This window comes from Pseudomonas lyxosi, from assembly GCF_047758685.1.
Taxonomy (GTDB): domain Bacteria; phylum Pseudomonadota; class Gammaproteobacteria; order Pseudomonadales; family Pseudomonadaceae; genus Aquipseudomonas; species Aquipseudomonas lyxosi.
Window position 1 is genome coordinate 3,637,383 of record NZ_CP180481.1, and the last position, 56,523, is coordinate 3,693,905.

A 56,523-nucleotide genomic window follows, 5' to 3' on the forward strand; every position below is an offset into this window, starting at 1 on the left:
GATGCGCCGAGCCACTGCCGAAGGGGTCAGCGGGTGGCGACGGGACGCAGCAGAAAAACTGCCGGTTTCCAGCACGTCGAGGAACAGACCCAGTTGTTCGGTCAATTGATTGGGGTTCATGGTGTTGTCAGTGCTTGTGCGGAGTTGGCACAGCCATTGTGCGTTGCTGTGCGTTTCCCCGCCAGCGCCGACTGCGTAGGATGAATAGCCTGACGTGAAGGGAAAATCGCCTGTGATTGAGTTTTTGATGTACCTGGTGTTTGGCGCTGCCCTCGGAACCCTTGGTGGGTTATTTGGCATTGGCGGTGGTTTGATTGCGATCCCGCTGCTGGGTGTGTTGTTCGGCCTCGATCAGCAAATTGCCCAAGGCACGGCGCTGGTGATGGTCGTGCCCAACGTGATGCTGGCGCTGTGGCGTTACCACCAGCGCAACCGGATTGAATTGCGCCATGCGCTGCCATTGGCTTCGATGGGGTTCTGTTTCGCCTGGATCGGTTCGATCTGGGCGGTGGGCATTGATGCGCAAACCATGCGCGTCGGATTTGTCGCGTTCCTGATTGCCCTATCGGCCTACAACCTGGTGCGAATGTTCTGCGCCAACGCGCCAGCGTCTGTGCAGATGAACTATTCATGGCCGTGGTTGGGCGTACTCGGCGCCGCCTCCGGCACCATGGGCGGGTTATTTGGCGTGGGCGGGGCGGTGGTGGCAACGCCGGTGCTGACCAGTCTGTTCGGCACCAGTCAGGTGGTTGCGCAGGGTTTGTCGCTGGCGTTGGCGCTGCCGAGCACGGGTGTCACGCTGGTGACTTATGCGGTGCACCATCAGGTGCACTGGATGATCGGCCTGCCCTTGGCGGTCGGTGGTCTGATGAGCATCAGTTGGGGCGTGAGGATCGCCCACGCACTGCCGGAGCGACTGCTGCGCGGGTTGTTCTGTGGGTTCCTGGTGTTCTGCGCGGTAATGCTCGCCCTTAAAGTTTGAAGCCTTCGACGATGTGTTCGGCCAGGCACTCAGTGATCGGCGAAGGGTTGTGCAGGTTGCGCACCAGCATGATGCTGGCCTCGGGCAGAATCGGCAGGTCCTCGGCCTCACCGAGTATGCGCATGTCGGGCGTGATCAGGCTTTCGAGTTGCGCGGTGACGGCCAGTCCGGCGCTGACCACCGCCATGATCGCCGACAGGCTGTCGCTATTGTACGCCACGCGGTAATCGCGACCCATGGCGTCCAGCGCATTGCAGGCCCATAAGCGGCAGAAACAATCACTGTTGAACATCGCCAGTGGCAGCGGCGTTTGCTCATGGGCGCTGAAACATTGCGCCTCGGCCCAGACAAAATGCTCCTTGCGCAGTAACTGGCCGATCTCGTTGCCCGGTTCGCGGGTGACGATGGTCAAGTCCAGGTCCTGGCGCAGCAGCAATTGTTTTGATGATTCGCAGTGCACTTCGATCTGGATCAGCGGATACGTCTGGGCAAATCGCCGCAGAATCCCCGGCAAAAAACGCATCACGTAATCGTCGGGCGTGCCAATGCGCACCATGCCGACCATGTGCGGTTCGCGCAACGTATTGAACACCTCACTGTGCAGCTTGAGGATGCGCCGGGCATAGCCCAGCAACACCTGACCCTCAGCTGTCAGCCGCACCTGCCGTCCGTCGCGCTGGAACAATTGACGCTGTAACACATCCTCTTCCAGCCGCTTCATCTGCATGCTCACGGCCGACTGGGTGCGATTGACCAACTCGCCGGCCCGGGTAAAACCGCCCTGGTCGGCGATGGCCACAAAGGTGCGCAGCACTTCGGTGTCGATACTTGGGAAGGCAGACATTCATCAATCTCCGAGATGTGTTACATCAGAAACATTCGTTGGATTGATCTTAGCCCCGGCGCGACACTTGAGCCATCCAAACGGAGGGCAACAAGATGAAAGGTCAAAAAGGTTATGTCGACGTAGAAAAACACTCGGTGCACCTGATCTCTGATTTGCTGCACAAATTCAATCGCTGGTACGAACTGCACCGTGAGCGTGAAATGTTGGCGGGCATGAGTGATGAAGCGTTGAAGGATATCGGGCTCAGTCGTGCGGATGTCGAGCACGAAACCATCCGCCCATTCTGGGATGACCCGATGCACAAATGAGTCATACACAACTACACAAACCGTCTCCCGGTGAGGTAGGTTGCGAGCAGACAAGGAGATGCTCATGCGCGCAACACTGTCCTTTTCCATCAAACAGGCTCGGCGTCTGGCGCTGGCCGCCCAAGGATTCAACGGGCGCCAGCCGCCAGCGGCGATCAAACCGGTTCAGCTCAATCGCCTGATCGAGCGGCTGGGCATTCTGCAGATTGATTCGGTCAATGCGTTGGTGCGTTCGCACTACCTTCCCTTGTTTTCCCGCCTCGGCAATTACTCATCCGACTTGCTCGACCAGGCTGCCTGGAGTTCGGGCCGGCGACGCACGCTCTTCGAATATTGGGGGCATGAAGCCTCGTTGCTGCCCTTGTCGATGTACCCGTTGATGCGCTGGCGCATGCTGCGCGCGACCCGTGGTGAAGATATCTACCAGCAACTGGCACGTTTCGGGCGTGAGCAGCAGGACACGATTCGTCGGGTGCTGGCCTCGGTTGAGGAGCTGGGCGCGCTGGGGGCCGGAAGCCTGTCGACCCGTCAGGAACGCGCAGGGCCCTGGTGGGACTGGAGCGCGGAAAAGCATGCGCTGGAATGGTTGTTCGCCGCCGGTGAAGTGACCGTGGCGGGCCGGCGCGGGTTCGAGCGGCTTTATGACCTGCCGGAGCGGGTGATTCCTTCGGCGATTCTTGCGCAGCCGCTGCTGAGTGAGGCCGAGGCCCAGCGCGGCCTGTTGCTGCATGCCGCGACAGCGTTAGGCGTCGGAACAGAAAAGGACCTGCGGGATTACTTTCGCTTGAGTCCCGGTGATGCCCGTCCGCGCCTGGCGGAATTGGTGGAGGCGGGTGAGTTGCTGGCTTGTGAGGTCCAGGGCTGGCGGCAACCGGCTTATTGTCTGCCTGAGCCAAAAGTGCCGCGCAAGGTCGAAGCCAGCGCCTTGCTGTCACCGTTTGATTCGTTGATCTGGGAGCGCAGTCGCACTGAGCGCCTGTTCGATTTCCGCTATCGGCTGGAGATTTATACGCCGCAGGACAAGCGGATCTACGGCTATTACGTGTTGCCGTTTTTACACAATGAACGGATTGCCGCGCGGGTGGATCTACGCGCCGAGCGGGCGTCGGGCAGGCTGGCGGTGCACGCTGTGCATGAGGAAGAGCCGGGGCTGGATGACGAGGGGATGCTGGCGTTGGCGGTCAATCTGCGGCGAATGGCGGATTGGCTGGGGCTTGAGCGGGTTCAGTTGAATTGCCCGCGGGCGAGTGCGGCGCGGTTGCGGGTGGCATTGGCACAGCTAAGCGGTGATTGAGTACCGATCGTTCCCACGCTCTGCGTGGGAATGCCTCTAGGGACGCTCCGCGTCCAGTGACGCGGAGCGTCACGGGCTGCATTCCCACGCGGAGCGTGGGAACGATCATTTAGCGTCGAACCTGCTTCAACGTCTCGGCAATAAGAAACGCCAATTCCAGCGACTGATCGGCATTCATCCGCGGATCGCAATGGGTGTGATAGCGATCCGACAACCCGTCTTCGGTAATCGGCCGCGCACCGCCAATGCACTCGGTGACATTCTGCCCGGTCATCTCGATGTGGATGCCGCCAGCATAAGTACCTTCCGCTTCATGAACCTGGAAGAACTGCTTCACTTCGCCAAGGATCTGCGCAAAATCGCGGGTCTTGTAGCCGCTGCTGGCCTTGATGGTGTTGCCGTGCATCGGGTCGGAACTCCACAGCACTTGCTTGCCTTCACGCTGCACGGCACGGATCAGTTGTGGCAGGTGATCGCCGACCTTGTTCGCACCCATCCGCGCAATCAGGTTCAGACGACCCGGATCGTTGTCCGGGTTGAGCACGTCGATCAGGCGAATCAGGTCTTCGGGGTTCATGCTCGGGCCGACTTTGACCCCGATCGGGTTGTTCACGCCGCGCAGGAATTCGACGTGAGCGCCGTCGAGCTGACGGGTGCGGTCGCCGATCCACAGCATGTGCGCCGAGCAATCGTAGTAATCGTTGGTCAGGCTGTCGCGACGCACGAAGGCTTCTTCGTAGTTCAGCAGCAGGGCTTCGTGGGCGGTGAAGAAACTGGTTTCGCGCAGTTGCGGCGAGCTGTCCATGCCGCAGGCGCGCATGAAGGCCAGGGTTTCGTCGATGCGATCGGCCAGGTGGCTGTATTTTTCCGCCAGCGCCGAGTTGGCGATGAAGTCCAGGTTCCACTTGTGCACCTGATGCAGGTCGGCAAAACCGCCCTGGGCGAAGGCGCGCAGCAGGTTCAGGGTCGCGGTGGACTGGTGGTAGGACTGGAGCAAGCGTTCCGGGTCCGGCACGCGGCTTTTTTCGTCGAAACCGATGCCGTTGACGATGTCGCCACGGTAGGCCGGCAGGGTCACGCCATCGATGGTTTCGTCGTTGGCCGAACGCGGTTTGGCGAACTGCCCGGCCATGCGCCCGACCTTGACCACCGGGCAACCGGCGGCGAAGGTCATGACGATCGCCATTTGCAGCAGGACTTTAAAGGTGTCGCGGATTTTCGCGGCGGAGAACTCGGCGAAGCTTTCGGCGCAGTCGCCGCCCTGCAGCAAAAACGCGCGGCCCTGGGTCACTTCGGCAAACTGACGGCGCAACTCCCGGGCTTCACCGGCAAACACCAGCGGCGGATAACTGGCCAGCGTTTGCTCGACGTGCAGCAAATGCGCTGCGTCGGGGTATTGGGGTTGTTGCTGGATCGGCAGGGCGCGCCAGCTGTCAGGGCTCCAGGGTTGGCTCATCACGGTCTCTAGTGTTTTACGCTCGGACTGTCATGTTATCAGCAATTAGTGCGTGACCTGTTCCCGTCGCTTCGCGGACAATCGCGCCTTTGCCGCTTCAACCCTGCGGTTTATTACGTTGCCGGGCCCGGTGACGATCAGGAGACGAAATGACTGAGGAGCGCGTCGAGCATCTGCTCGCCGAGGTACAGGATGAGTTCGGCGTGATTCGCGTGCTGGAAGTGGCCGATTACCGTTTTCTCGAGTTCGGTGATGCCATCGAACAGAGCTGCGTGTTCACGGCTGACCCGAGCTGGCTCGAATACGATTACACCCGGGCGATGCTGATTGGCGCGTTGTGCCACGAGCAGCCGGAAAGCGCGCTGTTTCTCGGCCTCGGTGCTGGCACCCTGACCCAGGCCTGCCTCAAGTTCTTGCCGCTGGAAGACGTCGAAGCCATCGAGCTGCGCCCAGACGTACCGCGCCTGGCCATTGAATACCTTGGGCTGGATGATGATCCGCGGCTGTATATCCGGGTGGGCGATGCGCTGGAACTGCTCGATACCGCCGAGCCGGCGGATCTGATTTTCGTCGACCTCTATACCGATGTCGGGCCGGGTGTCGGGCATCTGGCGTGGAATTTCCTGGAAAACTGTCAGAAACGCCTGAATCCGTGTGGCTGGCTGGTGATCAATCAGTGGGCCACCGATGATGGCAAACCGTTGGGAGCCGCCTTGTTTCGCGGGCTCTATCACCGACATTACTGGGAACTGCCGGTGAAGGAGGGCAATGTGATTTTGCTCGTGCCTTCGGAGCTGGATCAGGAACTGGACATGGATGGCTTGATCGCCCGCGCCGAAGGGCTGGCGCCGCGTTTGGGGTATTCGTTGCAGTCGTTGATCAAGGCAATCCGCCCCGCGACTTGATGCGGTGAGGTCACCTGTGGCGAGGGGATTTATCCCCATTGGGCTGCGAAGCAGCCCCAAAACCATTCAACCCGAAATCGCACCGACTGACTTTTACGACTGGTCCGCAGCCGAACGGGGCGGTGCGACGTTTCGCTAAATCCCCTCGCCACAAAAGCAAATCTGTCAGCAGCCCTTGAACACGCCGGGCCGCTTCTCGATCATCGACCGCACGCCTTCCTTGGCATCCTCACTCGCCAGCAACTTCCTCACCAGCGGTGGCAATCCCTGTGCCGCCGCTGTTTCCCCTTCATAGCGCGCCTGCCTTGCAGACATCAACGTCGCCTGAACCCCAAGCGGCGCCTGTCGGGCAATCCGTTCAGCCAACTCAATCGCCCGTGGCAGCAGATCCTCGCTGGCCATGACTTCCTGGACCAATCCCAGGTGCAACGCCTCATGGGCGTCGAATTCATCGCCGGTCAGCAACCAGCGCATGGCATTGCCCCAGCCCGCGACCTGATGCAGGCGCAACGTGGCGCCGCCGAACGGGAAGATCCCGCGTTGCACTTCTTTCTGAGCGAAACGGGTGTTGCTGGCGCACAGGTTGATATCGGCGGCCAGCATCAATTCGATCCCGATGGTCAGGCAGTAGCCTTGCGCGGCGACAATCACCGGTTTGTTGACTCTGGGGCCGGCAAATACACCCCACGGATCGCAGCCGCCGGGCGGTACCTGCCAGCCTTCTGCCAGGGCTGCGCTGGCACTGACCAGATCCAGCCCTGCGGTGAAATGCTCTCCATGGCCGAATACCACCGCCACCCGCGCCTCGCTGTCGGCCTCGAACTCGCCATAGGCCAGGCTCAGTTCGTTGAGCAGGTCGAGATCGAAGGCGTTGCGTTTGGCCACCCGATCCAGGCCGATCATCAGGACATGACCGTGCCGTTCACGGCTCACACGACTGGAGCAGGGCTGATTCATGGTGCATTTCCTCGGGCGGGAAGGGTGTGTCAGACGGCAGGTCTGCGTCACAAGGGTGAACCGTTTTAGCGTGATCGTCAGCAGGGCTGGGCCTTGGAAAAATAGACCGTTGTCCGATTATCCGCAAAGCGTGTGACAGAACGCTGTAAACGGCAGTTTTCCGACAAATAAAGCTCCCTTTTTGAGCGAATTCCGGTATAGTGCGCGCCGGCCTTTAACCGGGCCGCGTTTAGGTAGCGCAATTCCCCGAAGTCAGCTTCGGCTGCACGTCCGCACAGCGGACTCTCCCTTGACGAATCTTTTTCATTCATTCGTTTTCGCAAATCCCCGCCGACAAAGCAGCCAGGGCGACTCTTGAGTCTTACACGGCATGCGCAGCTTTGGAGCATGGGTCTTTGCGGATGCACTTAGAGGCAGACCCATGACCCAGGAAACCGGCGGCTTCGCCGCTTTTAATCTTAATCCGAACATTCTTGCAGCCGTCATCGCGACTGGCTACGAAGAACCTTCGGCTATTCAGCAGCAATCGATCCCGATCATCATGGCCGGTCACGACATGATTGGTCAGGCGCAAACCGGTACGGGTAAAACCGCTGCGTTCGCCCTGCCGATCCTGCATCGCATCGATCCTGCTAAGCGCGAGCCGCAAGCCCTGATCCTGGCGCCAACCCGTGAGTTGGCGCTGCAAGTAGCAACCGCTTTCGAAACCTACGCCAAGCAAATGCCGGGCGTTACCGTTGTGGCCGTTTACGGCGGCGCCCCTATGGGTCCACAACTGAAAGCAATCCGTAATGGCGCACAGATCGTTGTCGCCACTCCGGGCCGTCTGTGCGACCACCTGCGTCGCGACGAAAAAGTGCTGTCGACCGTGAACCACCTGGTTCTCGACGAAGCTGACGAAATGCTCAAACTGGGTTTCATGGACGACCTCGAAGTTATCTTCAAGGCCTTGCCTCCAACCCGTCAGACCGTATTGTTCTCGGCCACCTTGCCGCAGTCGATTCGTGCCATTGCCGAACGCCATCTGCGCGATCCGCAACACGTGAAGATCCAGACCAAGACTCAGACCGTTACCGCGATCGAACAGGCTCACCTGTTGGTTCACGCTGACCAGAAGACCTCGGCTGTATTGAGCCTGCTGGAAGTTGAAGACTTCGATGCCCTGATCATGTTCGTGCGCACCAAGCAAGCGACCCTGGACCTGGCCAGTGCCCTGGAAGCCAAAGGCTACAAAGCCGCTGCGCTGAACGGTGACATTGCTCAGAACCAACGTGAGCGCGTGATCGAATCCCTCAAGGATGGCCGTCTGGACATCGTTGTGGCGACCGACGTTGCTGCTCGTGGTCTGGACGTTCCGCGTATCACTCACGTGTTCAACGTTGACATGCCGTACGACCCGGAATCCTACGTTCACCGTATCGGCCGTACCGGCCGTGCCGGTCGCGAAGGTCGTGCACTGCTGCTGGTGACTCCACGTGAGCGCCGCATGCTGCAAGTGATCGAGCGTGTAACCGGTCAGAAAGTTGCCGAAGTTCGCCTGCCGGACGCTCAGGCTGTTCTCGATGCCCGCATCAAGAAACTGACCAACAGCCTGTCGCCGCTGGTGGCTGATGCCGAATCGACTCACGGTGATCTGCTGGATCGCCTGACTGCCGACATCGGTTGCACCCCGCGTGCACTGGCCGCTGCTCTGCTGCGCAAGGCAACCAACGCTCAAGCGTTGACCCTGGCTGCCATCGAGAAAGAACGTCCACTGGTGCCGAACAACGCACCGCGTGGCGATCGTCCAGAGCGCACCGGTGATCGTCCGGACCGTGGTGATCGTGAGCGTCGTGCTCCGGTTCCATTGGCCGAAGGTCGTGCTCGTTGCCGTACCGCGCTGGGTGCGCGTGACGGTATCGCTGCCAAGAACCTGCTGGGCGCTATCCTCAATGAGGGTGGTCTGGCTCGCGAAGCAATCGGTCGCATCCAGGTGCGTGACAGCTTCAGCCTTGTTGAGCTGCCGGAAGATGGTCTGGAGCGTCTGCTGACCAAGCTGAAGGACACTCGCGTTGCTGGTAAGCAGTTGAAGCTGCGTCGCTATCGCGAAGATTGATCCGCTCTCGGGCTGATTGATCGAACATAAAAAATCCCCGACTGGTTCGGGGATTTTTTTTGTCTGCGTTTTAGGGGGCCAGGTTTCTGACTCAGGGTTTGGCGTTGGCGTAGAGATAGTCCGTGGCCAATGACGCCAACGTCCGCACGCCCACCACCAGCGCCGCCTCATCCACAAAGAACCCCGGATTATGGTTCGGCGCAGCCTTGCTCATGTCCTGATCTTTTGGCGTGACTCCCAAAAATACAAACAGCCCCGGCGCCTCTTTGGCGTAGAAGGAAAAGTCTTCCGCTCCACCCACCAATGGCCCTTGCACCACGTCGTCCTTGGCCGCCCAGCGCAAGGTCGGAAGCATTTTTTCGGTCAGTGCCGGGTTGTTGATCGTCGGGTCATACTTTTCGATGATCGTCACTTCAGCTTTGGCACCGCCGCTTTCGGCGATTTTCTCGACGGTCTGGCGCACGTCGGCGTGCAGCTTCTGGCGGATGGCGTAGTCGTAGGAGCGGATGGTGCCGCTCATGTCCACGGACTCGGGAATGATGTTGTAACGCGTGCCGCCATTGATCGTGCCGATGCTGACCACTGACGGATAAGACGAGATGTCTGTCCGGCGGCTGACCACGGTTTGCAGGCCGACGATGGTTTGCGCGCCGACGGTGATCGGGTCGATCCCGTCCCATGGGCGCCCGGCGTGGGTCTGTTTGCCGAGAATTTTAATGCGCAGGTCGTCGGAGCTGGCCAGGGTCGGGCCGGGGCGATAGGCGATCCGGCCGGCGGGGACGCCGGCCCAGACATGCAGGCCGAAGACCGCGTCCGGTTTCGGCGATTTCATCACGCCTTCCTCGATCATCATTTTCGCTCCCCAGGTGTTTTTGCCGTCGGGGATAAAATCGCTTGGACCTTCTTCTGCCGGTTGGAAATAGAACACCACCGTGCCGGGCAAGGTGTCGCGCATGCCGGTAAGAATTTTCGCCGTGCTGAGCAGGATTGCGGTATGGGCGTCGTGGCCGCAGGCGTGCATCACGTCGACTTCTTTACCGAGGTAGGTCCCTTTGGCTTTCGAGGCGAAAGGCAGGTCCGAGACTTCCTTGACCGGCAGCGCATCCATGTCGGCGCGCAATGCTACGGTCGGTCCGGGCAGAGCGCCTTTGAGGATGGCGACGACGCCTGTGCGGGCTACGCCGGTTTTCACTTCAAGGCCCATGGCGCGGAGTTGTTTGGCGACCAGTTCCGACGTGCGTTTTTCGGTGTTTCCCAGTTCCGGATGGGCGTGGATATCGCGGCGGGTTTCCAGCAGCTCGGGTTCCAGGGCTTTGGCCTGTTCGGCGATGTGCGTGCGGGCGCCTTCCAGTGTGTCGGCGCTGGCGTGGCCGGCCAGTGCGCCGAACAAGGTCAGCAAACATGTTTGTGCAATGCGGGTCAGCTGCATCGGGACTCTCCATGACTATTGTTTTTTGGCTTCAGTGCCTATGACTTGAGCGCCGCAGTTAAGTGCTATTCCTGCGCCTGGCCGCCACCCGCCGTGATCACTTGCACGCTCATGCGTGGCGTCGCCAGGTCGAGCCCGGCTTCGTCCAGGTGTCGCTTGAGTGACAGGTTGAACGCTCGGGACACTTCCCATTGCTTGATCGGTGCGGTCTTGAACCGGGCGCGAAGAATCGCGTTGCCCGACTCGAAGCTCTCGACACCCTGAATCTCCAGTGGCGACCAGATGTTGCGCCGTTGCAGTGGGTCGGTGCGCATCTTCTGGCCGACGTCGCGCATCAGTTTGATCGCGTTATCGATGTCCATGCTGGAAGGTATCGCCACCCGGAAAATCGCGTAACCGAATTCCCGGGAGTAGTTCTTGATGCTTTTGATTTCGCTGAACGGAATGGTGTGGACGATACCGTCAATGTCCCGCAGGCGCACGGTCCGAATCGTCAGCCCTTCGACGGTGCCCAGGTGGCCGCCGACGTCGACGTAGTCGTCGATGGCCAACGAGTCTTCGATGATGATGAACAGCCCGGTGATCAGGTCCGCCACCAGTGACTGTGCACCGAAACCGATGGCCAGACCGATCACGCCGGCACCGGCCAGCAGTGGCGTGACGTTCATGCCCATGTTTGCCAGGGCGACGATCAGCGCAATGATGAAAATCGCCACGAACAACACGTTACGGATCAGCGGCATCATCGTCTGTGCGCGAGCATTCGCCAGGCCTTTGCGCGAGCGGGTAAGGGCGTGGTGCACGGCGGTGTCGCTGAGAATCCAGATCAGCCAGGCAAAAATCAGCGTGCCGCCGAGGCTGAACATTTTGACACTGACTTCATGCCCTTCGCCTTCGGTGAAGCGGATCAGCGACATGCCCCAGACCCGCAGGCCGAGTTCGATGAACGCCAGCCACACCAGCAAATGAGCGAGGGTGTAGAAAAAGCTTTTCAGGCGATCCGAATACAGCGCATGACGTTTCACGCTGCGCTGTGGTTTGAGTGAATGGCGGCGCACCAAGCCGTTGATGACCATGCACAACACCAGCAGCACGGTGCAGATCAGCGACTGACGCAGCGCAGTGCTGGTATCGCCGGCCGAGACGAACGTGGCAAACAGCGAAATACCCACCAGCACCAGCGCCGGCATGTACCAGAAGGTGCCGAGAATCTCGATCGTGTCGCTGAGGGCGCGGCGAGTCAGGCGCCGGGACAGCGGTTGGTTGCGGATCAAGTGGGCGATGGGGCGACGGAACCGCAGGATGAACAGCCCTGTGAACAACGCCGCCAGTACGTTGGCGACCGTCGCGGCGGTGTGCGCCAGATGACTGCCAAGGCTTTCGACCAGTCGCGGATCGCTCAGGGCTTCACCGAAGGCGGCGAAACTGCCGATCAGCCACAGCGGCCGAAAGGCTTGATGCCGCAGGATGTAAAGGGCGCGGTGGCGGTGTGGGCCGTCGAGCACCGAAAAGGCGATCACGCAGATCGCCGAAAAACAGGTGCCGACCACCAGCGCATAAGCCAGCACCATGGCCAGGCTTTTGCCCAGTGACGAGGGCAGGGCGTAGCTCATGTAGACCGTCATCACCAAAGCAATCAGCCACGGCCCGAGTTTGCGCAGGGCGAAGCGCAACATGTCCAGGGCCTTGGGGTGCTGCGGCAGTTCTTCGGTCAGGCCGAAGCGCATCCGCACCCGGTGACCAAGCCATATCAGCGCGGCGGCCAGCAAGCTCCAGACCATCAGGATCATGGCAAAGGCAAAGATGATCGGCAGCCATTCATTGGCCGGCAGCGCCAGCGCTGTCAGTTCATCCTCAGCCAGTTTGAACTCTTCGGACCAGCGAGTGAGAGGGCTGTCCGCGCCTGAAAACTGTTTTTCGAAACTGGCCAGGGTGCCACCGATCAGCCCCAGGACGCCTACTTCGGTGGCCGGCTGGGCCTTTTTGGTGGCGTCGCGCAGCTTCTTCAAATCCGCCAGCAATTGGGTGCGTTGCTGATCGTTCTCCAGCGACTTGATGACTTCGTCCAGGGATTGCCCCAAGGGCTCTTGCGCCTCTGGCTGTTTTGCCGAGCTGTTGAGCAGGCTGGGCAAGCCGACCGCCTGGGCGGGCGCCATCGGCAGCAGCGTCATGAGGCAGACAAGGAATAAACACGGCAGGGCAAAAAGACGAGCGAACACTAGGCGGTCAACCTCGGGATGAGCGGATCGACCGAGTGTACGAGCCCGTCAAAATCAATGCGAGCCAGGGTGAGGATTTATTCGTTGAGTTTGGCGAGGATCTTGAAAATCACGGTGGCGAGGATCATCAACATGCCGATCCACATCGCGAATACGCCGACGTTTTTGTCGCGAAAGTTGAAGCCGATTGCCAACATGACCATCCCGGAAAGAATCGGAATCAGCATGGCGTGAAACGAAGACAACGAGATCATGAGCGACTGCCTTGTCGAAAGGGGTATTGAAAGTGTAGGAGCTGTCGAGTGAAACGAGGCTGCGATCTTTTGACTTTGCTATTTAAAAACAAGATCAAAAGATCGCAGCCTCGTTTCTCTCGACAGCTCCTACCAGCTCCTACACGGATTACGGCAACTCGCGGCAGGCGTAAAACGCGCTCAGCACTTTGACCAGGTGCGCCAGATCATGGCTGCCGCACAGTTCACGGATCGAGTGCATGGCGAAGGTGGGCAGGCCGATGTCCACGGTGCGCACGCCCAGGTGGCTGGCGGTGATCGGGCCGATGGTCGAGCCGCAACCCATGTCGCTGCGCACCACGAAGCTCTGCACCGGTACTTCTTCGGCCATGCACAGGTGGCGGAAGAACCCGGCGGTTTCGCTGTTGGTGGCGTAGCGCTGGTTGCTGTTGACCTTGATCACCGGGCCGGCGTTGAGTTTCGGGCCGTGATTGGCATCGTGCTTGTCGGCGTAGTTGGGGTGCACGCCGTGGGCGTTGTCAGCCGAGACCAGCAGGGATTTCTGAATGGTGCGCACGAACTCATCGCCTTCAGGCAGCAGGCGACGCAGCGTCTGCTCCAGCATTGGGCCGTCGGCGCCGCAGGCCGAGCAGGAACCGACTTCTTCGTGATCGTTGCAAACCAGCACGCAGGTTTCGTCGGTTTCGGTGGTCAGCAAGGCTTGCAGGCCGGCATAGCACGACAGCAGGTTGTCCAGGCGCGCCCCGGCAATGAAGTCACCATGCAGGCCGATGACCGCAGCACTTTGGGTGTCGTAGAAGCTCAGCTCATAGTCGAGCACCACGTCGGCGTTCAAGCCGTGTTCACGGGCGAGTTGATCGGTAAGCACGGCGCGGAAGTCCACGCGCTCGTCACCGGCAAATTGCGCAAGGATTGGCGGCAGTTCGGTCTGGGCGTTGATCGCCCAGCCCATGTTGGCTTCACGGTTCAGGTGAATGGCCAGGTTCGGGATGATGGCGATCGGTGCCTTGAAGTCGACCAGCTGGCTCTCGACCTTGCCGTCACGGCGGAAGGTCACGCGGCCGGCCAGGGACAGGTCGCGGTCGAACCATGGCGCCAGCAGTGCACCGCCATAGACTTCGACGCCCAGTTGCCAGAAGCCCTGACGTTGCAGTTCCGGCTGGGGTTTGACCCGCAGGCACGGGCTGTCAGTGTGCGCGCCAACCAGGCGAATGCCGCCGTGCAGGGGCGAGTGACGGCCCATCTTGAACGCGACGATCGATGAGTCGTTACGGGTGACGTAGTAACGGCCGTTGGCTTCGGTGGTCCATGGCTCGCGCTCGTCAAGGCGTTGATAGCCCGCCGCTTCCAGGCGCTGAACAAGGCTGGCGGTGGCATGGAACGGGGTAGGGGAGGCCTTGAGGAAATCGATCAGGCCTTGGTTCAACTCTTCGCGCATAAGTAGCTCCAGACAGCAATGGCGCAAGTTTAACGTATTGGCTCACGGCATTGCAGAGACAATGCCGTTCGACGTACGCCAGCTGCCGATTGGCGAAGAGGATGAGTCAACCGGTGATCAGCTTGCCATTGAGGAACACTTCGCGACGTTGCTTGCGGCCCACATACTCATGTTTGCTCGCGAGGTACACCTCGTTGAATTTTTCCTTCGAGATACCCGGGATCTGTCGAATGTAGTCGTCCACCAGTCGGTCATAGGCGGCTTCGGTGATGAGCTTGTAAATGTCCCGGCGATAGAAGAAGCCCAGTTGAAAACCGAGGGTTTCGCTTTGATGGTTTGTCTGGCCGGCAAAGCAGTTTTCAAAGTCGATGGCTTTGAGTGGGGTCCGCGGCGTTTCCGGGATCATGATATTGCCAGCCCAGAAATCCATGTGCGTGATGTTCTTGCGCGACAAGGAGCTCAGCAATTCGAAGGCGTCGAGAATGAATGCTTCGACGTTTTCCGGGTTGCGTTTAAGCCATTGCACACCGTCGATGTGATCGTCGAGCAGGCGCGTGATAATGAAATACTCCTGGGTCAGCCCCAGTCGGTCCTTGGTGTAACCGAACCCTTGCAGTGGCGGCATTTGTACACCCCGGCGCTGGGCTTCTAGCGTGTTGATCAGCTCTTCCAGCGGCCAGTCGAATCGACCATTGCGCTGAGGTTTGCCAAAGGTCACGCGCACTTTTGCCTTCAAGGTGTCCAGCGGCTGGACCTTGGCAAACAGCGGCGTATCGCCGGAGGCCAGCGGCGCACTCGCACGGGTGAGCTTGTGGGCACGTCGTTTGTGTATGAGCTGTTCAAGCGCCTGTTGTGCTTCGGCTGAAGGTTGCTCGCTAAGGTGTAGCGTGGTGTTGAACAGGCAGAAGGTGAATGGGTAGTCGTCTTGGAATGTCTTGTTGCTGAGCACGAGGGCTTCCTGCCTGCTATCAAAGTGATGGCATTTTACGTTTCATTACAATTTCATGACAATATTTTCACGCCATTTTCACGTCAATTTGTAACGAGAAATAAAAAAACGCCCTTCAATGGAAGGGCGTTTTTTGGTTCGACGGTTGCTTAAAAAGGAGCAGGACACTCGAAGCGCGAGCGTTCGCCGCTTTGCGGGTGAGTGAAGCTCAGCATGCTCGCGTGCAAACAGAGTCGTGGCCAGGCGGCCAGTGCTTGCTCGTGGGCATACAGCCCGTCACCCAGCAGTGGGTGGCCGATGGAAAGCATGTGCACGCGCAACTGATGGGAGCGGCCGGTGATCGGCGTCAATTCGACACGACACCAATCGCCGCAACGCTCCAGTACACGCCAGAAGGTCAGGGCATGTTTGCCGAATTCATGGTCCACCACATGGCGTGGCTTGGTCGGTGGGTCGTAGCGCAAGGGCAGATCGATGCTGCCACTGTCCAGTTCCGGTTGTCCCCAGCACAGGGCGGTGTAGGCCTTTTCGGTTTCGCGGTCGTGAAATTGCCGAGACAGCTCGCGATGCGTGTCCGGATCGCGGGCCAACAGAATAATGCCGGAGGTTTCCCAGTCCAGGCGATGGACGATTCGTGCTTCCGGGTAGCCGTTTTCCTGCAGGCGGGTAATCAGGCAGTCCTTGTTGTCATCGGCCCGGCCAGGGACGGAGAGCAGCAGGGTTGGTTTGTTCACCACCAGTACGGCGGCGTCCTGATGGATGATGCTGATGTTGGACAGCGGCATTAAAACAGCCTCGTAACAAACGCCAACGGCGACTCAGGCCCCCACACCCTGTAGGAGCTGAGCTTGCTCGCGATGCAGGCAACTCGGTCTATCTGATAAACCGAGGTGATGCTATCGCGAGCAAGCTCGGCTCCTACAGGGGCGCAAGCCTGAGCCGCCGTGGCTCCTGTCTGATCGACTAGCGGTCAGGCAGGGTGATATTGAGTTCCAGAATCGAGCAACTGCCCTGGTTTTCCAGAGCGACGTGCACGTCATCGGACCCGATATTGACGTACTTGCGGATGACCTCGACCAATTCCTTCTGCAAGGCTGGCAGGTAGTCCGGTGTACTGCGTTGGCCGCGTTCGTGCGCCACGATGATCTGCAGACGCTCTTTCGCTACCGACGCGGTGCTGACCTTTTTGCTGGCACGAAAGAAGTCAAAAAGATTCATTATCTACCTCCAAACAGGCGCTCGAAGAATCCCTTCTTCGTTACATCGAGAAAACGATGCTCCACGGTTTTGCCCAGCAGACGATCGACCGCATCGCTGTATGCCTGACCGGCATCGCTCTGATCGTCGAGAATCACGGGCACGCCCGAGTTGGAAGCTTTGAGTACCGCTTGGGATTCCGGAATGACACCCAGCAGGGCGACCGCCAGAATCTCTTTGACGTCTTCGACGCCGAGCATCTCGCCGTCACTGACTCGTTGCGGGTTGTAGCGGGTCAGCAGCAGGTGTTCCTTGATCGCCTCTTCGCCCTTTTCAGCGCGGCGCGATTTGCTGGCCAGCAGGCCCAGCATGCGGTCCGAGTCACGAACCGAGGACACTTCCGGGTTGGTCACGATAATCGCTTCATCAGCGAAGTACATGGCCAGGTGGGCGCCTTTCTCGATGCCGGCCGGGGAGTCGCAGACCACGTATTCGAAGTCTTCTTTCAGCGCCATCAACACTTTTTCCACGCCTTCCACGGTCAGCGCGTCTTTGTCGCGGGTCTGACTGGCGGCCAGTACGTAGAGGTTTTCCAGGCGTTTGTCTTTGATCAGGGCTTGTTGCAGGTTGGCTTCGCCGTTTACCACGTTGACGAAGTCATACACCACGCGACGCTCGCAACCCATGATCAGGTCGAGGTTACGCAAACCGACGTCGAAGTCGACGATAACTGTTTTGTGGCCGCGCAGTGCGAGGCCGGTACCGATAGCAGCACTGGTGGTGGTCTTACCCACACCACCCTTGCCGGATGTAACCACGAGAATCTTGGCCAAGGTGTTTCACCCCTAAGGAAAAAGGACATTTAGCCCCTGAAAAACATCTCTAGAAAAACTACTGCAGTCGAACAGCCTTGGCTGGAATTCGGTCCAGAACGGCGCTTACCTCGGGTAAACACTGCCTATGGCCTTTTTCCTACTTCGTTTGAGCCGTTTTCGCTACGTTTTAGAGATGTTTGGAAAATGCGGCAGTATCCGTTAAAGCCGAATGATGTTCAACACATCGCCCGACAGGCTGACCTGTACGCCCGCGCCCCACAAAGGGTCGCGACGCAGATCCTCCGAAACTTTGTAGTGGCCTGCGATGGAGACCAGTTCAGCGCTCATTTGCTGACAGAAAATCCTGGCTTTCGTGTCGCCTTTGACGCCGGCCAACACTCGACCACGCATCGGGCCGTATACATGGATGTTCCCGTCGGCGAGAAGTTCCGCCCCCGGGCTGACCGACGAGATCACCACCAGATCGCAGCCCTGGGCATAAATCTGCTGGCCACCACGTACTGGCGACGTGATGATTTTCGTTGGCTTGATAGTCGGCTCCGGCGGTTTTTCCGGTTTTTTCTTGACCTGGCCTTCGAGCGGGTCCAGCGGACGCTCACGGGCGCCGGACGGTGGCAGCACCGGCAGGTCGACCGCGATGGCCGCGGCGATGTCTTCGATGCGGCTGGCACGGATCGCCAGGGTGCGCAGGCCATGCTGGCGGCAGACGCGCATCAGGCCCGGCAGATCGACCGCGCCTTCGCTGGCCGGGAGTTTGTCCAGGGCCAGCACCAATGGCGCGTTACTGAAGAAGTTAGGCGCCTGGGCAACCTTGGCGGCCAGTTGACGATCGAGGTTCTCGAGGTCGTTACGGGCCAGCTCCAGCACCGTAATGGCGAGCATGCTGCCCTTCAGCTGGAACACGGGATCTTGGTCTAGCGGTTCGGTTTGGCTCATGGTCGGCATACAACGACTTGTCACTAAAAGTGCCGAGACTTATAACGAGAACGCCCGCGAGCCGCAAGCCGGGTCGAACGATGTAGAATGCGCGGCCATTGTCTTTCCGGAACCTTTAATGGATCGCCCGCGTTTTCGAACAGCATTTCTATCTCCACGTTTCTGGCCGCTGTGGTGTGGCTTGGGGCTGTTGTGGCTGATTGTCCAGTTGCCGTATCCGGCGTTGCTGTCGATCGGTCGCGCCCTGGGTGCATTGATGTATCGAGTAGCGGGCGACAGACGGCGCATTGCCAAGCGCAATCTGGAACTGTGTTTCCCTGAAAAAACCGCTGCCGAGCGCAAACGCCTGCTCAAGGAAAACTTCGCCTCCACGGGCATCGCGTTTTTCGAAATGGCCATGAGCTGGTGGTGGTCGCGCGAGCGTCTGGCGAAGCTGGCCCATGTCGAAGGGCTGGAGCATCTGAAAAAAGCCCAGCGCGACGGCAAAGGCGTGATCCTGATGGCCGTTCATTTCACCACGCTGGAAATCGGCGCGGCGTTGCTCGGCCAGCAGCACACCATTGATGGCATGTACCGCGAACACAAAAATCCATTGTTCGACTACGTCCAGCGCCTGGGGCGTGAGCGGCACAACGTCGATTCGCTGGCGGTGGAGCGTGACGACGTGCGCGGCATGCTGAAACTGCTGCGGGCCGGCCGGGCAATCTGGTACGCACCGGATCAGGACTATGGCGCCAAGCAAAGCATCTTCGTGCCGCTGTTCGGGATTCAGGCCGCGACCGTCACCGCCACCAGCAAGTTTGCGCGGTTGGGCAAGGCGCTGGTGGTGCCGTTCACTCAGGAACGTCTGGCGGACGGCAGCGGTTATCGACTGGTGATTCATGCACCGCTCGAGGGTTTCCCCGGAGAAACCGAAGAAGCCGATTGCCTGCGGATCAACCAATGGATCGAAGGCGTCCTGCGCGAATGTCCAGAGCAATACCTCTGGGCTCATCGCCGCTTCAAGAGCCGTCCACCGGGTGAGCCGAAGCTGTACGCAAAACGCGGTTGAACCACCGATCCCTATAGCACCATGGAGTGTTGCGATGAGTCCTGCTGAACCGGTTACAGGGTTGATTCTTTCCGGCGGCGGGGCTCGGGCGGCTTATCAGGTCGGTGTGCTGGCGGCGATTGCCGAGCTGTTGCCGGTCGGTGCGAGCAATCCGTTTCCGGTGATCGTCGGTACCTCGGCCGGCGCGATCAACGCGGTCAGCCTCGCCAGTGGGGCGATGGACTTCCGTGGCGCGATTCAAGGTCTGACCGCCTTCTGGCAGGGTTTTCGCAGTCATCTGGTGCTGCGCAGCGACTGGCCGGGCGTGATCCATCAGGCCAGCCGTTTTGTCAGCCACAGTTTGCTCGGGATTGGCGCTCAGGTGCCGGTGGCCTTGCTCAACAGTTCGCCGCTGCGCGGATTGCTCGACGACAAACTGCAGATGAACGGAATTGCCGAGGCCATTGCACAGAAGCAGTTGCAGGCGGTTGCGGTGACCGCGTTCGGCTACGAGTCCGGTCAGGCGGTGACCTTTTATCAGGGCGGCGGCACGATCAATGCCTGGTTGCGCCATCGGCGAATCGGCGTCCCCACGCAATTGACCGTCGACCACTTGCTGGCCAGTTCGGCCATTCCGCTGCTGTTTGCGCCAGTGAAAATCGGTGAAGAGTATTTCGGCGACGGCGCGGTACGTCAGTCGGCACCGATCAGTCCGGCGCTGCACCTGGGCGCCAGCCGGGTGCTGGTGGTGGGCGTCAGCGGCAACCCCCGCGGCGTCGACCCGGAGCAACCGCTGCAACGCGCCTACACCGGCCAGCAGCCGAGCCTGGCACAGATCGGTGGGCACATGCTCAACAGCACGTTCATTGACAGCCTGGAAAGTGACATCGAGTTGCTGCAGCGGCTCAATCAGTTCAGTCATCTGTTGCCCGATGGCACGCCGACGCGCGCGTTGGGTGTGGCGCCGGTGGACGTGCTGGTGATTTCGCCAAGCCAGCCGATCGATGAGATTGCGGCGCGGCATCGGCAGGAATTACCGGCGGCTCTGCGCCTGTTTCTGCGCGGACCGGGGGCGACCAAGACGAGCGGGGCGGGGGTGCTGAGTTATCTGCTGTTCGAGGCGGGGTATTGCAGCGAATTGATTGATTTGGGGCGGCGGGATGCGTTGGCCAAGCGCGGGGAGTTGTGCCGGTTTCTCGGGTTGGCGGAGCCTGCCGTTACAGCTTGAGATCGGCGGTGTGGCCATCGCGGGCAAGCCACGCTCCCACAGGTTTTGTATCGTTCACATAATCGGCGAACGACACAAAACCTGTGGGAGCGTGGCTTGCCCGCGATGGCGTCCTTACAGACGCCGCCGGATCAGAAGTGAACCTTGACCAGGAAGCTGGTTACGCTCTGATCGGTTTTGAAGCCCTGACTGTCTTCAATACCGTACTTGTTTTTCCAGTAGTCATACTCGACGCCGACGTACAACTGCTTTTCGCCAAGGTTCAGCGCCTTGCCCAAGTCGTATTTGACCTGCGGGTTGAAGTGCAGGTTGGCGTGGTATTCGCCTTTTTTGTTGACGTCGTTGTCGACTACCCAATCCATGAAACCATCGATCAGGATGTTCGAATCGCCAACAGGGATGGTGTAGGACCAGACCGGGGTGATCTGCCAGATGTTGTCACCCGGACGGTCGCCTTCGGTGTGACGGTTGTAGAAGTTCAGCTGGAAGTAATCGAAGCCCGGAATCGCCAGGTCAAAAGCAGGACCGATCAGGTAGGACTCGGTGTCGTCTTCACCGAACTCGTAAGTCATGGCCAGCAACACGTCTTTGATCGGGCCGAACTCGAGTTTCTGATCGAAGATCTTGCCGAACGAAAGGCGCGGGCTGATTTCACCGTAATAGGTGTTCTCACCAGCGAAGGAATCTTCCTTGCCGTTGTAGAAAATCTTGTCGACGAACATGAAGTTGTCGCCGTATTTCCAGCCGTCGGCGTGTTCGAAGGTCACCGTCTGCTGAATGCGCGGGTTGACCTGGAAGTCCTTGCCATACAGGTAGGTCAGGCTGTTGTTCTGCCATTGCAGCAAGTCGCCGGCCATGGCCTGGCCCCCGGCCAGCAAAGATCCCGCCAGCATCAGGCTAGTGCACGTACGTTTCATTCGGTTGCTCCCAAAAAGTAGGTGGTTCCACGTTATTTTTCTAAGGTCGACGCTCTGGTGTGGCGCCTTTTTCTTTAGCTGTAAAAAATCATCCAATCGGTCAGCTTCAGTGCTGTTAGCAAGAGCTGAGCCAAGGCTTTTGAAAAGCCAAAAAACTCCCGCTCGGCGGCTCAAGAGCAGTCGATTGAGAGTGGTTTTGGAGTGCCTTGGTACCGTCCAGAGCCGGGATAAGTTGGCTTTCTGGTCAGGAATTAAATCCGGGCTTTTTTTTAAAGCGGATTCGGGCGGCCGCGGAGAATACTGACTCCTTGGCCAGGTCTCAAGTGCCCCGCAACAGCGCACCGACGGCAGGTTTGGAGCACGGTTGCGGGCCATCTTAAAAGTGCACCTTCACCAGCAGGCTGGTGGTGTTCTCATTAGTGTCGAAGTTGCCGTTGTTTTCGATGCCGTACTTGTCTTTCCAGTAGCTGTACTCGACGCCGACGTACACCTGTTTCTCCCGCCAGCCCAAGGCCTTCCCCAGGTCATATTTGATCTGCGGGTTCAAGTGCAGGTTGGCGTGGTAGGTACCCTGTGAGTTCTGGTCGTTATCCACGACCCAATCGATGTAGCCGTCGATCAACAGGTTCGAGTTGCCCAATGGCAGGGTGTAGGACCAGGCCGGCGTGATCTGCCAGACATCGTCGCCGGGACGCGAGCCTTCGGTCTGGCGATAGTAGAAGTTCAAGGTGAAAAAATTGAAGCCCGGTACCGCGAGGTCGAAACCGGGGCCGATCAGATAGGCCTCGGTGTCGTCTTCGCCATTCTCGTAGGTCATGGCCAGCAACACGTCCTTGATCGGGCCGAATTCGAAACGGCGGTCGAGGATTTTGCCGAAGGAGAGGCGCGGACTGAACTCGCCGTAATAAGCGTGAACGCCTTTGTTCCGGTCTTTCTCGCCGTTGTAGTAAGTGCTGTCGACGAACAGGAAGTTGTCGCCGTACTTCCAGCGGTCGGCGTGCTCAAAGGTTATCGTCTGCTGGATCGACGGGTTGACCGCGAAATCCTTGCCATACAGATAGCTCAGGCTGTTGGTCTGCCACAGCAGCAGATCGCCGGCCATGGCCTGACTGGCGGCCAATAGACCACCGCCTAACAGCATGTTTGTCTGTGTCCGAATCATCTGTTGCTCCCTCTTGTTTTTATTTTTCAAGGCGCAGGAGTTTCCACTGTGGGAGCGAGCTTGCTCCCACAGGTTTTGTGGCATTAGTGAATCAGTGCGGGTGAGCGTGGCAGTCGTTGATGGCCGCGCGTTCGGCGCCGCCGAGGATGTTGAACAGCAGGTTCAGCGACAGCGCGCTCAGCGTGGCCATGGCAATACCGCTGTGAGTGATGGGACTCATCCACAGCGGAAGGTGGGCGAAGAATTCCGGACGGACCACCGGGATCAGCCCCATGCCGATGCTCACCGCCACCAGCAACTGGTTGCGACGGTCACCGATGTCGGCTTCCTGGAGAATCTTGATCCCGGTGGCGGCGACCATGCCGAACATCGCGATGGCCGCGCCGCCGAGTACTGCCGACGGAATCGAGGCCACCAGGAACGCCGCTTTCGGCAACAGACTGAGCACTACCAGCAAACCACCGGCAACGATGGTCACCGAGCGGCAACGCACGCCGGTCATCTGCACCAGGCCGATGTTCTGCGCGAAAGAGGAGTGGGTGAAAGTGTTGAAGAAACCGGCGAAGAACGAGGCGCCGGCATCACACAACAAGCCGCGACGGAGCATCCGTGGGCAGACGTCCTGGCCGGTGATTTTGCCCAGTGCCAGGAACATCCCGGTGGACTCGACGAAGATGATCACCACCACCAGGCACATGGAAAGGATCGGTGCGAGTTCGAATTTCGGCATGCCGAAATGCAGCGGGGTCACGAATTGCAGCCACGGCGCCTGGGCCATGCCACTCAGGTCGACCATGCCGATCAGGCCGCAGAGTACGTAACCCAGGCACATGCCGATCAGCACGGAAATATTGACCCAGAAACCGCGCATGAAGCGGTGGACCAGCAGAATGGTTGCCAGCACCAGCGCGGCGATGGCCAGGTAAATCGGTGAGCCGAATTGCGCGGCGCCAGCACCGCCGCCGGCCCAGTTGACGGCCACGGGGAACAGCGACAAACCGATCGAGGTGATGACGGTGCCGGTCACCAGAGGCGGGAAGAAGCGTACGACTTTGGACATGAATGGCGCGATGATCATGCCGAAGAATCCGGCGGCGATGGTTGCGCCGAAGATCCCTTGCAGGCCGATGCCCGGCATGCCGGCCATGGCGACCATGCTGCCGACAGCGGCGAAACTGGCGCCCATCATCACTGGCATACGGATGCCCATGGGGCCGATGCCCAGCGATTGCACGATGGTAGCGATCCCGGCCACCAGCAGGTCGGCATTGATCAGGAAGGCGATTTCTTCACGAGTCAGGCCAGCGGCCTGTCCGATGATCAGCGGCACCGCGATGGCTCCGCCGTACATCAGCAGAACGTGTTGCAGGCCAACCAGGATCAGTTGCAAAAGGGGCAAACGCTGAATGGCGGGTGCGTCGGGGATGCGCGCTTTGGATAGCTCGGACATGCAACACCTCGGATCTTTTTTATTCTTGTGATTTTTGTATCAGGGGGACCGCGGCGCGGCCAATCGCGGGCAAGCCCGCTCCCACAGGGATCACCTAAATCCTGTGGGAGCTGGCTTGTCTGCGATGCTTTTCAACGGTTAGTTGGTTGGAGCCCCCTGAACAATCCACGCACCGATCAGGTCACGTTCCTGCTGGGTCATCTGGGTGATGTTGCCCAGTGGCATGATCTGGCTGGTGACGGCTTGCGCCTGGATGCGTGCAGCGTTCTGACGGATCTGCTCGGGGGTATCGAACATCACGCCGGCCGGTGCAGCACTGAACAGCGGGCTGGTCGGTTTGGCCGAATGGCAAACCGCGCAACGCTCCTGGATTACGCTGTGCACTTTGTCAAAACCGGGGCCGGCGTTGGACGCCTGAGCCGGTGCAGCGGCAGGTGCAGCAGGTTTCGCCGCTTCAGGTTTCACACCACCACCGAGGGCCGTTTCCGGCAGCGGCTGGTACTCGATGGTGCCAGGCGCCTTGGCCACTTCAGGAGCGCTCGGCATCTGTGCCGGGCCAGTCACGTAAGCCAGGCAGATCATGCCCACTGCCGCAACGGGCAAGGTCCAGGCAAATTTGTGGCTGTCGTGACGAGTGTTGAAGTAGTGACGCACCAACACCGCCAGCACCGCGATCCCGGCCAGGATCAGCCAGTTGTATTGGCTGCCGTAGGTGCTCGGGAAGTGGTTGCTGATCATGATGAACAGCACCGGCAAGGTGAAGTAGTTGTTGTGACGCGAACGCAGCAAGCCTTTGGCCGGCAGCGCCGGATCGGGCGTGCGGTTTTCGGCAATCGCGGCAACCAGTGCGCGCTGCGCCGGCATGATGATGCGGAACACGTTGCCGACCATGATGGTGCCGATGATCGCGCCGACGTGCAGGTACGCACCACGACCGCTGAACACTTTGCTGAAACCGTAAGCGGCGCCAATGATCAGCACGAACAGGATGAAGCCGAGCAGGGCAGGGCGTTTGCCCAAGGCAGAGTCACAGAGGAAGGAGTAGACGAACCAGCCGACGAACAACGAGGCAATGCCCAGCGCGACCCCTTCAGGGCCGGTCAGGCTGCTGCCCGGTGCCAGCAGGTACAGCGTCGGGTTGGAGTAGAACACCACGCACAGCAGCGCGATCCCCGACAGCCAGGTGAAATAGGCTTCCCATTTGAACCAGTGCAGGTTGTCCGGCATGGTCGGTGGAGCCAGTTTGTATTTTTCCAGGTGATAGATACCGCCGCCGTGGATCGCCCACAAATCGCCCGCCAAACCACTTTTCGGGTTGACCCGATTGAGGTTGTTTTCCAGCCAGACGAAATAGAACGACGCACCGATCCAGGCCACGCCAGTAATCATGTGAACCCAGCGCACGCTCAGGTTCAGCCATTCCAACAGATGTGCTTCCACAGTCTTTACCTCTCGCCTGTCACTCTGTTGTCGAGTGATCAGACCTTCTCTTATTGGTGGGGGGCGAGGATCAAACGCTCATCCTCTTTGAAAAAATGCTCATCGCAGTTATTGCCTGTGCCACTGCGATCAACCACCAGGAAGTCATCCCGCTTTTCGATCGTCAGCACCGGATGGTGCCAAACGCCGCGATGGTAATTAATGCCCTGCCTGCCGTTGGTGACGAAGGCGCGGACCAAGCCTGATACAGGTTCATCGCCAAGTGGCGCGACCACGATCAGAAAGGGGTTGCCGAGCAGCGGAATGAAAGCCTGGCTGCCCAGCGGGTGACGCTCCAGCATGCTGACGGTCAGCGGCATGTCCTGCGCGTCGGCGCGGAAGATGCTGATGATCGCGTTGTCCTCTGGCGTGGCGGTTTCCACCGTCGCCAGTTTATGGAAGCGCATGGTCGAACCGTTATTGATCATGAAGTGATCGCTGCCGTCGGTTTCGATCACGTCACCGAAAGGGGCGAAGGCTTCTTTGGTCAGCGGTTCAATCGTCAATGTGCGCATGCTGGTCTTCTTACCTTGAGTTCTGTGTTGTTTGTTGCTTTGTTTTTGTAGGAGCACGGCTTGCCGGCGATGGCGCCCTCACTGACGCCATCGCCAGCAAGCTGTGCTCCTACAGGCTCAGCATTACTTCGCGACCTTGCCGAGAACCCGCAGGCGGCTCACACCACCGTCCGGGAACACGTTCAGGCGGATGTGGGTGATCGGGCCCAGTGCCTTGATCTGCTCGGCGAAGGTGTGTTCGGCGTGCATTTCCAGTTTCTGCGCCGGCAGCAATTCGCGCCAGAACAGCGATTGGGTTTCGATCTGGCTGTCGGTGCCGCCCTTCACGAACGCGCCCTGAATCGAGCACGTGTCCGGGTAGTTGCCCTTGAAGTGCAGGGTGTCGACGATGACTTTCTCGATCTCGCCGGCATGACCCAGCGCGACGATGACCCAGTCATTGCCTGGCGTGCGACGACGAGCGGTTTCCCAGCCGTCGCCCATGTTGATGCCACGGCCCGGGTTGAGGATGTTGCTCATGCGACCGAAGTGTTCGTCGGAGCAGGCGAGGGCGCGGCCACCGTTGAGGGCTGCTGCCAGATCAACTTGCTCGTTGTCGCCGACAGCGGACCAGTCGCGGAACGGAATGCCGTAAACACGCAGACGGGCCACGCCACCATCCGGATAGATGTTGAAGCGCAGGTGGCTGAAGGCCTGGTCGTTGTTGATTTCGTGGTAGTGGTGGCTGTTGCCTTGCAGCTCGACGGCGGACAGCACTTCAGTCCACTGTGTGTTGTCGTCCGGCTCGCCCGAGGCCAGGAAGCACGCTTCCAGAGAGGCCGATGGCGGGAAGTTGCCGGTGAAGAATGAAGTGTCGATGTCCACGCCTTTGATCGAACCCGGTACGCCCAGGCGGATCACTGCGCTGTCGTAGCCTTCGAAGCGCTTGCGGCGCGACTCCCAGCCGTCCATCCACTTGCCGTTGTCATCGAACACGCCCTCCTTCCACACAGCCGGGGTCGGCTGGAACAGGCGGTTGGCATCAGCGAACCAGTCATCGGTGACCGAGATGATTTTGGTGCCCAGGCGGGCGTCGGCCAGATTGACGAACTTCTCGAAAGGTACGGCGTAAGCTTTCATTCTTCTTGTCTGCCTTTAATTAGTTGGCTTGGGATGCTTGCAGGGCCCTGGGTGTTTTCGCGTTGTTTAACACTCAGGCCAGGCTTGCTAGAGAGTCAGTAGTCGGAACAGGGCGATCTTGTTGATCTCCGCCAGCGCGCACTTGAACTCGGTGTCTTGCGGGTTGTGAATGCGCGTTTCGAACGCCGCGAGGATCTGATGCCGGTTGCTGCCTTTTACCGCCATGATGAAGGGAAACTTGAACTTGGCCTTGTAGGCGTCGTTCAGCTCGGTGAAGCGTTGAAACTCTTCGGCCGTGCATTGGTGAATACCGGCGCCAGCCTGTTCATTGGTGCTGGCTTCGGTCAGTTGGCCCTGGACGGCGGCTTTGCCGGCCAGGTCCGGGTGAGCGTTGATCAGGGCCAATTGGCTTTCGTGATCGGCTCTCAACAGGATGTCGCTCATGCGTTGGTGCAGGGTTTCGATCTCGTCGATCGAAGCGTCCTGGCCCAGGTCGAAGGCCTTTTCGGCCACCCATGGCGAATGTTCGTAGATGTCGGCGAAGGCAGCGACAAACGCGTCGCGGCTCAGGGTCGAGGGCTTCAGGGTTTGGAAGTGGCTCATTTCGCGGCCCCTTGGTACGGGTGGGTTTCGTGCCAGTGACGAGCGATGTCGACGCGACGGCTGAACCACACCTGTTCATGACTTTTAGCGTATTCGATAAAGCGTTTGAGCGAGGCCAGACGCGCCGGACGGCCGATCAGACGGCAGTGCAGGCCGATCGACAGCATCTTCGGTGCGTCGGCACCTTCGGCATACAGCACGTCGAAGGCGTCTTTGAGGTATTCAAAGAAGTCGTCGCCCTTGTTGAAACCCTGGACCTGGGTGAAGCGCATGTCGTTGGTGTCCAGCGTGTACGGAATCACCAGGTGCGGGCTGCCGGTCGGGTTGTTCGGTTCCCAGTAGGGCAGATCGTCGTCGTAGGTATCGCAGTCGTAGAGGAAACCGCCTTCTTCCATCACCAGACGACGGGTGTTCGGGCCGGTGCGGCCGGTGTACCAGCCCAGTGGACGTTCGCCGGTGATTTCGGTGAGGACGCGGATCGCTTCGAGCATGTGCTCGCGTTCCTGCGCTTCGTCCATGTACTGGTAGTCGATCCAGCGGTAGCCGTGGCTGCAGATCTCGTGGCCGGCATCGACCATCGCGCGGATCACGTCCGGGTGGCGCTGGGCGGCCATGGCCACGGCGAAGATGGTCAGCGGAATGTCGAATTCCTTGAACAGTTTCAGAATCCGCCAGACGCCGGCACGGCTGCCATACTCGTAAAGGGATTCCATGCTCATGTTGCGCGCGCCTTGCAGCGGCTGCGCCGAGACCATTTCCGAGAGGAAAGCTTCGGATTCTTTATCGCCGTGCAGGATATTGCGCTCGCCGCCTTCTTCGTAATTGAGCACGAAGGACAAGGCGATGCGGGCATTGCCCGGCCAGTGTGGGTGAGGAGGGTTACTGCCGTAACCGATCAGGTCGCGTGGGTAGTCAGCGCTCACTGCAGTCTTCCTTCTTATTCGTTCGACTTGTTCAAGGTCAGGGTTGTGTGGCGGCCTGGCGGTTTGATGACAGGCTGGCGTCACAGCGATGGGCTGATTGTATACAACTTTATATTCACTTTGTAAGCCTGTTTTTTTGCATTTTTCACTGACGGTCATCTTCACATGTTATTGCAAGAAACCTGCCTGATTGGTCAGCTAATGGATGGAAGGTCCTTTGATCATATGGTTCGGTGGCAGATTCGCCGGGAATCCCTGCATGACGGGAATAGCAGCAAAAATGTTGTTTTTATTGTGTACAATTTTTTTGAAAAGTGTCTTAATTAGTCGCTCGCCGCAGCGTTTCGTGCTCCGAATCGGTGCGGTCTCCTTTTCAACTGACTTCGGGAGGCGCGAGGTCTGACTGCTCCACGCAGGCAGGCGCGCAGAATCAATGGGACGTTTGACTACTCACGTTTTAGACGCTGCACATGGTTGCCCGGGCAGCTCGATCAAGGTCGAGTTGTACCGCGTTGAAGGTTCGCAGCTGGAATTGGTCGCCACTGCAATAACCAACAGCGACGGCCGGGTCGATGCACCGCTGCTGCAAGGCGATGACTACCGTTCCGGGGTCTATCAGGTTCAATTTCATGCGGGCGATTACTACCGCGCCCGTGGCGTTCAGTTGCCAGAACCCGCGTTCCTGGATGTGGTGGTGTTGCGTTTTGGCATCTCTGCGGAACAGGATCACTACCACGTGCCGTTGCTGATTTCGCCGTACAGCTATTCGACCTACAGAGGAAGCTAGGACTTTCCCCCCCAGAATCCTGCGCATACAGCTTCTTTGGTCTTTCGCCCGCTCACACTGCGGGCTTTTTTTGCCTGTGGAACGTCAAAAGATCGCAGCCTTCGGCAGCTCCTACATGGAAACGCATTCCCTCCTGTAGGAGCTGTCGAGTGCAACGAGGCTGCGATCTTTTGCCCTTAGCGGCTCAACAATGAGGCCGCGCCCGCACCACTGAACAACCCCGCACTCACCCGGTTAAACCAGCTCTGACCCTTGCCGCTGCGCAGATACCGCGCCGCACCATGGGCACCCAGCCCATAAGCCAACTTGCACAGCAAATCCAGCACGGTCCAGGTCGCAATCATCACCAGCAATTGCGGCAGGAACGGCTGCTCGGCACTGAGGAACTGCGGGAGGAAAGCGGCGAAGAACAGAATGTCTTTCGGGTTGCTGGCGCCCAACATGAACGCGCGCCCGAACAGTGCGCGAAAGCGTGGCACTGGCGCAGCCTGGGGCACTTCAGCGCCGTGGGAGGGCAGGCGCGATTGCTGCCAGCTCTGCCAGGCCAGATAGAACAGGTACAGCGCCCCGACGATCTTCAGGGCGCTGAACAGCTGTTCCGACGCCAGCAGCAAGGCGCCCAAACCCAGCGCCGACGCACTGAGCAAGCAGATCGACGCAATCACGCCGCCCAGAAACGCCGGGTAAGAACGACGCAAACCGTAATTCAGACTGTTGCTGATCATCAGCAAAGACAGTGGCCCCGGGATCAGGATCACCACCAGCGCAGCGCCGCTGAACAGCAGCCAGGTTTCCAGACTCATCACTTTCCTCCATTTGCACAAAAGCCTCACCCGACGGGGTGAGGCTGTTTTGAAACACTGTTTTTGAAACGTAGACGGCTTACAAGAAAATGAACTTGGCGATGAAGATCGCGCAAAGCACCCACAGGCTGACGGAAATTTCCTTGTGCTTACCGGTGAAAGCCTTCAGCACCACATACGTGATAAAGCCCAGCGCAATGCCATCAGCGACCGAGAAGGTCAGAGGCATCATGATCGCGGTAACGATCGCCGGAATGCTGTCGGTCGCTTCGTCCCATTCGATATGCGCCATGCCGCCCATCATCAGCATCGCCACATAAATCAGCGCACCGGCGGTTGCGTAAGCGGGGATCATGCCAGCCAGCGGTGCGAAAAACATTGCGGCAATAAATAGCACACCTACGGTCACGGCGGTAAGACCAGTCCGACCACCAGCGGCTACACCCGCGGCACTTTCCACGTAGCTGGTGACCGGCGGAACACCGACCATCGCACCGAATACGCTGGAAGCACTGTCGGCTTTCAGGGCGCGGGAGAGGTTTTCAATCTTGCCATCAGCGTTCACCAGGCCGGCGCGCTGGGCGACGCCCATCAGGGTGCCGGCGGTGTCGAACATGTGCACGAAGAGGAAGGCCAGCACCACGCTGATCATGCTGACGTTGAATACGCCGGCGACGTCCATGGCCATCCAGGTCGGTGCCAGGCTCGGCGGGGCGGACATGATGCCCTCGTAGTGCACCAGGCCCAGGCCCCAACCCGCCAGGGTGACGGTGATGATGCTGATGAGGATCGCGCCGAACACTTTGTGGTAACTGAGCACAGCGATCATCAGGAAGCAGATGGCGGCCAGCAGCGGGCCAGGTTCGCGCAGGGAGCCGAGTTTGATCAGGGTAGCCGGGCTGTCGACCACGATGCCAGCGGTTTTCAAGCCGATCAGCCCCAGAAACAAGCCCACACCGGCACCCATGGCAAAGCGCAAACTCACCGGGATGCTATTGAGCAGCCATTCGCGGATTCGGGAAAAAGTCAGAAACATGAACAACACACCGGAAACAAACACCGCGCCAAGAGCGGTTTCCCAGTTGTAACCCATGGTGCCGACTACGGTGTAAGTGAAGAAGGCGTTGAGGCCCATGCCCGGCGCCAGGCCGACCGGCCAGTTGGCGTACAGGCCCATCAACAGGCAACCCAGCGCGGCGGCGATGCAGGTGGCGACGAACGCGGCACCGTGATCGATCCCGGCATCGGCCATGATGTTGGGGTTGACGAAGATGATGTAAGCCATGGTGATAAAGGTTGTCAGACCGGCAATCAGCTCGGTCTTCACCGTGGTGCCATGCAAGCTGAGTTTGAAGATGCGCTCCAGCCAGCCATTGCGTAATGGCGGCGAGAGTTCCAGCGTCGAGGCTTCGGATTTGCGGCTTTCCACAGCGAGTACTCCTCAAGAGTTTTATTGTTATTTCCAGGGCCGGACCCATGAGGGTGGCAGCGACCCTTTGAGGTGCTTGCGAATTTGTTGACCGTCTGGTCAGGAACTCGCACGAAGTGGATTATGCTTTTGTATACAAATAAAGCAAATAATGTTTTTGATTTTGTAGACGAAAAGATTGGCAATAGGGATATATCGCCGAAGAGGTGCGCTGGATGATCGTTCCCACGCTCTGCGTGGGAATGCCTCAATGGACGCTCTGCGTCCAAAAATGAATAAACCGGCCAATGGGCCGGTTTATTTTTATCCGAAATCTGTACGGCTTCAGGCGGCGGCAAACCGCTTGTCCAGATAATCGATGATTACCTTGGACTCGTACATCCAGGTCGTTTGACCATTCTCTTCGATGCGCAGGCACGGCACCTTGATCTTGCCGCCCTGTTCCAGAAGGGCCTGGCGATCCTGTTCGTTGTTCTTCGCGTCGCGCAGCGCCACCGGCACGTTCAAGCGGCGCAGGGTGCGACGGGTTTTTACGCAGAACGGGCAGGCGTGGAACTGATACAGGGTCAGGTCCTTGGCCGCCGTGTTGACCTGAGCCTGAACCTCGGCAGGGCGCTGTTTTTTGCTCGGACGGGTGATGAAGTCGATGAAGATGATCAGTTGGCCAAGGCCGACACGAAGCGCTTTAACGAACACGGTATAAGCCTCACAGGGGCAAACAGAAGGCGCGCAGCTTACCTGATTTTTCACAGGCGAAAAAAAACCGGCGATGAATGCCGGTTTTCTTCTGCAGCGAATTACTTGATCAGGCTGAGAAACTCGCTGCGGGTGGCCGCGTTTTCGCGGAACTCACCCAGCATCACCGACGTGATCATCGACGAATTCTGTTTCTCCACACCGCGCATCATCATGCACATGTGCTTGGCCTCGATCACCACTGCAACGCCCAGGGCGCCGGTGACTTGCTGGACCGCATCGGCGATCTGGCGGCTGAGGTTTTCCTGGATTTGCAGGCGGCGGGCGTACATATCGACGATCCGCGCGACTTTCGACAGGCCCAATACCTTGCCGCTCGGGATGTAGGCGACGTGAGCCTTGCCGATAAACGGCAGCAGGTGGTGTTCGCACAACGAGTAGAGCTCGATGTCCTTCACCAGTACCATTTCGCTGTTGTCGGAGCTGAACAAGGCACCGTTGGTGACCTCTTCCAGTGTCTGTTCATAACCGCGGCAGAGGTACTGCATGGCTTTGGCGGCACGTTTTGGCGTGTCGAGCAGGCCCTCGCGGGAGACGTCCTCGCCCAATTGGCCGAGAATCGCGGTGTAGTTCTGTTCCAGTGTCACAGAGGCTGATTCCATACGGGTTTCAGAGGGGTACTGTTTCTGTCTGTACCAATTGTGTACCAATCAAGCTCTTTTCAATCTTCCCGAGCTCACCCCAGTCGGTGCTGGCGTTGATCCATCGGGTGCAGGTCGATAGCAACATCTGAACGCTATGACCGAGCTGAGTGGCAATAATCGCAGGGTTCATCCCCGACATGAGGCACATGGTAGCGTATGTGTGCCGGCAGTTGTATTGCCGGCGGGCGCGAATCCCCAAATCGGTCATTTCGGGTTTGCGCATCCCGCTGCACCCTGTCGCCAAGGTGCAGCAGTGATGCTTCCCTGAAGCCTGTTTTGCTCATCAGGCCGAGCAGGTCGTATCAGGCGTGAGTGATCGACAGATCGCTGATGATGCAGACAGAACCGTCCAGCGGGTCGGTGGTGTCGGAGTAATCGATCTGGTTGTACACGCCACCGTGAAAGGCGAGGGTTTTCGTGTCCCAGGTGTTGTCGAGGCGCATGATCGGGGAAGTGGATATGACGCCGTTACAACTAGCCGATACAGAGACGGCGCCGCTCGAATTGGCGTGAATGTTGATTGCGAAAAGTGCTCCGAGCGGCACGTTCTCCAAAACCGTCGAGTTGACCGGATCGTCCTGGAGGTAACTGGTTCGGAACCCCATGGTGATTTTTCCTTTGTTCCAGAACACCTTTACCGGAGGTCGTTCTGAACCCTTCACATGAATCTGGCCGATCACGACTTTCTGCAGCGAGTTGACTTTGGTCAGTCGCATTTCCTGGCGGTTCCAGTGGTCCGCTGCGCTGGAGAACAGCCAGTAACCTGGCTCCTTCCACTCGCAGCGGGTGCGTAGCGTGCTCTTGCTCGAGGCTCCAAGTGTCGGCGCCGTCATCTGCAGCGAACCATCGTCAAGCATTGAGATGACGTCGGGGCATTCGATCAGTGCGCGCCAGCCGATGAGCTCAAGCGCAATCGGGTTGGTGTCGGAGATTGGAAGCGGGGTAGCGATAGTGAAGTTGCTGATATCTACAGTCATGGTTTTTGCCTCAGTCCATTGATGTCGCTTTTTGCTCTGGTGAGCCTTGCGTTTGATGCAGGCCTGCATCCCACTGCCCACTCAGTGAATGGGCAGAAGTGATGCCTGGCAGCTTCCGATCGATTTCCCGTTGGCTTGAATGCAAATATGGGCGTTCCCATATTTTGTGTCAATGGGTATTCCCATATTTTATTCCGCGCCCATATTTCAGGTACAAAAAAGCCCGCGCTTGGCGGGCTTCTCTTGGGTGGGCGTCGAATCACCGCAACTCAGTTCACCGTGAATACATCGCCCACCAAAAGACATGTCCCAGGATCGCAATCTGCTGCTCCTGGATCTCGGCGAAGGTGTAGTCCTCGTCCGGATGCTCGTCGCGGTTGAAGCTGCGCAGGCGGATACCACTGGGCAGTCGGTAGAGCTGTTTCACGCGGAGTTGGCCGTTGTGGTTGATCGCGTACATGTCGCCGTCAACGATGTCGCCCAGCGAGTTCTTTCCGACGTTCATGCCAACCGTAGCGCCGTCGCGCAGTACCGGGAGCATGCTGTTTCCGCTCACCACCACGCACCTGGCGTTGCTGAACTGCACGTTGTTGTGACGCAGGTCTTTCTTGAAGAAACGCAGCCTGGCGCTGTCGTTTTCTGCGATTACGAAACGGCCTGAACCGGCCGCCAGCTCAACTTCACGCAGGAAGGGGACATACACCTCGTCGTCATCCAGGGGCGTGCTGTCGTCCCAAGGCTGGATGTCTGACATTGAAACGCTTGGAGGGGGGCGATTCAACGGAGCAGCATCGGACACGCCTTTAAGCATGTCACCGACACCTTCAGCCAGCCACATCGGTGAAACGCCACACACTGAAGCGATCTGGGCAGCAAAGGCTGTTGCCTTCGATTTCCCGCGCTCAAGGTCGGAGATTGAGGTTTGCGTCAGGCCTGCGCGCTCGGCAAGCTCGGTCTGATTGAGCTTGGCGTGTTGGCGGGCTGCTTTGAGTCGTTCTTTAAATTCCATCTGCGGAGTATTACGGGAGCTCCCATATCATTGCAAATCGTTCTCCCGATAATTTGCCAGGCGACCACTTTATTCGTCGCGACCTTCCATCATGGTCCGTTTGAGCATCACGTAAACCGCTCCGGCGCCGCCGTGTTTCGCTTGGCACGAGGTGAAGCCGAGCACTTGTGAATGTTGGCGCAGCCAGGTGTTGACGTGGCTTTTGATCATCGGCCGCTTGCCGTCCAGACGCACGGCCTTGCCGTGGGTGACGCGCACGCAGCGGATTTCGAATTTGGTCGCTTCGGCCAGAAACGCCCAGAGGGTTTCCCGAGCCTTTTCCACGTTCATGCCATGGAGATCGAGGCTGCCTTCGAACGGGATCTGTCCGATCTTGAGCTTGCGCATCTGGCTTTCCTGAACACCGTCACGCGCCCACATCAGCTCGTCTTCCGGGCCAACATCGATGACGAACTGATCGGACAGCCCGTCAACGGTGGTGGCGTCGGTGCGCACAGTGGCGGCCTGACGCAACTTGGCGATTTGTGCGCGGTCAGCTTTGGGTTTGCCGGTTTCGGCGCGATCGTGTTTGATCGGCTTGACGCCTTGGATCGCGCTTTTGAACAGGGAAAAATCGTCGTCTTGCATGTCAGCCTCCGCGAAGGGCGGCCAGTTTACCCAACTCGAGGCGAATGGGGCGCGAGAAAACGCGCAGCGCTCGGCTCAGTCGTGCTTTTTCATCAAATGCGGGGAGATGTTCAGCGCTTGCGACTGTCGCGAGCGGCGACGGCAACGACGCCACAGCCACACGCCGATGTACAGCACGAGCAGGCCAATCGCCAGAATCACTGCCGAACCGACCCGGTTGGTATTCAACTCGCCCAGGGCGGGGGCGTGGCCGAGCAGGCTGGCTATGCCTGCCATCGCCAGCAACACACCGCACATCGACAGCAAGGCGGCAAATGCCGCGCCGATTCGAAAACGCCAGTTGCGTTGGCCTTTGGGCCGCAAGCGGCGAGCGTCAAAACCATCGGATAACTTCATTCCGACCTTCCTCAATGGGTATCGGCCCTTCGACCGGGAGTTGACCGGGATGTTCCTGAGGCTAAGACAATTACAGCAAATGATAGGCTTTTGCGGATGAGCGGCGGCATGGACCGCTCATCGAGCGCTGATCAAATCAGAGCCTGGGTCAGGGCGAGAGTGGCGAAGTTGTCCGCCATGATCGCCATTTCGGTCTGCTGTATGTGGTCTGCGCTCAATACGCCGCCCTTGTAAGGCAGGTCGCGAGTCGCGCAGGCGTCCTCTACCAGCGTGCAACGAAAGCCCAGGTTCTTCGCGGCGCGCACCGTGGTGCTGACGCTGGAGTGGCTCATGAAACCGCACACGATCAGGTCCAGCGAACCGAGATTCTGCAGGCGTTCCAGCAGTTCGGTGCCGTGGAACGCACTTGGTAGCAATTTACCGATGATGGTTTCGTCGCCCTGTGGTTCCAGGCCCGGGATGAACTCACCGCGCTCACCTTGTGGATCGAACAGCCCGCCGACGGTGCCGAGGTGTCGGACATGGACGATCGGCCGGCTGGCGGCACGGGCAGCGGCCACCAGTTGCTTGATGTTCGCGACGGCAGCATCCATGCCGCTCAAGGCCAACGGGCCGCTGAGGTATTCTTTCTGGGCATCGATGATGACAAGGGTCGCATGGCTCAGAACGGCAGCTGCATAACCGCGGCCGCTGAGTTGAAACATCGTTTTTGGAACGGACATTCTGGGGCTCCTTCGGGTGGGGCTTTTGCGACATTGTCCTCTGGCTGAGCGCTTCTGTGAATCGCTACCATCGTAGGTGCCGTCTTTGCTGGCTCGCAGCCTTGTCAATAGGCCCGTTTTGTTCAATAGCCGGCCGAAAAAATAGAATAGTCCTACATTCGCCCCAGTAGTTTTCCCGCGTCGTCGAGACGCGTTTTGGCTGTTAGAATCGCCAGTCGTTTTTTTTGGAGTTTGCCCGTGATCACTTCCCGACTTCGTACCCTGCGTGACCATATCCGTTGGGCCGTCAGCCGCTTCCATGGGGAGGATCTGTTTTTCGGCCATGGGACCGACAACGCCTGGGACGAAGCGCGTCAACTGGTGTTGGGTGCCTTGCACTTGCCGTGGGAAATCGCCGACAGCTATCTCGACTGCAATCTTGAAGAAGACGAGCTGGTCAAGCTGCAACGCATGCTCAAGCGCCGTATCGAAGAACGCATTCCTACCGCCTACCTGTTGGGTGAAGCGTGGTTTTGCGGAATGTCGTTCATTGTCGATGAGCGCGTATTGATCCCGCGTTCGCCGATTGGCGAGCTGATCGAAAAGCGTTTCGAGCCGTGGCTGGGCGCCGAACCTGCGCGAATTCTCGACCTGTGCACCGGTTCCGGCTGCATCGGTATCGCCTGTGCCTACGAGTTCCAGAACGCCGAAGTGGTGCTGGCCGACCTGTCGTTCGAAGCGCTGGAAGTGGCCAATCAGAATATCGAGCGCCATGGCGTCGATGAGCGGGTGTACACGGTGCAGGGCGACGGATTTGATGGTTTGCCGGGTCAGCGTTTCGACCTGATCGTGTCGAACCCGCCTTACGTCGATGCGGAAGATTTCGCCGACATGCCGGACGAATACCAGCACGAACCGGAGCTGGGCCTGGCCTGCGGTGATGATGGTTTGAACCTGGTGCGTCGCATGCTCGCCGAAGCGGCGGATCACCTGACCGAGAAGGGCTTGCTGATTGTCGAAGTGGGCAACAGCCAGGTTCACGTCTCGGCGCTGTACCCGGAAGTCGACTTCGCCTGGCTTGATTTCGAGCGCGGTGGGCATGGCGTGTTCATGCTGACGGCGGAACAGTGCCGCGATCATCAGGCCTTGTTCGCTTCCCGCGTTTAACCCCGCCATGATCGTTCCCACGCTCTGCGTGGGAATGCAGCCCGGGACGCTCCGCGTCCCAAAAGCGGACGCAGAGCGTCCATTGAGGCATTCCCACGCGGAGCGTGGGAACGATCAGGTCTGCGCGATCAGCGGTGTGTAGCAATCCAGATCAACAACCCAGCCTGAAACACCGCAAACGCCACCAGACAGGTAATGGTAAAGCGCAGCCCGGCGTCTTCGCGCTTGTACTTGCTGACCTTTTCTTCGTGTTTCTTGAGTTTGACTTCCTGCTCGGCGAGATTTTGCTCGGCTTGCTGGAGCATCTGCGCCGCCTCGAGAATTTCCACGACCTGCAGTTTTTCCGTGCTCCAGTCACCCAGCAGGTCGCCGACCCGCACCTCTTTGACGCTGCCCTTCAAATGCTGGGCGTCGGCGTAGATCACATCAAAACCATGCATCCGCAAAAAGTGATCGCGGCGCAGGCGAGTGTCTTCGTTCAGCGCATCCTTGTTGTTCAGGTCGGTGCCGTCGACGGTGTAGCCGGGCCATCTCTTTTTCGCCCAGGTAATGCCCTGGGCGGCCATGTAGCGACCGATGCCACGGTTCATCGGTTCGATCTGCAAACCGCTGTCAGGCCCGAAATGCACGCGCTTGGTGGCGTGATCGACCCACACGTCCAGATGATTCTGTTCTTTGCGCACGCGCTGGCCGGGCAGCGCAATGCTCATGCGCATCAGGCTGTGTTCCTTGTTGTTGCGCTCGGCGTAACCGAACTCAACAAAGCGCAGCGGCCGTCCACCGGTGTTGCGGTCGGTTTGCAATGGCGCCAGACGGAGCATCTTGTGGTGCTCGGCGTGGACGTCCGACCACGGCAGCTCGACCACTGGTGGTGCGTCTTTTTCAGCAGTGGTGTCGGGTGAAGTCTGGGTATCAGTCATAACGGCGAGATCCTGTCCAAGCTCTACTTGCCCCAGTCATAGCGCTGGCGACAAAGGCTTATCGGCCGTTTTTTTCAGGACTGGAGGGTTAGGGGGCGTTCTCAACCAGTTTTTCACGCCCCCGAACACCGCTTAACTGGTGCGAAGTCCGTCAATAAACCCGAGGATTCGCGTGCCGAGTTCGGCCGCCAGTGGCAATTGCGGATCTTTGTAAGAGGCCAATTGCCGTTTTACATCGTTGGGCACGATGCGCATGACGTGGTTCATGCCTTCGATCAGCGCCAGTTCGGCGTCCGGTTTGGCAGCCTTCAAGAGCTTGGCGTCACCGACACCGACCTGGATGTCGTTGCTGCCCTGGATGATCAGCGCCGGCATTTTCAACTTGGCGAAGGCTGCAGCCGGGTCCTGGCGGAACAGTGAAATCAGATACGGCTGCACGCTCGGGCGGAAAATCACCTGCAACTGCGGTGGCACGTTGTCGTCGGTGTGGCCGGCCTTGAGGCTGTCGAGCAATTCATTGCTGCGCAGCATCAACGGTGGCGGCAGGCGATTGCTCAATTGCTGGCGCAGCACCTGATCGATCGGCCGGGCGCTGCCGGACATGGAGATGACCGCGGCGGCATCCAGGCTCGGCGCCGCGAGGCTGGCGATCAAGGCGCCTTCGCTGTGGCCCAGCAGGATCAGTTGGCCAAAGCGCGGGTCGGATTTGAGCTTGTGGCCCCAGGCCTCGGCGTCGGCCACATAGGCTTCAACCGACAGATTGCGTTCATCCGGGGTCGCCGCAAGGCTCGCCGCCACGCCGCGTTTGTCATAACGCACGCTGGCGATGTTGTGTTTGGCCAGTACCCAAGCAAGACGCTTGAGGCTGTCGTTGCGTCCGCCGTCGGGGTTGTTTCCGTCACGATCCGTAGGACCGGAGCCGGAAATGATCAGGACAACCGGTACCGGCGTGTCGGACTTGGGCAGCAATAACGAGCCGAAAAGCTCGCCGGTGCCGGTGTCCAACGTGATCGGGCGTTGCAGGACAGTGGCCTGTACAAAGCCGGTAAAGAGGGTAAGGCTCAAGGCTATAACTCGCAGCATCATCACGCCATCATGAACAAGATGCCGGTTGGACTCGCAGGCACCCATAAGGTTCGAGGATGAACTAGTTGGGTAGCCTGCGTATACTGGCGCGCATTACGTATTTGGTTCGAATTCACGGAGCGTCCTGCATGTCCGGCAATACCTACGGCAAGCTGTTCACTGTCACCACCGCGGGCGAAAGCCATGGTCCGGCGTTGGTCGCCATTGTCGACGGCTGCCCGCCGGGCCTGGAGATCTCCCTGGAGGATCTGCAGCGTGACCTGGATCGCCGCAAACCCGGCACCAGCCGCCACACCACTCAGCGCCAGGAAGCCGACGAAGTCGAAATCCTCTCCGGCGTGTTCGAAGGGCGCACCACCGGTTGCTCCATCGGCCTGTTGATCCGCAACACCGACCAGAAGTCCAAGGACTACTCGGCGATCAAGGACCTGTTCCGCCCGGCCCACGCCGACTACACCTATCACCACAAATACGGCGAGCGCGATTACCGTGGCGGCGGTCGCAGTTCGGCCCGCGAAACGGCCATGCGCGTGGCCGCCGGAGCGATTGCGAAAAAATACCTGGCCACTCAGGGCATCGTCATTCGTGGCTACATGAGCCAGCTCGGCCCGATCGAAATCCCGTTCAAGACCTGGGATTCGGTGGAGGAGAACGCCTTCTTCAGCCCTGATCCGGACAAGGTTCCAGAGCTGGAAGCCTATATGGACCAGTTGCGTCGCGACCAGGATTCGGTTGGCGCGAAGATCACCGTGGTCGCTGAAGGCGTGATGCCGGGCCTTGGCGAGCCGATCTTCGATCGTCTCGATGCCGAACTGGCTCACGCACTGATGAGCATCAACGCGGTCAAAGGCGTGGAAATCGGCGCCGGTTTCGCCAGCGTTGCCCAGCGCGGCACCGAACACCGCGATGAAATGACCCCGCAAGGTTTTCTCAGCAACAACGCGGGCGGCATTTTGGGTGGCATTTCGTCGGGTCAGCCGATCGTCGCGCACCTGGCGCTGAAGCCAACCTCGAGCATCACTACGCCGGGCCGTTCCATCGACATCCATGGCAACCCTGTGGACGTCGTCACCAAGGGTCGCCACGACCCGTGCGTCGGCATCCGCGCGACACCGATCGCCGAAGCGATGATGGCCATCGTGCTGATGGATCACCTGTTGCGTCACCGCGGGCAGAACCTGGACGTGCGCGTGAGCACGCCGGTGCTGGGTCAGCTTTAATGGCTGATCTCACAGTCGCCAAGGTCTGACGACGTTGGCGGCGCTCCCGTACTGGCGGCTCTCCAGTTTCTATCTGTTCTATTTCGCCTTGCTCGGTTCGACAGCGCCGTTTCTGGCGCTGTACTTCGATCACCTGGGCTTTTCCAGCGCGCGCATCGGCGAGCTGGTAGCGATCCCGATGCTGATGCGCTGCGTGGCGCCGAATATCTGGGGCTGGCTCGGTGATTACACCGGCCGACGCCTGGCCATCGTGCGTTTCGGTGCGGTCTGCACGCTGCTGACGTTCTCGCTGATCTTCGTCAGCAAGACCTACGCCTGGCTGGCGATGGTCATGGCCTTGCACGCGTTTTTCTGGCACGCGGTGTTGCCGCAGTTCGAAGTCATCACGTTGGCGCACTTGCAGGGTCAGACTAACCGTTACAGTCAGATCCGCCTGTGGGGTTCCATCGGTTTTATCATCACCGTGGTCGCGCTTGGCCGGTTGTTCGAGTGGTTGAGCCTGGATATCTATCCGGTGGCGCTGGTGCTGATCATGGCCGGGATCGTGGTCAGCAGTTTGTGGGTGCCCAACGCTCAACCGGCTCAGGGCAATCGAATTGCGGGAGATGGGTTTCTCAAGCAATTGCGCAATCCTGGGGTGCTGGCGTTTTACGGTTGCGTGGCGCTGATGCAGATGAGCCACGGTCCTTATTACACCTTTCTGACCTTGCACCTGGAGCGACTCGGGTACAGCCGTGGGCTGATCGGCGTGCTCTGGGCGGTCGGCGTGGTCGCCGAAGTCTTGATGTTTCTGGCCATGAGCAAGATTCTTGCGCGTTTCTCCGTGCGCCGGGTGTTGCTGGCGAGTTTTCTGCTGGCGGCGTTGCGTTGGCTGTTGCTCGGTTCGTTCGCTGAGTTCCTTTGGGTGCTGTTGTTTGCCCAGGTACTGCACGCGGCGACATTCGGCAGCTTTCACGCGGCTGCCATCCAGTTCGTGCAACGTAGCTTCGGCGCGCGTCAACAAGGGCAGGGCCAAGCGTTGTATGCGGCACTGGCCGGTACCGGCGGCGCACTGGGCGCGTTGTATTCCGGCTACAGCTGGAATGCCCTCGGCCCCGCATTGACCTTTAGTATTGCCAGCCTCGCAGCCTTCGCGGCAGCCGTTATCATTGCCACACGCATGCAAGAGGACCGGCCATGAGCCTTACCCGTGAGCACCTCGCCCAGGAAATCATCGATGCCGGGCGATTTCTGTATGGCCGCGGCTGGTCGCCGGCCACCAGCAGCAACTACTCGACGCGCCTGTCGCCGACTGAAGCGCTGCTGACGGTGTCCGGCAAGCACAAAGGCCAACTTGACCTCGACGATGTGCTGGCTACCGATCTGTCCGGCAACAGCCTGGAACCGGGCAAAAAACCGTCCGCCGAAACCCTGCTGCACACCCAGCTCTACCGCTGGCGCCCGGAGATCGGCGCGGTGCTGCACACGCATTCGGTGAACGCCACGGTGCTGTCGCGCCTGACGCCGCAAGACTTCATCGAGTTCGAAGACTACGAACTGCAAAAAGCCTTCAGTGGTGTGTCGACCCACGAATCCCGGGTACGTGTGCCGATTTTCGACAACGATCAGGACATTGCGCGGCTCGCCGCCAAGGTGCAGCCTTGGCTTGAAGCGCATCCCGATTGTGTCGGTTACCTGATCCGCGGCCACGGTCTCTACACCTGGGGCGCGCGCATGAGCGATGCGCTACGGCAGATCGAAGCGTTTGAATTTTTGTTCGAGTGCGAGTTGAAGATGCGCGCGCTCTCGAACCATAAAGCATGAACCGTTAAGGAGTTGCCCTGATGAGCAGCCTGTCCGTTTACCACGTCTCAAGCCCTGACTTGCCTAACAAGGTGCTGACGCATTTCGAAGACATCGCCTCGACCCTGGCCGAGCAGGGCGTGCGTTTCGACCGTTGGCAAGCCGCGGCGAAAATCCAGCCCGGCGCCAGCCAGGAAGAAGTGATCGCCGCGTACCAGGAGCAAATCGACAAACTGATGACCGAACGCGGTTACATCACCGTCGACGTCATCAGCCTGAACAGCGATCACCCGCAAAAAGCCGAATTGCGCGCCAAGTTTCTCGACGAACATCGCCATGGCGAAGACGAAGTACGATTTTTCGTCGCCGGCCGTGGCTTGTTCACCCTGCACATCGACGATTACGTCTACGCGGTGCTCTGCGAGAAAAACGACCTGATCACGGTCCCGGCCGGCACCCCGCACTGGTTCGACATGGGCGAACATCCGCACTTTATTGCGATCCGACTGTTCAACAACCCTGAAGGCTGGGTAGCCAACTTCACCGGTGATGACATCGCCAGCCGCTTCCCACGCCTTGAGGACTGAGGCGATGCCGATCAAAGCGATTCTCACCGACATCGAAGGCACCACCAGCTCGGTGAGTTTTGTGTTCGACGTGCTGTTTCCCTACGCCGCCAAACACCTGCCGGAGTTTGTTCGCCAACACGCCGAACGTGCGGACGTTGCCGAGCAACTGGCCGCCGTTCGCCGAGATACTAATGAACCGAACGCCGACGTCGAGCGGGTGATCGAGATCCTTCTGGGCTGGATCGCCGAAGACCGCAAAGCCACGCCGCTGAAAGCGTTGCAAGGCATGGTCTGGGAGCAGGGCTATCAGGCCGGAGAGTTGAAAGGCCACGTTTACCCGGACGCCGTTGAAGCACTCAAACGCTGGCATCAGGACGGCTTCAAACTGTTTGTTTACTCTTCAGGGTCGATTCAGGCACAAAAGCTGATTTTCGGCTGCTCGGTGGCCGGAGACTTGTCGCCGCTGTTCAGCGGTTATTTCGACACCACCTCAGGGCCCAAGCGTGAAGCGCAGTCCTACGAGCGCATTACCCAGGCCATTGGCCTGGACGCTTCGCAGATTCTGTTTCTGTCTGACATCGTCGAGGAACTGGACGCGGCACGCACAGCGGGAATGGCTACGTGCGGGCTGGCCCGTGAAGGCGGGGAGCTGGCGGGGCATGTGACCGTCGACAGCTTTGAGCGGATCGATCCTGCCGCGTTTTAAACGTCGATACACATAACCTGTAGTAGCGAGCAAGCTCTGCTCCTACAGGGGATTGCGCAACGTCAGAAACAACTCAGGCCGTGAAGCGAAAGCTCTCACGGCCTGTTTATTTACAGCTCTGGAACGGTTTAAACCGAGTGATAAGTCGGCAGGGCAAACCGTTGCTGGCTTTGCAGCATGGAAATCTGCGGCAGTTCGCTGGCCTGTTCGGCGATGTCACGGCGAATGGCACTGATCACCCAGGACAGCTGATCACCCGCATGCAATTGCTGGTAGGAAATCGAGCGTTTGAAGACTTTGCCGTCGGTGCTGCTCAAGGTCAGCAGAATGCCGCCGTCCGGACGTGGCTGGGTGGTCACTTCGAAGTTGGAGAACAGGGACGAAAATTTTTCTTGGATCAGGTTCATGTCTATCAGCTCCGTTAGCTCTTGAATGGCAAGCATGCAGAGGTAGTTGCAGTGATTGTGCCAGCACCTGATTTTTTAAAAGTCCTTATATATCAAGCAGTTAGTTTTTAAGTGTTTTTGCACTTTCGTGCAATCTGCATGAAAGGCCATCGTGCATCCTGCATTTTGCGTGGTCGACGTCGATTCGATGGAACCAATTGCCCGGCGCAAGCTCACGATTTCAAATGCCGCAGACGTGGATACAAATCATTTCAAAAACCGCGTGTACAGCTCAGGAACCGCTGACGTATTTTCGGCCTCAATCAACGCCGCCCGAACAATAAAAAGATCGACCGGGAGCAACCATGAGCCGCACGCCGCACGACACGATTACCTGGGGCATGATGCTCCGCAAGCTGCCTTCCATTGCCAAAGCCATTCCTCGCGTGGTGAAAGGCATGAAAGCCGCCAACGTCAAGGACCCGACCCAACCGTGCGGCCTGGGCTGGAGCTTCGAACAAGCGACGTTGCGCAATCCCGATGGCCCGGCATTGCTGCAGGGCGAGGTGGCGCTGACGTATGCTCAGGTCAACCAATGGGCCAATCGCATTGCCCATCATCTGATTGCCCAAGGCATCCGCAAGGGTGATGTGGTGGCGGTCTTTATCGAGAATCGCCCGGAACTGCTGGTGACGATTCTGGCGGTGGCCAAGGTCGGCGCGATCAGTGCCTTGCTCAATACTTCGCAGACCCGCGATACCCTGGCCCACAGCCTGAACCTGGTGGCACCCGCGGCGATCATCGTCGGAGAAGAGCTGGTCCCGGCGTTTTCGGCGGTTCGCGAACGGGTGTCGATCGAGGCGGCGCGCACCTGGTTCGTCGCTGATCGAGACACCTTCAGCCATCCGGGCATTGCGCCCGACGGCTTCATCAACCTGATGACCGCCAGTGCCGACAGCTCCAGCGCCAACCCCGCCAGCAGCCAACAGATTTTCTTCGACGATCCTTGTTTGTATATCTACACCTCGGGCACCACCGGCTTGCCCAAGGCCGGGGTGTTCAAGCACGGTCGCTGGATGCGCAGCTCCGCGAGCTTCGGGCTGATCGCCTTGGATATGCGCCCGGAGGATGTCATCTATTGCACCTTGCCGCTCTATCACGCCACCGGGCTGTGCGTGTGCTGGGGCTCAGCGATCAGTGGCGCCTCGGGTTTTGCCATTCGCCGCAAGTTCAGCGCCAGTCAATTCTGGAACGATGTGCGCAAGTACCGCGCGACCACCCTCGGTTACGTCGGCGAATTGTGCCGCTACCTCGTGGATCAACCGCCCAGCGCCGACGACAGCAAGCACCGCGTGACGAAGATGATCGGCAATGGCCTGCGCCCCGGCGCGTGGGGCGAGTTCAAGACACGTTTTGCGGTGAATCACATCTGCGAGCTCTACGCCGCCAGCGACGGCAACATCGGTTTCACCAACATCCTCAACTTTGATAACACCGTCGGTTTTTCCCTGATGTCATGGGAGTTGGCGGCGTATGACCACGACAGCGGCGCGCCGATTCGGGATGCCAAGGGCTTCATGTGCAAAGTCGAGAAAGGCGAGCAGGGGCTGTTGCTGGCGAAGATCGACGACAAGGCGCCGCTGGATGGCTACACCGATCCGCAGAAGACCGAAAAGGTTGTGCTGCACGACGTGTTCGAGAAGGGCGACCGTTACTTCAATACCGGTGACCTGCTGCGCAACATCGGTTTCGGTCACGCGCAGTTTGTTGACCGCCTGGGAGATACCTTCCGCTGGAAGGGTGAAAACGTCTCGACCACCGAGGTCGAGAACATCCTTCTGCAACACCCGAATATTTCCGAAGCCGTGGCCTATGGCGTGGAAATCCGCAACACCAACGGGCGTGCGGGGATGGCGGCCATTACGCCAGCCGAGTCCCTGGCGACCCTGGATTTCAGTGAGCTGCTGGCCTTCGCCCGTGAGCAAATGCCCGCCTATGCGGTGCCGTTGTTCCTGCGGGTGAAGGTGAAAATGGAGACCACCGGCACCTTCAAATATCAGAAGACCCGACTCAAGGACGAAGCCTTCGACCCCGGCAAAACCGGCGATGACCCGATCTACGCCTGGTTACCGGGAACCCAGACTTACGTGCAGGTCACAGAGCAATTGCTGGCGGACATTCATGACGGCAAGTACCGCTATTGAATGTGCCTATGGCCGTCCATGAGAAAAAAGAAGTGACAGCCTCGGGGCTGCTCGGGAAACTGTCGGCTTTGCGAATAACCGAACGTGGAGTGCCCAATGTCAGACCAAAGCCGCCAGATGACCCCCGAAGAAGCCGCTGAATTTGCCGAACAGGTATTCAACAAAGCGCGCGAGGGCGATGCGGCCATGATGGCTGCGCTGTTGACCAAGGGCCTGCCGCCGAACCTGCGTAACCACAAGGGCGACACCTTGCTGATGCTGGCCGCTTACCACGGCCATGTGGATACCGTAAAAGTCCTGCTCGAACACAAGGCCGACCCGGAAATCCGCAACGACAACGGCCAGAGCCCGATTGCCGGGGCGGCGTTCAAGGGTGACCTTGCGGTAGTCAAGGCACTGGTCGAAGGCGGCGCGCAAGTGGAAGGTTCGTCCTTCGACGGTCGTACTGCGCTGATGATGGCGGCGATGTTCAATCGCGTCGAAATCGTCGACTACCTGATCAGCAAAGGCGCCGACCCGAAAGCCAAGGATGCCAATGGCGTCTCTGCGCTGGATGCCGCCAAGACCATGGGCGCGGTGGATACCACGGCGCAGTTGCAGAAACTGCTTGGCTGATTGGCATTCTGTAGCCGCCATGTAGCAGCTGTCGAGCTTGCGAGGCTGCGTTCGGCTGCGCAGCAGTCGTGAAATCAGGCGATGCGGTGTTTCAGGGAGACCGCACATGCAGGTTTTACGACTGCTGCGTCCGAACGCGGCCCGAGCCGAACGCAGCCTCGCAAGCTCGACAGCTGCTACACACTCCATCAATACACCCAAACCTCAACCCGCCGATTCTTGATTCGCCCCTCATCCGCGCTATTGGCCGCCACTGGCATCTCGGCGCCAAAACCACGAATCTCGCGAAACACCACACCGCTTTTCACCAGTTCCCGTCGCACCGCCATCGCGCGCAGTTTCGACAGCAGATCGGCGCGCGCCGGATCACTCTTGGCGTCGCCAAACCCCACCAGCGTTACCTGCCGATTGGTTTTCTCGCGCTGTTTTATATAGTCGAGCACCCGCGACAGGTCCTGCCGGGCCTTGTTGTCCAGCGTCGCACTGCCTTCTTCGAAACGGAAATTCACGGTCAGTCGCTGGGCGTGACGGCTGAGTGCTTGATAACCCTCGGGCATCAGCGCATTCGGTGTGACGGTCATGGCCTGGACGGTCTGGGCGATAAAACCATTGGCCGCGACAATCGCCTGACCCTTGCTGCTTTGGGCGAACGCCACCAGTGCTTCGGCCCAGGGATTTTTCCCGTTGGGTGGCAGGTAAAAGAACAGCCGCCGGGACAACGGATAGTCTTCCGTGGCAATCAGGCTGTTGAGCGGCAGCATGGCTTGGGATTGGCCATCGGCAATCGCCACGGCTTTGGCCTGGCGCACGTAAGGGAGGCCGATGAAGCCGATACCTTGCGGGTCGAGGCTGACCGCGTCGGACAATTGCTCGCTGGATTCGAACCGTTTCGCAGCGCTGCTCAGCGTTTTCCCACGACGGTTGAGGACCAATTCCTTGAACGTATCGTAGGTGCCCGATTGGTCATCCCGCGCATAGAGATGAATCGTCCCACCGCTGCCGCCGAGTTCTTCCCAGGTTTTTGCTTCGCCGCTGAAGATTCGCGCCAGTTGTTCGGTGTTCAGTTCACTCAACGGATTTTGCGGATGAAGAATGATCGCCAGGCCATCGATGGCGATGACCTGCTCGGCGCCGGGGCTTTTAAAGTCGCCCATGCGTGCAAGATCTGTTCGTTCGCTGTCCTTGATCGGGCGCGAGGAGGCGGCGAGGTCGGCGGTGGCGGTTTTCAGGGCGGTGAAACCGGTGCTGGAACCGTGGGCCGCGATGTCCACCGCGACCCGGCGGCCCTGAACGGTTTCGCCGATGACGCGCAGTTCGTTGGCTTTGTCCGGGGCTTCGCTGTGAACCTTGAGCAGGCCCTGTTCGCGCATCAACCCCTCAACCAGCGCCGGGCCCAATGCCGCGCCAATGGTGTTGGAACCCTGGATGCGCAACACCGGGCCAGCCTCGGCCGTCGGCAAATCGCCAGCCGAAGTCGTCAGCGGCAGCCAGGCGCACAGCATCAACAGGAACAACACGCGCAGCGTCATGCCAGCACCTTATAAGCCAAAGGAAGTGCCGGGAGAATAAGTCAGTAAGGTTTCTGAAAGATGACAGTTGCTAAATGTGGGAGCGAGCTTGCTCCGGGCGGCGTTCCGACGATGGCAGACCGTCAGCCAACATTGATGTTGAATGTCAGGTCCTCATCGCGAGCAAGCTCGCTCCCACAGTTGATCTATGTCGATAGGTAGATATCAGCTCAGTTCAAGCCAGATCGGCGCGTGATCCGACGGTTTTTCCATCCCGCGCAATTCGTAATCCACACCTGCATCCTTCACGCGTGGCAACAACCCGTGGGACGCCATGATCAAGTCAATCCGCAGCCCACGCTTGGGCTCATCCTCAAAACCGCGGCTACGGTAGTCGAACCAGCTGAAACGGTCGGCCACCTCCGGGTTCAAGTGACGGAAGCTGTCCACCAGGCCCCAGTTCTTCAAACGGGCCATCCACTCGCGTTCTTCCGGCAAGAAGCTGCATTTGCCGGTTTTCAGCCAGCGTTTCATGTTGTCCGGGCCGATACCGATGTCGCAGTCTTCCGGGGAAATGTTCACGTCGCCCATTACTACCAGCGGCTGATCGTTGCTGAACTGGCTTTCCAGCAATTGCTGCAGATCGCTGTAAAAGCGTTCCTTGGCCGGGAACTTGGTCGGGTGATCGCGGCTTTCGCCCTGTGGGAAATAGCCGTTCATGATGGTCACCGGCACGCCATTGGCATCGGCGAACGTGCCCCAGATGAAGCGGCGCTGAGCGTCTTCTTCATCGGTGGCGAAACCTTTGTGCAGCGCGATAGGTTCCTGGCGCGAGAGCAGGGCCACGCCGTAATGACCTTTTTGACCGTGGAAATACACGTGATAACCCAGCGCCTGAACCTCGGCCAGCGGGAATTGGTCGTCGTGAACCTTGGTTTCCTGCAGTCCGATCACATCTGGCTGATGCTTTTCGATCAGCGCCGCCAGCTGATGGGGGCGAGCGCGCAGCCCATTGATGTTGAAGGAGACGATCTTCATGGTCGGCAGTCCTGGCAAAAGGGCGATGCTAGCTGACATGTAGGAATGGGGCCAGCGTGGCAGTAGTCCAAATGCGCTGCTAATGTCTGGGGGCGTGGGAACGATCGCGACTGCGCAAGGCTCGTACCAATAAGAACGAGGCCTTTTTGAGCCTCGCCCAGGGGAGAATTACCGTTATGCCCGAAACCTCGACCGTCATCGCCGATATTCACATGCTCGACAGCGGCTATTCCCGCGAAGCACGTTCGCTGTTGTACCAGGCTTACCGGCATGAGCCGACGTTCGGCTACCTGTTCGAAGCGGAACGCCCCGGTTATGAACAGCGGGTCCGTGCCACCGTGCGCGAGTTGGTCAAACAACACTTTCTTCAGGACTTGCCGGCCATCGGCCTGCTGGTCAATGACCGGTTGATCGGCATCGCGCTGATCGCGCCGCCGCAACGTCGCCTGGGCATCACTGAAAGTTGGGCCTGGCGTCTGCGCATGGTGCTCAGCACCGGGTTTCGCTGCACCCGACGTTATCTCGAGTATCACGATGCCGTGATGGCTTGCGTGCCGTCCGACTCGGTGCACCTGCTGCCATTGCTGGGGGTTCATCCGCAATTCCAGGGCAAGCACTTTGGCGAACAATTGCTGCAAGCGGTGCATAACTGGTGCGCAGTGGATGAACACTCCGAGGGCGTAATCCTCGATACCGGGAATCCTCGTTATCTGGAGTTCTATAAGCGTCAGGGCTATGAGGAAATCGGTGAGGTCGCCGTAGGACCGATTCGCGAACACGTGTTTTTCCACGCCAATCCGCAGGTGTTACAAACAGCAACGGCATAAAGGTAGAACTTTCACTGCACGCCAGGCTCTATCACGCTCCCAAGCTCGTGATAGCATCCGCGCCTATGAAATTTCCAGGAAGAATGACCAGCGGCGTGCTGATGCTGATTACCAGCTGCGCGGCGCTGGCGCAAAGTGAATTGGATGTTCGGATCAAACCGTCCAACGATGAACTGAAAGCCAATATAGAGGGCTATATCGGCAGCCTCGGCGATCGTGACGAGGAAGCCTTGCTGCGCTTCAGTCGTGGCGCCGAAGAACAGGCACGCAAGGCCGCCCAGGCCTTGGGTTATTACCAGCCGCAGATCGACTCGGATGTGAAGGGTGGCAAGACGCCTCGCCTGGTGCTGAACATCGATCCCGGCGAGCCGGTGCATTTGCGCAACGTCACTATTCGCATCGACGGCCCGGCCGCCGCCCTCAAATCCTTTCGTGTACCCAAAAGCGATGCGCTGAAAACCGGCGCCGTGCTCAACCATGGCCATTACGAAGACGCCAAGCGCCTGATTCAGAATCAGGCTTCGCGATATGGCTTTTTCAGTGGTTATTTCAGCAGCCAGAAATTGTCGGTCGACCCGCGAGCCGGCGTGGCCGACATCGAACTGATCTACAACAGCGGCCCGCGTTATTCACTGGGCAAGGTCAGTTTCGAAGGTGACACGCCGTTCGACGAAGACTTGCTGCGGCGCATGGTGCCATTCAAGGCGGGCGCGCCTTATGACTCCGAACTGATCGCCGAGCTCAATCAGGCGATGCAATCGAGCGGCTATTTCGAAAGCGTGCGGGTGGATGCGGCGCCGACGGCGTCCAAGAACGACGTGATCCCGGTGGACGTCAAACTCGAAACCCGCAAACCACGGACCATGGGCCTGGGGCTGGGCTATTCCACCGACGTCGGCCCACGGGTCAAGGCCAACTGGACCCGGCACTGGGTCAACCCTCAAGGGCACAGCTATGGCTGGGAGACCGAAGTCTCGGCGCCGCGGCAGAACGTCGGTGTGTTCTATGACATTCCCCTGGACCCGCCGCTGACCGACAAGCTGCGGTTCGCCGGTGGTTATCAGAACGAAGAAATCGCCGACAAGGACTCCCTCAGCAAACTGCTGACCATCGGCCCCGAGTGGCACAGCAAGTTGCCCAGCGGTTGGCAGCGAGTGGTGTCGCTCAAATGGCAGCGCGAGGAATACAGGCTCGGCGACGACTCGGGGCTCAGCACGTTGCTGATGCCAGGTGTCAGCTATTCCTATCTAAAAAGTGATAACCGCATCGACCCGCATAACGGTTATCGCCTGGAATTCGAGACCAAAGTGGCCAAGGAAGGTTTGGGTTCGGACACCAATCTGGTCTACGGCACTGCACTGGTGAAAGGCTTGACCACGGTCTTCGACAAGCACCGCTTCCTCGGTCGGGTGCAGGTCGGCGGCAGCGCCACCAATGGCTACAAATCGGTGCCGCCGTCGCTGCGCTTCTTCGCCGGTGGCGATCAGAGCGTGCGTGGCTACGACTACCAGAGCTTGTCCCCGGAAAACTCCGAGGGTGACCGCATCGGTGGCCGTTACATGGTTGCCGGCAGCGTCGAGTATCAGTACTCCATCGCCGAAAAATGGCGGGTCGCGACCTTCATCGACCAAGGCAATTCCTTCAATACCCTCGAACTGCCGGACCTCAAGACCGGTGTCGGTATCGGCGTGCGCTGGGTCTCGCCAGTGGGGCCGATACGCCTCGACCTGGCCCATGCGATGGACGATGACGGCGGCATTCGACTGCACTTTTCCATGGGGCCTGAGCTGTGAATCGTGGTTTGAAAATAACGCTGCTGGCGATTCTGGCGCTGCTGATGCTGGTCGTTTTGACCGTGGCCACGGTGCTTGGCACGGCGACGGGCAGTCGTTGGGCGCTGGGGTTTGTGCCAGGTTTGACCGTCGAGAATTTCCAGGGCCGTTTGGGCGGGCAGTGGAGTGCCGACCATGTGCTGTGGCAGCAGGACAGCAGCCGGGTTGAGCTGAACAAGGTGATTTTCGCCTGGTCGCCGCTGTGCCTGACGCGCATGACCCTGTGCATCGAGCAATTGAAAGCCGATCAAGTCAGCCTGCAATTTCCGCCAGGCACGGAAGAAGAAAGCAGCGGGTCGATCAGCCTCCCGGATTTGAAACTGCCTTTGGCCATCGAGTTGGGCGATGTTCAGGTCGGCAGCCTGATGTTCAACGGCAGCGAAGAGCTCAAGGGCCTGCAACTGGCGGCGCACTGGACGGCCAACGGCTTGCAGATCGATTCCGTTCAGTTGCAAAGGGATGACCTGAGCCTGAATATTTCAGGCCTGCTGCAACCCAGCGGTAACTGGCCGCTCAAGGCTGAAGGCAAACTGACCCTGCCAGCCCCCGGCACCGGGCCTTGGACGCTGGCGCTAAAGGTCGACGGCGATCTGCTGAAAACCCTGAACCTGAAAGCCGACAGCAGCGGTTACCTCAACGGACAATTGACCGGCGAACTGCAACCGCTGGTGGAAAACTTGCCGGCTAAAGTGCGGATCACCGCTGACGGCTTCAAGCCCGGCGCCGATTTGCCGGACACGCTACAACTCAACCAACTGGAACTCACCGGCGACGGCGACCTGAAAAACGGTTACCAGTTGCTCGGCAAAGCCACGTTGCCCGCAGAACTTGGCCCGGTCGCGTTGTTGCTGCAAGGCAAGGTCGACGCCAACGGCGCTCAGATCGCCGGGTTGGACCTCACGGCCAACGACAAGCAAAGCCTCAAACTCACCGGCAACCTCGACTGGAGCAAAGGCCTGAGCGCCGATGCAAAAATCGACTGGCTGGATTTCCCATGGCATCGCCTCTATCCGCTGATCGACGAGCCAGAAGTGGCGTTGCGCAGCTTCAACGGTGAAGTCTCCTACACCGACGGTAAATACCTCGGTAGCTTCAAAGCCGCACTCGACGGCCCGGCCGGCGCATTCAGCCTGACCAGCCCGTTCAGCGGCGACCTGACGAAAATCTACCTGCAACAAATTCAGCTCGAAGCCGGGCAGGGCAAGGCCGAAGGGCACCTGAACCTGCAGTTCGCCGACGGCATTGCCTGGGACACGGCGCTGGACCTGTCGGCGATCAACCCGGCGTACTGGGTCGCGGAGTTGCCGGGCACGCTGGCCGGACCGTTGCGCAGTAAAGGCGAGATGAAGAATGAAAAACTCAGCCTGACCGCTGATCTCGACTTGAAAGGCAAACTGCGTGGCCAACCGGCAGTGATCCAGGCCAAAGCCGATGGCGGTGGTGAGCAATGGAACCTCAACGCGCTGCAAATTCGCCTCGGCGACAACAGCATCAACGGCAAGGGCAGCTTGCAACAGAAGCTCGCCGGCCAGATCGATATCAAGCTGCCGCGCCTGGCCCAGCTGTGGCCGCAACTGCGCGGCCAGCTCAATGGTCGCATCGATGTCGCCGGGACGCTCAAGGCCCCGCAAGGCAAGCTCGGGCTGCAAGGTACGCAACTGGCCTTCGAAGACAATCGTCTGCAAAGCCTGAACCTGGACGCCACCCTCGACAGCGCGCAGCGCGCGAAAATCGACCTCAAGGCCAGCAGCATTCAGGCCGGTGAGACGTCACTGGGGACGCTGACCGCCAGCGGCCAGGGCGATATCAAAAACCAGAAACTCACCCTCGACCTGCAAGGGCCGAAGCTGAAACTCGCGCTCGGCCTCGACGGTAATCTGGACAAAGGCAATTGGCGTGGGCGGCTGGCCAGCGGCGATATCCAGGCCGGCGGTCAGGACTGGAAGCTGCAAGGTCCGGCGAAGCTTGAACGGCTGGCGGACGGCAAGATCAATTTTGGCGCTCACTGCTGGACGTCCGGCCCGGCCAGCCTGTGCGGTGAGGATCAGCGCCTGATGCCTGAGCCGAAGCTGCGTTATCACCTCAAACAGTTCCCGATCGACAGCCTGGCGCAGTGGTTGCCCAAGGATTTCGCCTGGAAGGGCCGACTCAACGCCGACCTGCAACTGGACCTGCCGGCCAGCGGCCCGAACGGCCAGATCAGCATCGATGCCAGCGGCGGCACGTTGCGCATAAAGGAAAAGGACCAGTGGCTGGACTTCCCGTACCAGACCCTGAAACTGAACAGCAAACTCACGCCCAAGCGCATCGACACTGATCTCAACTTCGTCGGCGGCAAGCTCGGTGAGCTTATGCTCCAGGCGCAGATCAATCCGTTACCGAAGGACAAGCCACTGACCGGCTCATTCCGTTTGAATGGACTGGACCTGTCGGTAGCGCGGCCGTTTGTGCCGATGGTCGAGAAACTGACCGGACGCTTGAATGGCAGTGGCACGCTCGCAGGTACGCTGCTGGCGCCGCAGGTCAACGGCAATCTGTTGCTCAGCAACGGCGAGATTTCCGGGCCTGAACTGCCGATGGACCTCGAAGCGCTGCAACTTCGAGCCGTGATTGCCGGCGAAACCGTGCAGTTGAACGGCGGCTGGAAAAGCGGCAAGACCGGGCAGGGCACCTTGAACGGCAACATCGCCTGGGGTCAGGCGTTGGTGGTGGATCTGGCGCTCAAAGGCACGCAATTGCCCGTCACCGTCGAGCCGTACGCCAAGCTGGAAATGGCGCCGGACCTGAAGATTTCGGTGAAGGACGACAAACTGGCGATTACCGGCAAGGTGCTGGTGCCGAAAGGCGAGATCACCGTGCGCGAGTTGCCGCCATCGACGGTCAAGGTGTCCGATGACACGGTGATCGTCGGCCAGCAGACCGAAGAGGGCAAACCGCCGATGGCCATGGCAATGGACATCGATGTGGTGGTCGGTCAGGACAAACTCAGCTTTGCCGGGTTTGGCCTGACCGCCAACCTGCAAGGTCACGTGCACATCGGCGACAACATGGACACCCGCGGCGAGCTCTGGCTCAACGATGGGCGTTATCGTGCCTACGGTCAGCGGTTGACCGTGCGCCGGGCGCGTTTGCTGTTTGCCGGCCCGATCGACCAGCCGTATCTGGACATCGAAGCGATTCGCCAGACCGACGACGTGATCGCCGGCATTCGCCTGAGCGGCAGCGCCGAGCAGCCGACCACACAAATCTTCTCCGAGCCGGCGATGAGCCAGGAGCAGGCGCTGTCCTATCTGGTGCTGGGGCGTCCGCTGAGCACCAGCGGTGAGGACAACAACATGCTCGCCCAAGCCGCGCTGGGGTTGGGCTTGATGGGCAGTTCGGGGGTGACCAGCGGGTTGGCCAAGAACCTGGGCATTCAGGATTTCCAGCTCGACACCCAGGGCAGCGGCAACGCCACCAGCGTGGTGGCCAGCGGCAATATCTCTGAGAAGCTCAGCCTGCGTTATGGCGTTGGCGTGTTCGAGCCGGCCAACACCATCGCCTTGCGTTACAAGCTGAGCAAGAAGGTCTACCTCGAAGCGGCGGGCGGCGTGGCCAGTTCGCTGGATATCTTCTACAAGCGGGACTTCTAACCCCCCAACCTGATCGTTCCCACGCTCCGCGTGGGAATGCCTCACTGGACGCTCCGCGTCCGCTTCCGAATGTGACGCAGAGCGTCACGGGCTGCATTCCCACGCAGAGCGTCACTAGTGTCCGGTAAAACCTTTTCAAAGCTGAAGGCTGCCTTGGGCAGCCTTCAGCTTTGTTCGCTTTTGCCTTCGCTGTTCAAGGTGTTCAATGCTTAATGGGCGTTCGAACAAGCTGTGGGTTAGCCGAATGGCAAAGTCTGAAATAGATCCCGAGCAACCTGAACGGCGCTGATAAAGATGCAGCAAAAGATAGGTAATCAAGGCGCTGTAGATCTGCAAACGAACGGCATTTTCAGAGAAGCCGAAATACCGTTTGA

The 56,523-nt window shown here is 59.3% G+C and carries 55 protein-coding genes and 1 pseudogene (2 of these 56 running past the window's edge); 19 read left to right on the plus strand and 37 right to left on the minus strand.

From position 1 onward, the window contains the following. Positions 1-120 carry the start of a LysR family transcriptional regulator gene (locus ACMXYI_RS16715; protein ID WP_415768179.1) on the minus strand. The gene continues 837 nt to the left of window position 1, outside the view, so 120 of the gene's 957 nt are visible here — the first part of the coding sequence; it begins with the start codon at positions 118-120; the stop codon falls past the left edge of the window. Between the two features lie 112 nt (positions 121-232). Between ACMXYI_RS16715 and ACMXYI_RS16720 the strand changes: the two genes are divergently transcribed. Then, entirely contained in the window at positions 233-982 is a 750-nt protein-coding gene (locus tag ACMXYI_RS16720; protein WP_415768180.1) for a sulfite exporter TauE/SafE family protein, read from the plus strand. On the opposite strand, the gene ACMXYI_RS16725 is transcribed toward ACMXYI_RS16720, so the two are convergent. After that, complete coding sequence (locus ACMXYI_RS16725; RefSeq protein ID WP_111449021.1) at positions 972-1,826, minus strand: LysR substrate-binding domain-containing protein; 855 nt, start codon at positions 1,824-1,826, stop codon at positions 972-974. The two genes, ACMXYI_RS16720 and ACMXYI_RS16725, sit on opposite strands and share 11 nt — an antisense overlap. A 95-nt stretch (positions 1,827-1,921) precedes the next feature. On the opposite strand from ACMXYI_RS16725, the gene ACMXYI_RS16730 reads away from it, so the two are divergent. Together ACMXYI_RS16730 and ACMXYI_RS16735 are read left to right on the plus strand one after the other, a co-directional pair. Beyond that, on the plus strand, positions 1,922-2,137 hold the full coding sequence (locus ACMXYI_RS16730) for a DUF1127 domain-containing protein (protein WP_008146193.1): 216 nt from the start codon (positions 1,922-1,924) through the stop codon (positions 2,135-2,137). Positions 2,138-2,201: 64 nt separating this feature from the next. Beyond that, the gene (locus tag ACMXYI_RS16735; RefSeq protein WP_415768182.1) at positions 2,202-3,431 is read left to right on the plus strand and encodes a winged helix-turn-helix domain-containing protein; all 1,230 of its coding nucleotides are present in this window, start codon (positions 2,202-2,204) and stop codon (positions 3,429-3,431) included. Positions 3,432-3,540: 109 nt separating this feature from the next. On the opposite strand, the gene ACMXYI_RS16740 is transcribed toward ACMXYI_RS16735, so the two are convergent. Beyond that, the gene (locus ACMXYI_RS16740) at positions 3,541-4,887 is read right to left on the minus strand and encodes a class II 3-deoxy-7-phosphoheptulonate synthase (RefSeq protein ID WP_056740344.1); all 1,347 of its coding nucleotides are present in this window, start codon (positions 4,885-4,887) and stop codon (positions 3,541-3,543) included. Between the two features lie 149 nt (positions 4,888-5,036). Here ACMXYI_RS16740 and ACMXYI_RS16745 point away from each other — a divergent pair, with 149 nt between their 5' ends. Continuing rightward, positions 5,037-5,792 (plus strand): spermidine synthase, encoded by a 756-nt coding sequence (locus ACMXYI_RS16745; protein ID WP_415768184.1) that lies wholly within the window; start codon positions 5,037-5,039, stop codon positions 5,790-5,792. Between the two features lie 165 nt (positions 5,793-5,957). Here ACMXYI_RS16745 and ACMXYI_RS16750 read toward each other — a convergent pair whose 3' ends face one another. After that, on the minus strand, positions 5,958-6,749 hold the full coding sequence (locus ACMXYI_RS16750) for a crotonase/enoyl-CoA hydratase family protein (protein ID WP_415768185.1): 792 nt from the start codon (positions 6,747-6,749) through the stop codon (positions 5,958-5,960). A gap of 421 nt (positions 6,750-7,170) precedes the next feature. Between ACMXYI_RS16750 and ACMXYI_RS16755 the strand changes: the two genes are divergently transcribed. Beyond that, the gene (locus tag ACMXYI_RS16755; protein WP_008146183.1) at positions 7,171-8,844 is read left to right on the plus strand and encodes a DEAD/DEAH box helicase; all 1,674 of its coding nucleotides are present in this window, start codon (positions 7,171-7,173) and stop codon (positions 8,842-8,844) included. Between the two features lie 91 nt (positions 8,845-8,935). Here ACMXYI_RS16755 and ACMXYI_RS16760 read toward each other — a convergent pair whose 3' ends face one another. The 9 genes from ACMXYI_RS16760 to minC form a co-directional block, all read right to left on the minus strand. Further along, entirely contained in the window at positions 8,936-10,273 is a 1,338-nt protein-coding gene (locus ACMXYI_RS16760) for an amidohydrolase (protein WP_415757143.1), read from the minus strand. Positions 10,274-10,338: 65 nt separating this feature from the next. After that, positions 10,339-12,492 carry a mechanosensitive ion channel family protein gene (locus ACMXYI_RS16765; protein ID WP_415768187.1) on the minus strand — a complete coding sequence of 718 codons (2,154 nt, stop codon included), beginning with the start codon at positions 12,490-12,492 and terminating at the stop codon, positions 10,339-10,341. A gap of 77 nt (positions 12,493-12,569) precedes the next feature. Further along, a complete protein-coding gene (locus ACMXYI_RS16770; RefSeq protein ID WP_415768188.1) occupies positions 12,570-12,746 on the minus strand; it encodes a hypothetical protein in 177 nt (58 codons plus the stop codon). A gap of 148 nt (positions 12,747-12,894) precedes the next feature. Then, a complete protein-coding gene (locus ACMXYI_RS16775) occupies positions 12,895-14,184 on the minus strand; it encodes a M18 family aminopeptidase (RefSeq protein ID WP_046047516.1) in 1,290 nt (429 codons plus the stop codon). Between the two features lie 106 nt (positions 14,185-14,290). After that, complete coding sequence (locus ACMXYI_RS16780) at positions 14,291-15,133, minus strand: hypothetical protein (RefSeq protein WP_415768190.1); 843 nt, start codon at positions 15,131-15,133, stop codon at positions 14,291-14,293. A gap of 149 nt (positions 15,134-15,282) precedes the next feature. Then, positions 15,283-15,918, minus strand: a complete 636-nt coding sequence (locus ACMXYI_RS16785) for an RluA family pseudouridine synthase (RefSeq protein ID WP_415768191.1) — start codon at positions 15,916-15,918, stop codon at positions 15,283-15,285. Between the two features lie 178 nt (positions 15,919-16,096). Then, positions 16,097-16,351, minus strand: a complete 255-nt coding sequence (gene minE / locus ACMXYI_RS16790; protein ID WP_007898843.1) for a cell division topological specificity factor MinE — start codon at positions 16,349-16,351, stop codon at positions 16,097-16,099. Next, positions 16,351-17,163, minus strand: a complete 813-nt coding sequence (minD, locus tag ACMXYI_RS16795; RefSeq protein WP_131062423.1) for a septum site-determining protein MinD — start codon at positions 17,161-17,163, stop codon at positions 16,351-16,353. Before minD ends, minE begins: the two co-directional genes overlap by 1 nt. 201 nt (positions 17,164-17,364) lie before the next feature. After that, positions 17,365-18,102: a septum site-determining protein MinC gene (minC, locus tag ACMXYI_RS16800; protein WP_095129096.1), complete on the minus strand. Its 738-nt coding sequence runs from the start codon at positions 18,100-18,102 to the stop codon at positions 17,365-17,367. 118 nt (positions 18,103-18,220) lie between these two features. Between minC and ACMXYI_RS16805 the strand changes: the two genes are divergently transcribed. Continuing rightward, positions 18,221-19,153 carry a lipid A biosynthesis lauroyl acyltransferase gene (locus tag ACMXYI_RS16805; RefSeq protein WP_076027967.1) on the plus strand — a complete coding sequence of 311 codons (933 nt, stop codon included), beginning with the start codon at positions 18,221-18,223 and terminating at the stop codon, positions 19,151-19,153. A 34-nt stretch (positions 19,154-19,187) separates the two neighbouring features. Beyond that, positions 19,188-20,360, plus strand: a complete 1,173-nt coding sequence (locus ACMXYI_RS16810) for a patatin-like phospholipase family protein (protein WP_415768192.1) — start codon at positions 19,188-19,190, stop codon at positions 20,358-20,360. A gap of 131 nt (positions 20,361-20,491) precedes the next feature. Here ACMXYI_RS16810 and ACMXYI_RS16815 read toward each other — a convergent pair whose 3' ends face one another. The 8 genes from ACMXYI_RS16815 to puuE all read right to left on the minus strand — a co-directional run bounded on the left by ACMXYI_RS16815 (position 20,492) and on the right by puuE (position 28,528). Further along, positions 20,492-21,277: an outer membrane protein OmpK gene (locus ACMXYI_RS16815; RefSeq protein ID WP_415768193.1), complete on the minus strand. Its 786-nt coding sequence runs from the start codon at positions 21,275-21,277 to the stop codon at positions 20,492-20,494. A 376-nt stretch (positions 21,278-21,653) separates the two neighbouring features. After that, a complete protein-coding gene (locus ACMXYI_RS16820) occupies positions 21,654-22,439 on the minus strand; it encodes an outer membrane protein OmpK (RefSeq protein ID WP_415768194.1) in 786 nt (261 codons plus the stop codon). Positions 22,440-22,530: 91 nt separating this feature from the next. Continuing rightward, complete coding sequence (locus ACMXYI_RS16825; RefSeq protein WP_415768195.1) at positions 22,531-23,889, minus strand: nucleobase:cation symporter-2 family protein; 1,359 nt, start codon at positions 23,887-23,889, stop codon at positions 22,531-22,533. Positions 23,890-24,027: 138 nt separating this feature from the next. Next, positions 24,028-25,329 carry a urate hydroxylase PuuD gene (locus tag ACMXYI_RS16830; protein WP_415768196.1) on the minus strand — a complete coding sequence of 434 codons (1,302 nt, stop codon included), beginning with the start codon at positions 25,327-25,329 and terminating at the stop codon, positions 24,028-24,030. Between the two features lie 50 nt (positions 25,330-25,379). Further along, entirely contained in the window at positions 25,380-25,883 is a 504-nt protein-coding gene (locus ACMXYI_RS16835) for an ureidoglycolate lyase (RefSeq protein ID WP_007960046.1), read from the minus strand. A 123-nt stretch (positions 25,884-26,006) separates the two neighbouring features. Then, a complete protein-coding gene (alc, locus tag ACMXYI_RS16840) occupies positions 26,007-27,002 on the minus strand; it encodes an allantoicase (protein WP_033057158.1) in 996 nt (331 codons plus the stop codon). A gap of 87 nt (positions 27,003-27,089) precedes the next feature. Continuing rightward, positions 27,090-27,605 (minus strand): 2-oxo-4-hydroxy-4-carboxy-5-ureidoimidazoline decarboxylase, encoded by a 516-nt coding sequence (gene uraD, locus ACMXYI_RS16845; RefSeq protein WP_415768197.1) that lies wholly within the window; start codon positions 27,603-27,605, stop codon positions 27,090-27,092. Further along, positions 27,602-28,528 (minus strand): allantoinase PuuE, encoded by a 927-nt coding sequence (gene puuE, locus ACMXYI_RS16850; protein ID WP_415768198.1) that lies wholly within the window; start codon positions 28,526-28,528, stop codon positions 27,602-27,604. Before puuE ends, uraD begins: the two co-directional genes overlap by 4 nt. A gap of 433 nt (positions 28,529-28,961) precedes the next feature. Here puuE and uraH point away from each other — a divergent pair, with 433 nt between their 5' ends. Continuing rightward, positions 28,962-29,315, plus strand: a complete 354-nt coding sequence (gene uraH / locus ACMXYI_RS16855) for a hydroxyisourate hydrolase (protein ID WP_008146146.1) — start codon at positions 28,962-28,964, stop codon at positions 29,313-29,315. Positions 29,316-29,491: 176 nt separating this feature from the next. On the opposite strand, the gene ACMXYI_RS16860 is transcribed toward uraH, so the two are convergent. From ACMXYI_RS16860 to ACMXYI_RS16905, 10 genes and pseudogenes are all read right to left on the minus strand, one after another. Beyond that, positions 29,492-30,118 (minus strand): LysE family translocator, encoded by a 627-nt coding sequence (locus tag ACMXYI_RS16860; protein WP_033057156.1) that lies wholly within the window; start codon positions 30,116-30,118, stop codon positions 29,492-29,494. 79 nt (positions 30,119-30,197) lie between these two features. Next, positions 30,198-31,547, minus strand: coding sequence for an NCS2 family permease (locus ACMXYI_RS16865; protein WP_415768199.1), 1,350 nt, complete (start codon positions 31,545-31,547; stop codon positions 30,198-30,200). Between the two features lie 324 nt (positions 31,548-31,871). Then, positions 31,872-32,243, minus strand: coding sequence for a glutathione S-transferase N-terminal domain-containing protein (locus tag ACMXYI_RS16870; protein WP_415768200.1), 372 nt, complete (start codon positions 32,241-32,243; stop codon positions 31,872-31,874). 101 nt (positions 32,244-32,344) lie between these two features. Continuing rightward, positions 32,345-32,890: a GTP cyclohydrolase I FolE gene (gene folE / locus ACMXYI_RS16875; RefSeq protein ID WP_010456659.1), complete on the minus strand. Its 546-nt coding sequence runs from the start codon at positions 32,888-32,890 to the stop codon at positions 32,345-32,347. Positions 32,891-32,912: 22 nt separating this feature from the next. Then, a pseudogene (locus ACMXYI_RS16880) lies at positions 32,913-33,155 on the minus strand (site-specific integrase); the annotation flags it as partial. A 94-nt stretch (positions 33,156-33,249) separates the two neighbouring features. After that, complete coding sequence (locus ACMXYI_RS16885) at positions 33,250-33,924, minus strand: polysaccharide lyase family 7 protein (protein WP_415768203.1); 675 nt, start codon at positions 33,922-33,924, stop codon at positions 33,250-33,252. Between the two features lie 274 nt (positions 33,925-34,198). Continuing rightward, entirely contained in the window at positions 34,199-34,933 is a 735-nt protein-coding gene (locus ACMXYI_RS16890; protein WP_415768204.1) for an XRE family transcriptional regulator, read from the minus strand. 69 nt (positions 34,934-35,002) lie between these two features. Then, a complete protein-coding gene (locus ACMXYI_RS16895; protein ID WP_056740389.1) occupies positions 35,003-35,560 on the minus strand; it encodes a Smr/MutS family protein in 558 nt (185 codons plus the stop codon). A 75-nt stretch (positions 35,561-35,635) separates the two neighbouring features. Further along, entirely contained in the window at positions 35,636-35,956 is a 321-nt protein-coding gene (locus tag ACMXYI_RS16900) for a hypothetical protein (RefSeq protein WP_415768205.1), read from the minus strand. A gap of 131 nt (positions 35,957-36,087) precedes the next feature. Continuing rightward, positions 36,088-36,678 (minus strand): cysteine hydrolase family protein, encoded by a 591-nt coding sequence (locus ACMXYI_RS16905; RefSeq protein ID WP_415768206.1) that lies wholly within the window; start codon positions 36,676-36,678, stop codon positions 36,088-36,090. Between the two features lie 237 nt (positions 36,679-36,915). Here ACMXYI_RS16905 and prmB point away from each other — a divergent pair, with 237 nt between their 5' ends. Beyond that, entirely contained in the window at positions 36,916-37,824 is a 909-nt protein-coding gene (gene prmB, locus ACMXYI_RS16910) for a 50S ribosomal protein L3 N(5)-glutamine methyltransferase (protein ID WP_123366254.1), read from the plus strand. Positions 37,825-37,952: 128 nt separating this feature from the next. Here prmB and ACMXYI_RS16915 read toward each other — a convergent pair whose 3' ends face one another. Together ACMXYI_RS16915 and ACMXYI_RS16920 are read right to left on the minus strand one after the other, a co-directional pair. Then, on the minus strand, positions 37,953-38,744 hold the full coding sequence (locus ACMXYI_RS16915; RefSeq protein WP_415768207.1) for a hypothetical protein: 792 nt from the start codon (positions 38,742-38,744) through the stop codon (positions 37,953-37,955). 132 nt (positions 38,745-38,876) lie between these two features. Continuing rightward, positions 38,877-39,875, minus strand: a complete 999-nt coding sequence (locus ACMXYI_RS16920; protein WP_415768208.1) for an alpha/beta hydrolase — start codon at positions 39,873-39,875, stop codon at positions 38,877-38,879. Positions 39,876-39,958: 83 nt separating this feature from the next. Between ACMXYI_RS16920 and aroC the strand changes: the two genes are divergently transcribed. From aroC to mtnC, 5 genes are read left to right on the plus strand one after another with little or no spacing between them, the layout of a single operon-like run. Further along, on the plus strand, positions 39,959-41,050 hold the full coding sequence (gene aroC / locus ACMXYI_RS16925) for a chorismate synthase (protein ID WP_415768209.1): 1,092 nt from the start codon (positions 39,959-39,961) through the stop codon (positions 41,048-41,050). Between the two features lie 34 nt (positions 41,051-41,084). Next, positions 41,085-42,230, plus strand: coding sequence for an MFS transporter (locus ACMXYI_RS16930; protein ID WP_415768210.1), 1,146 nt, complete (start codon positions 41,085-41,087; stop codon positions 42,228-42,230). Beyond that, entirely contained in the window at positions 42,227-42,853 is a 627-nt protein-coding gene (locus tag ACMXYI_RS16935; RefSeq protein ID WP_415768211.1) for a methylthioribulose 1-phosphate dehydratase, read from the plus strand. The genes ACMXYI_RS16930 and ACMXYI_RS16935 overlap by 4 nt, the downstream gene beginning before the upstream one ends. A 20-nt stretch (positions 42,854-42,873) precedes the next feature. Beyond that, a complete protein-coding gene (locus tag ACMXYI_RS16940) occupies positions 42,874-43,419 on the plus strand; it encodes a 1,2-dihydroxy-3-keto-5-methylthiopentene dioxygenase (protein ID WP_415768212.1) in 546 nt (181 codons plus the stop codon). 4 nt (positions 43,420-43,423) lie between these two features. After that, positions 43,424-44,107, plus strand: coding sequence for an acireductone synthase (mtnC, locus tag ACMXYI_RS16945; RefSeq protein WP_415768213.1), 684 nt, complete (start codon positions 43,424-43,426; stop codon positions 44,105-44,107). 128 nt (positions 44,108-44,235) lie between these two features. On the opposite strand, the gene ACMXYI_RS16950 is transcribed toward mtnC, so the two are convergent. Continuing rightward, positions 44,236-44,514, minus strand: a complete 279-nt coding sequence (locus tag ACMXYI_RS16950) for a DUF3509 domain-containing protein (protein ID WP_008146103.1) — start codon at positions 44,512-44,514, stop codon at positions 44,236-44,238. A gap of 344 nt (positions 44,515-44,858) precedes the next feature. On the opposite strand from ACMXYI_RS16950, the gene ACMXYI_RS16955 reads away from it, so the two are divergent. Together ACMXYI_RS16955 and ACMXYI_RS16960 are read left to right on the plus strand one after the other, a co-directional pair. Then, the gene (locus tag ACMXYI_RS16955; RefSeq protein ID WP_415768215.1) at positions 44,859-46,697 is read left to right on the plus strand and encodes a long-chain-acyl-CoA synthetase; all 1,839 of its coding nucleotides are present in this window, start codon (positions 44,859-44,861) and stop codon (positions 46,695-46,697) included. Between the two features lie 96 nt (positions 46,698-46,793). Further along, positions 46,794-47,312, plus strand: a complete 519-nt coding sequence (locus ACMXYI_RS16960; RefSeq protein WP_129436934.1) for an ankyrin repeat domain-containing protein — start codon at positions 46,794-46,796, stop codon at positions 47,310-47,312. A gap of 188 nt (positions 47,313-47,500) precedes the next feature. Here ACMXYI_RS16960 and ACMXYI_RS16965 read toward each other — a convergent pair whose 3' ends face one another. Next, complete coding sequence (locus ACMXYI_RS16965; RefSeq protein WP_415768216.1) at positions 47,501-48,841, minus strand: substrate-binding domain-containing protein; 1,341 nt, start codon at positions 48,839-48,841, stop codon at positions 47,501-47,503. 204 nt (positions 48,842-49,045) lie between these two features. Continuing rightward, on the minus strand, positions 49,046-49,858 hold the full coding sequence (gene xthA / locus ACMXYI_RS16970; protein ID WP_008146095.1) for an exodeoxyribonuclease III: 813 nt from the start codon (positions 49,856-49,858) through the stop codon (positions 49,046-49,048). 176 nt (positions 49,859-50,034) lie between these two features. On the opposite strand from xthA, the gene ACMXYI_RS16975 reads away from it, so the two are divergent. The 3 genes from ACMXYI_RS16975 (at position 50,035) to ACMXYI_RS16985 (ending at position 56,149) form a co-directional block, all read left to right on the plus strand. After that, complete coding sequence (locus tag ACMXYI_RS16975; protein ID WP_046047485.1) at positions 50,035-50,685, plus strand: GNAT family N-acetyltransferase; 651 nt, start codon at positions 50,035-50,037, stop codon at positions 50,683-50,685. 65 nt (positions 50,686-50,750) lie between these two features. After that, complete coding sequence (locus tag ACMXYI_RS16980; protein ID WP_415768217.1) at positions 50,751-52,478, plus strand: autotransporter assembly complex protein TamA; 1,728 nt, start codon at positions 50,751-50,753, stop codon at positions 52,476-52,478. Beyond that, positions 52,475-56,149 carry a translocation/assembly module TamB domain-containing protein gene (locus ACMXYI_RS16985; protein ID WP_415768218.1) on the plus strand — a complete coding sequence of 1,225 codons (3,675 nt, stop codon included), beginning with the start codon at positions 52,475-52,477 and terminating at the stop codon, positions 56,147-56,149. Before ACMXYI_RS16980 ends, ACMXYI_RS16985 begins: the two co-directional genes overlap by 4 nt. Before the next feature lie 135 nt (positions 56,150-56,284). Here ACMXYI_RS16985 and ACMXYI_RS16990 read toward each other — a convergent pair whose 3' ends face one another. Then, on the minus strand, positions 56,285-56,523 hold the 3' end of the coding sequence (locus ACMXYI_RS16990) for an IS4 family transposase (RefSeq protein ID WP_415768078.1). Its footprint extends 931 nt past the window's final position; only the last 239 of its 1,170 coding nucleotides appear in the window; its start codon lies off the right edge, out of view — the gene reads right to left on this strand; its stop codon occupies positions 56,285-56,287.

What these genes read in the sequence shown, in the direction of transcription:
- ACMXYI_RS16725 (WP_111449021.1), bottom strand. Translation starts at nt 1,826, where the DNA reads ATGTCTGCCTTCCCAAGTATCGACACCGAAGTGCTGCGCACCTTTGTG.
- ACMXYI_RS16730 (WP_008146193.1), top strand. Translation starts at nt 1,922, where the DNA reads ATGAAAGGTCAAAAAGGTTATGTCGACGTAGAAAAACACTCGGTGCAC.
- ACMXYI_RS16735 (WP_415768182.1), top strand. Translation starts at nt 2,202, where the DNA reads ATGCGCGCAACACTGTCCTTTTCCATCAAACAGGCTCGGCGTCTGGCG.
- ACMXYI_RS16740 (WP_056740344.1), bottom strand. Translation starts at nt 4,887, where the DNA reads ATGAGCCAACCCTGGAGCCCTGACAGCTGGCGCGCCCTGCCGATCCAG.
- ACMXYI_RS16745 (WP_415768184.1), top strand. Translation starts at nt 5,037, where the DNA reads ATGACTGAGGAGCGCGTCGAGCATCTGCTCGCCGAGGTACAGGATGAG.
- ACMXYI_RS16750 (WP_415768185.1), bottom strand. Translation starts at nt 6,749, where the DNA reads ATGAATCAGCCCTGCTCCAGTCGTGTGAGCCGTGAACGGCACGGTCAT.
- ACMXYI_RS16755 (WP_008146183.1), top strand. Translation starts at nt 7,171, where the DNA reads ATGACCCAGGAAACCGGCGGCTTCGCCGCTTTTAATCTTAATCCGAAC.
- ACMXYI_RS16760 (WP_415757143.1), bottom strand. Translation starts at nt 10,273, where the DNA reads ATGCAGCTGACCCGCATTGCACAAACATGTTTGCTGACCTTGTTCGGC.
- ACMXYI_RS16770 (WP_415768188.1), bottom strand. Translation starts at nt 12,746, where the DNA reads ATGATCTCGTTGTCTTCGTTTCACGCCATGCTGATTCCGATTCTTTCC.
- ACMXYI_RS16775 (WP_046047516.1), bottom strand. Translation starts at nt 14,184, where the DNA reads ATGCGCGAAGAGTTGAACCAAGGCCTGATCGATTTCCTCAAGGCCTCC.
- ACMXYI_RS16785 (WP_415768191.1), bottom strand. Translation starts at nt 15,918, where the DNA reads ATGCCGCTGTCCAACATCAGCATCATCCATCAGGACGCCGCCGTACTG.
- minE (WP_007898843.1), bottom strand. Translation starts at nt 16,351, where the DNA reads ATGAATCTTTTTGACTTCTTTCGTGCCAGCAAAAAGGTCAGCACCGCG.
- minC (WP_095129096.1), bottom strand. Translation starts at nt 18,102, where the DNA reads ATGAGCCAAACCGAACCGCTAGACCAAGATCCCGTGTTCCAGCTGAAG.
- ACMXYI_RS16805 (WP_076027967.1), top strand. Translation starts at nt 18,221, where the DNA reads ATGGATCGCCCGCGTTTTCGAACAGCATTTCTATCTCCACGTTTCTGG.
- ACMXYI_RS16810 (WP_415768192.1), top strand. Translation starts at nt 19,188, where the DNA reads ATGAGTCCTGCTGAACCGGTTACAGGGTTGATTCTTTCCGGCGGCGGG.
- ACMXYI_RS16815 (WP_415768193.1), bottom strand. Translation starts at nt 21,277, where the DNA reads ATGAAACGTACGTGCACTAGCCTGATGCTGGCGGGATCTTTGCTGGCC.
- ACMXYI_RS16820 (WP_415768194.1), bottom strand. Translation starts at nt 22,439, where the DNA reads ATGATTCGGACACAGACAAACATGCTGTTAGGCGGTGGTCTATTGGCC.
- ACMXYI_RS16825 (WP_415768195.1), bottom strand. Translation starts at nt 23,889, where the DNA reads ATGTCCGAGCTATCCAAAGCGCGCATCCCCGACGCACCCGCCATTCAG.
- ACMXYI_RS16835 (WP_007960046.1), bottom strand. Translation starts at nt 25,883, where the DNA reads ATGCGCACATTGACGATTGAACCGCTGACCAAAGAAGCCTTCGCCCCT.
- alc (WP_033057158.1), bottom strand. Translation starts at nt 27,002, where the DNA reads ATGAAAGCTTACGCCGTACCTTTCGAGAAGTTCGTCAATCTGGCCGAC.
- uraD (WP_415768197.1), bottom strand. Translation starts at nt 27,605, where the DNA reads ATGAGCCACTTCCAAACCCTGAAGCCCTCGACCCTGAGCCGCGACGCG.
- uraH (WP_008146146.1), top strand. Translation starts at nt 28,962, where the DNA reads ATGGGACGTTTGACTACTCACGTTTTAGACGCTGCACATGGTTGCCCG.
- ACMXYI_RS16860 (WP_033057156.1), bottom strand. Translation starts at nt 30,118, where the DNA reads ATGAGTCTGGAAACCTGGCTGCTGTTCAGCGGCGCTGCGCTGGTGGTG.
- ACMXYI_RS16885 (WP_415768203.1), bottom strand. Translation starts at nt 33,924, where the DNA reads ATGACTGTAGATATCAGCAACTTCACTATCGCTACCCCGCTTCCAATC.
- ACMXYI_RS16890 (WP_415768204.1), bottom strand. Translation starts at nt 34,933, where the DNA reads ATGGAATTTAAAGAACGACTCAAAGCAGCCCGCCAACACGCCAAGCTC.
- ACMXYI_RS16895 (WP_056740389.1), bottom strand. Translation starts at nt 35,560, where the DNA reads ATGCAAGACGACGATTTTTCCCTGTTCAAAAGCGCGATCCAAGGCGTC.
- ACMXYI_RS16900 (WP_415768205.1), bottom strand. Translation starts at nt 35,956, where the DNA reads ATGAAGTTATCCGATGGTTTTGACGCTCGCCGCTTGCGGCCCAAAGGC.
- ACMXYI_RS16905 (WP_415768206.1), bottom strand. Translation starts at nt 36,678, where the DNA reads ATGTCCGTTCCAAAAACGATGTTTCAACTCAGCGGCCGCGGTTATGCA.
- ACMXYI_RS16915 (WP_415768207.1), bottom strand. Translation starts at nt 38,744, where the DNA reads ATGACTGATACCCAGACTTCACCCGACACCACTGCTGAAAAAGACGCA.
- ACMXYI_RS16920 (WP_415768208.1), bottom strand. Translation starts at nt 39,875, where the DNA reads ATGGGTGCCTGCGAGTCCAACCGGCATCTTGTTCATGATGGCGTGATG.
- aroC (WP_415768209.1), top strand. Translation starts at nt 39,959, where the DNA reads ATGTCCGGCAATACCTACGGCAAGCTGTTCACTGTCACCACCGCGGGC.
- ACMXYI_RS16935 (WP_415768211.1), top strand. Translation starts at nt 42,227, where the DNA reads ATGAGCCTTACCCGTGAGCACCTCGCCCAGGAAATCATCGATGCCGGG.
- ACMXYI_RS16940 (WP_415768212.1), top strand. Translation starts at nt 42,874, where the DNA reads ATGAGCAGCCTGTCCGTTTACCACGTCTCAAGCCCTGACTTGCCTAAC.
- mtnC (WP_415768213.1), top strand. Translation starts at nt 43,424, where the DNA reads ATGCCGATCAAAGCGATTCTCACCGACATCGAAGGCACCACCAGCTCG.
- ACMXYI_RS16950 (WP_008146103.1), bottom strand. Translation starts at nt 44,514, where the DNA reads ATGAACCTGATCCAAGAAAAATTTTCGTCCCTGTTCTCCAACTTCGAA.
- ACMXYI_RS16955 (WP_415768215.1), top strand. Translation starts at nt 44,859, where the DNA reads ATGAGCCGCACGCCGCACGACACGATTACCTGGGGCATGATGCTCCGC.
- ACMXYI_RS16960 (WP_129436934.1), top strand. Translation starts at nt 46,794, where the DNA reads ATGTCAGACCAAAGCCGCCAGATGACCCCCGAAGAAGCCGCTGAATTT.
- ACMXYI_RS16965 (WP_415768216.1), bottom strand. Translation starts at nt 48,841, where the DNA reads ATGACGCTGCGCGTGTTGTTCCTGTTGATGCTGTGCGCCTGGCTGCCG.
- xthA (WP_008146095.1), bottom strand. Translation starts at nt 49,858, where the DNA reads ATGAAGATCGTCTCCTTCAACATCAATGGGCTGCGCGCTCGCCCCCAT.
- ACMXYI_RS16975 (WP_046047485.1), top strand. Translation starts at nt 50,035, where the DNA reads ATGCCCGAAACCTCGACCGTCATCGCCGATATTCACATGCTCGACAGC.
- ACMXYI_RS16980 (WP_415768217.1), top strand. Translation starts at nt 50,751, where the DNA reads ATGAAATTTCCAGGAAGAATGACCAGCGGCGTGCTGATGCTGATTACC.